The sequence below is a fragment of the Kordia sp. genome (assembly GCF_050633145.1).
Lineage (GTDB): Bacteria > Bacteroidota > Bacteroidia > Flavobacteriales > Flavobacteriaceae > Kordia.
This window is the reverse complement of record NZ_JBOEFY010000009.1, coordinates 22,816-80,486: the sequence shown is the minus strand read 5'-3', so window position 1 is coordinate 80,486 and position 57,671 is coordinate 22,816. Positions and strand designations below refer to the sequence as shown.

At 32.4% G+C, this 57,671-nt stretch carries 55 protein-coding genes (1 of these 55 running past the window's edge); 26 read left to right on the top strand and 29 right to left on the bottom strand.

All coding sequences use genetic code 11. The features are described 5' to 3' along the window. The 14 genes from carB to ACRBBL_RS05415 all read left to right on the top strand — a co-directional run. Positions 1-1,213, top strand: the final stretch of a protein-coding gene (gene carB / locus ACRBBL_RS05480) for a carbamoyl-phosphate synthase large subunit (protein ID WP_431368016.1). It extends 1,643 nt beyond the left edge of the window; 1,213 of the gene's 2,856 nt are visible here — the last part of the coding sequence; its start codon lies off the left edge, out of view; the stop codon is at positions 1,211-1,213. Positions 1,214-1,466: 253 nt separating this feature from the next. Continuing rightward, the gene (locus ACRBBL_RS05475; RefSeq protein WP_431368015.1) at positions 1,467-2,039 is read left to right on the top strand and encodes a hypothetical protein; all 573 of its coding nucleotides are present in this window, start codon (positions 1,467-1,469) and stop codon (positions 2,037-2,039) included. A 148-nt stretch (positions 2,040-2,187) separates the two neighbouring features. Then, entirely contained in the window at positions 2,188-2,910 is a 723-nt protein-coding gene (locus ACRBBL_RS05470; RefSeq protein ID WP_431368014.1) for a hypothetical protein, read from the top strand. A 6-nt stretch (positions 2,911-2,916) separates the two neighbouring features. Next, complete coding sequence (locus ACRBBL_RS05465) at positions 2,917-3,627, top strand: M23 family metallopeptidase (protein ID WP_431368013.1); 711 nt, start codon at positions 2,917-2,919, stop codon at positions 3,625-3,627. A 157-nt stretch (positions 3,628-3,784) separates the two neighbouring features. Further along, positions 3,785-4,450, top strand: a complete 666-nt coding sequence (locus ACRBBL_RS05460) for a DUF4386 family protein (RefSeq protein WP_431368012.1) — start codon at positions 3,785-3,787, stop codon at positions 4,448-4,450. A gap of 61 nt (positions 4,451-4,511) precedes the next feature. Continuing rightward, positions 4,512-5,060, top strand: a complete 549-nt coding sequence (locus ACRBBL_RS05455; protein WP_431368011.1) for an N-acetyltransferase family protein — start codon at positions 4,512-4,514, stop codon at positions 5,058-5,060. Between the two features lie 252 nt (positions 5,061-5,312). Then, positions 5,313-5,594, top strand: coding sequence for a hypothetical protein (locus ACRBBL_RS05450; protein WP_431368010.1), 282 nt, complete (start codon positions 5,313-5,315; stop codon positions 5,592-5,594). Continuing rightward, positions 5,591-6,085 carry a hypothetical protein gene (locus tag ACRBBL_RS05445; RefSeq protein WP_431368009.1) on the top strand — a complete coding sequence of 165 codons (495 nt, stop codon included), beginning with the start codon at positions 5,591-5,593 and terminating at the stop codon, positions 6,083-6,085. The genes ACRBBL_RS05450 and ACRBBL_RS05445 overlap by 4 nt, the downstream gene beginning before the upstream one ends. A 136-nt stretch (positions 6,086-6,221) precedes the next feature. Next, entirely contained in the window at positions 6,222-7,307 is a 1,086-nt protein-coding gene (locus ACRBBL_RS05440; protein ID WP_431368008.1) for a hypothetical protein, read from the top strand. Between the two features lie 28 nt (positions 7,308-7,335). Beyond that, positions 7,336-7,704 (top strand): hypothetical protein, encoded by a 369-nt coding sequence (locus tag ACRBBL_RS05435; RefSeq protein WP_431368007.1) that lies wholly within the window; start codon positions 7,336-7,338, stop codon positions 7,702-7,704. A 189-nt stretch (positions 7,705-7,893) separates the two neighbouring features. After that, complete coding sequence (locus ACRBBL_RS05430) at positions 7,894-8,808, top strand: glutaminase (protein WP_431368006.1); 915 nt, start codon at positions 7,894-7,896, stop codon at positions 8,806-8,808. Positions 8,809-9,137: 329 nt separating this feature from the next. Further along, positions 9,138-10,289 carry a vWA domain-containing protein gene (locus ACRBBL_RS05425; protein ID WP_431368005.1) on the top strand — a complete coding sequence of 384 codons (1,152 nt, stop codon included), beginning with the start codon at positions 9,138-9,140 and terminating at the stop codon, positions 10,287-10,289. A 214-nt stretch (positions 10,290-10,503) separates the two neighbouring features. Next, positions 10,504-11,952: a sigma 54-interacting transcriptional regulator gene (locus tag ACRBBL_RS05420; RefSeq protein ID WP_431368004.1), complete on the top strand. Its 1,449-nt coding sequence runs from the start codon at positions 10,504-10,506 to the stop codon at positions 11,950-11,952. Positions 11,953-12,142: 190 nt separating this feature from the next. Further along, entirely contained in the window at positions 12,143-12,784 is a 642-nt protein-coding gene (locus tag ACRBBL_RS05415) for a peroxiredoxin (RefSeq protein WP_431368003.1), read from the top strand. A gap of 169 nt (positions 12,785-12,953) precedes the next feature. Here ACRBBL_RS05415 and ACRBBL_RS05410 read toward each other — a convergent pair whose 3' ends face one another. Further along, complete coding sequence (locus tag ACRBBL_RS05410) at positions 12,954-13,811, bottom strand: helix-turn-helix domain-containing protein (RefSeq protein ID WP_431368002.1); 858 nt, start codon at positions 13,809-13,811, stop codon at positions 12,954-12,956. Between the two features lie 147 nt (positions 13,812-13,958). On the opposite strand from ACRBBL_RS05410, the gene ACRBBL_RS05405 reads away from it, so the two are divergent. Together ACRBBL_RS05405 and ACRBBL_RS05400 are read left to right on the top strand one after the other, a co-directional pair. Then, positions 13,959-14,483, top strand: a complete 525-nt coding sequence (locus ACRBBL_RS05405) for an ankyrin repeat domain-containing protein (protein WP_431368001.1) — start codon at positions 13,959-13,961, stop codon at positions 14,481-14,483. Then, complete coding sequence (locus tag ACRBBL_RS05400) at positions 14,480-15,241, top strand: T9SS type A sorting domain-containing protein (RefSeq protein ID WP_431368000.1); 762 nt, start codon at positions 14,480-14,482, stop codon at positions 15,239-15,241. Before ACRBBL_RS05405 ends, ACRBBL_RS05400 begins: the two co-directional genes overlap by 4 nt. Positions 15,242-15,351: 110 nt before the next feature. On the opposite strand, the gene ACRBBL_RS05395 is transcribed toward ACRBBL_RS05400, so the two are convergent. Next, the gene (locus tag ACRBBL_RS05395) at positions 15,352-16,635 is read right to left on the bottom strand and encodes a lipase family protein (protein WP_431367999.1); all 1,284 of its coding nucleotides are present in this window, start codon (positions 16,633-16,635) and stop codon (positions 15,352-15,354) included. 201 nt (positions 16,636-16,836) lie between these two features. Here ACRBBL_RS05395 and ACRBBL_RS05390 point away from each other — a divergent pair, with 201 nt between their 5' ends. After that, entirely contained in the window at positions 16,837-17,166 is a 330-nt protein-coding gene (locus tag ACRBBL_RS05390) for a T9SS type A sorting domain-containing protein (RefSeq protein ID WP_431367998.1), read from the top strand. A gap of 185 nt (positions 17,167-17,351) precedes the next feature. Here the strand turns inward: ACRBBL_RS05390 and ACRBBL_RS05385 are convergent, their stop codons facing one another. Both ACRBBL_RS05385 and ACRBBL_RS05380 read right to left on the bottom strand, forming a co-directional pair. Beyond that, positions 17,352-19,526: a DUF3857 domain-containing protein gene (locus tag ACRBBL_RS05385; protein ID WP_431367997.1), complete on the bottom strand. Its 2,175-nt coding sequence runs from the start codon at positions 19,524-19,526 to the stop codon at positions 17,352-17,354. A 9-nt stretch (positions 19,527-19,535) separates the two neighbouring features. Next, positions 19,536-21,461 carry a transglutaminase-like domain-containing protein gene (locus ACRBBL_RS05380; RefSeq protein WP_431367996.1) on the bottom strand — a complete coding sequence of 642 codons (1,926 nt, stop codon included), beginning with the start codon at positions 21,459-21,461 and terminating at the stop codon, positions 19,536-19,538. 471 nt (positions 21,462-21,932) lie between these two features. Between ACRBBL_RS05380 and ACRBBL_RS05375 the strand changes: the two genes are divergently transcribed. Further along, positions 21,933-23,423: a T9SS type A sorting domain-containing protein gene (locus ACRBBL_RS05375; protein WP_431367995.1), complete on the top strand. Its 1,491-nt coding sequence runs from the start codon at positions 21,933-21,935 to the stop codon at positions 23,421-23,423. 56 nt (positions 23,424-23,479) lie between these two features. Continuing rightward, positions 23,480-28,519, top strand: a complete 5,040-nt coding sequence (locus ACRBBL_RS05370) for a hypothetical protein (RefSeq protein ID WP_431367994.1) — start codon at positions 23,480-23,482, stop codon at positions 28,517-28,519. Positions 28,520-28,624: 105 nt separating this feature from the next. Here the strand turns inward: ACRBBL_RS05370 and ACRBBL_RS05365 are convergent, their stop codons facing one another. From ACRBBL_RS05365 to ACRBBL_RS05355, 3 genes are all read right to left on the bottom strand, one after another. Next, entirely contained in the window at positions 28,625-29,170 is a 546-nt protein-coding gene (locus ACRBBL_RS05365; RefSeq protein ID WP_431367993.1) for an acyl-CoA thioesterase, read from the bottom strand. A gap of 106 nt (positions 29,171-29,276) precedes the next feature. After that, on the bottom strand, positions 29,277-30,947 hold the full coding sequence (locus tag ACRBBL_RS05360) for a CotH kinase family protein (RefSeq protein ID WP_431367992.1): 1,671 nt from the start codon (positions 30,945-30,947) through the stop codon (positions 29,277-29,279). Positions 30,948-31,173: 226 nt separating this feature from the next. After that, positions 31,174-32,277 (bottom strand): hypothetical protein, encoded by a 1,104-nt coding sequence (locus ACRBBL_RS05355; protein WP_431367991.1) that lies wholly within the window; start codon positions 32,275-32,277, stop codon positions 31,174-31,176. A gap of 526 nt (positions 32,278-32,803) precedes the next feature. Here ACRBBL_RS05355 and ACRBBL_RS05350 point away from each other — a divergent pair. Next, a complete protein-coding gene (locus ACRBBL_RS05350; RefSeq protein WP_431367990.1) occupies positions 32,804-34,960 on the top strand; it encodes a VIT and vWA domain-containing protein in 2,157 nt (718 codons plus the stop codon). 4 nt (positions 34,961-34,964) lie between these two features. Further along, positions 34,965-35,975, top strand: a complete 1,011-nt coding sequence (locus tag ACRBBL_RS05345; RefSeq protein ID WP_431367989.1) for a hypothetical protein — start codon at positions 34,965-34,967, stop codon at positions 35,973-35,975. Between the two features lie 68 nt (positions 35,976-36,043). On the opposite strand, the gene ACRBBL_RS05340 is transcribed toward ACRBBL_RS05345, so the two are convergent. Continuing rightward, complete coding sequence (locus tag ACRBBL_RS05340) at positions 36,044-37,600, bottom strand: T9SS type A sorting domain-containing protein (RefSeq protein ID WP_431367988.1); 1,557 nt, start codon at positions 37,598-37,600, stop codon at positions 36,044-36,046. Between the two features lie 440 nt (positions 37,601-38,040). On the opposite strand from ACRBBL_RS05340, the gene ACRBBL_RS05335 reads away from it, so the two are divergent. Then, a complete protein-coding gene (locus tag ACRBBL_RS05335) occupies positions 38,041-38,616 on the top strand; it encodes a hypothetical protein (protein ID WP_431367987.1) in 576 nt (191 codons plus the stop codon). 169 nt (positions 38,617-38,785) lie between these two features. On the opposite strand, the gene ACRBBL_RS05330 is transcribed toward ACRBBL_RS05335, so the two are convergent. From ACRBBL_RS05330 to ACRBBL_RS05300, 7 genes are all read right to left on the bottom strand, one after another. Beyond that, complete coding sequence (locus ACRBBL_RS05330; protein WP_431367986.1) at positions 38,786-39,622, bottom strand: NmrA family NAD(P)-binding protein; 837 nt, start codon at positions 39,620-39,622, stop codon at positions 38,786-38,788. 11 nt (positions 39,623-39,633) lie between these two features. Next, on the bottom strand, positions 39,634-40,119 hold the full coding sequence (locus tag ACRBBL_RS05325) for a DUF1772 domain-containing protein (RefSeq protein WP_431367985.1): 486 nt from the start codon (positions 40,117-40,119) through the stop codon (positions 39,634-39,636). After that, complete coding sequence (locus ACRBBL_RS05320; RefSeq protein WP_431367984.1) at positions 40,116-40,508, bottom strand: hypothetical protein; 393 nt, start codon at positions 40,506-40,508, stop codon at positions 40,116-40,118. Before ACRBBL_RS05320 ends, ACRBBL_RS05325 begins: the two co-directional genes overlap by 4 nt. A 90-nt stretch (positions 40,509-40,598) precedes the next feature. After that, complete coding sequence (locus tag ACRBBL_RS05315; protein ID WP_431367983.1) at positions 40,599-41,450, bottom strand: helix-turn-helix domain-containing protein; 852 nt, start codon at positions 41,448-41,450, stop codon at positions 40,599-40,601. Between the two features lie 120 nt (positions 41,451-41,570). After that, positions 41,571-42,389 (bottom strand): SDR family oxidoreductase, encoded by an 819-nt coding sequence (locus tag ACRBBL_RS05310; protein WP_431367982.1) that lies wholly within the window; start codon positions 42,387-42,389, stop codon positions 41,571-41,573. A gap of 168 nt (positions 42,390-42,557) precedes the next feature. Further along, positions 42,558-43,988: a DNA recombination protein RmuC gene (rmuC, locus tag ACRBBL_RS05305; protein ID WP_431367981.1), complete on the bottom strand. Its 1,431-nt coding sequence runs from the start codon at positions 43,986-43,988 to the stop codon at positions 42,558-42,560. Between the two features lie 58 nt (positions 43,989-44,046). Then, positions 44,047-45,558 carry a reverse transcriptase domain-containing protein gene (locus ACRBBL_RS05300; RefSeq protein ID WP_431367980.1) on the bottom strand — a complete coding sequence of 504 codons (1,512 nt, stop codon included), beginning with the start codon at positions 45,556-45,558 and terminating at the stop codon, positions 44,047-44,049. Between the two features lie 457 nt (positions 45,559-46,015). Between ACRBBL_RS05300 and ACRBBL_RS05295 the strand changes: the two genes are divergently transcribed. Beyond that, entirely contained in the window at positions 46,016-46,681 is a 666-nt protein-coding gene (locus ACRBBL_RS05295; RefSeq protein WP_431367979.1) for a hypothetical protein, read from the top strand. 328 nt (positions 46,682-47,009) lie between these two features. On the opposite strand, the gene ACRBBL_RS05290 is transcribed toward ACRBBL_RS05295, so the two are convergent. Then, complete coding sequence (locus ACRBBL_RS05290) at positions 47,010-47,447, bottom strand: hypothetical protein (RefSeq protein ID WP_431367978.1); 438 nt, start codon at positions 47,445-47,447, stop codon at positions 47,010-47,012. A gap of 12 nt (positions 47,448-47,459) precedes the next feature. Beyond that, positions 47,460-47,960: a GNAT family N-acetyltransferase gene (locus tag ACRBBL_RS05285; RefSeq protein WP_431367977.1), complete on the bottom strand. Its 501-nt coding sequence runs from the start codon at positions 47,958-47,960 to the stop codon at positions 47,460-47,462. A gap of 380 nt (positions 47,961-48,340) precedes the next feature. Between ACRBBL_RS05285 and ACRBBL_RS05280 the strand changes: the two genes are divergently transcribed. Together ACRBBL_RS05280 and ACRBBL_RS05275 are read left to right on the top strand one after the other, a co-directional pair. Continuing rightward, positions 48,341-50,932: a ligand-binding sensor domain-containing protein gene (locus ACRBBL_RS05280; protein WP_431367976.1), complete on the top strand. Its 2,592-nt coding sequence runs from the start codon at positions 48,341-48,343 to the stop codon at positions 50,930-50,932. A 156-nt stretch (positions 50,933-51,088) separates the two neighbouring features. Then, on the top strand, positions 51,089-51,298 hold the full coding sequence (locus tag ACRBBL_RS05275) for a hypothetical protein (RefSeq protein ID WP_431367975.1): 210 nt from the start codon (positions 51,089-51,091) through the stop codon (positions 51,296-51,298). 578 nt (positions 51,299-51,876) lie between these two features. Here ACRBBL_RS05275 and ACRBBL_RS05270 read toward each other — a convergent pair. Next, on the bottom strand, positions 51,877-52,596 hold the full coding sequence (locus ACRBBL_RS05270) for an ABC transporter ATP-binding protein (RefSeq protein ID WP_431367974.1): 720 nt from the start codon (positions 52,594-52,596) through the stop codon (positions 51,877-51,879). Between the two features lie 244 nt (positions 52,597-52,840). Between ACRBBL_RS05270 and ACRBBL_RS05265 the strand changes: the two genes are divergently transcribed. Next, a complete protein-coding gene (locus ACRBBL_RS05265; protein WP_431367973.1) occupies positions 52,841-53,332 on the top strand; it encodes a hypothetical protein in 492 nt (163 codons plus the stop codon). 310 nt (positions 53,333-53,642) lie between these two features. On the opposite strand, the gene ACRBBL_RS05260 is transcribed toward ACRBBL_RS05265, so the two are convergent. From ACRBBL_RS05260 to ACRBBL_RS05210, 11 genes are read right to left on the bottom strand one after another with little or no spacing between them, the layout of a single operon-like run. Further along, positions 53,643-55,373, bottom strand: coding sequence for an asparagine synthase-related protein (locus tag ACRBBL_RS05260; RefSeq protein WP_431367972.1), 1,731 nt, complete (start codon positions 55,371-55,373; stop codon positions 53,643-53,645). Positions 55,374-55,405: 32 nt separating this feature from the next. After that, positions 55,406-55,579 carry a hypothetical protein gene (locus ACRBBL_RS05255; protein ID WP_431367971.1) on the bottom strand — a complete coding sequence of 58 codons (174 nt, stop codon included), beginning with the start codon at positions 55,577-55,579 and terminating at the stop codon, positions 55,406-55,408. Positions 55,580-55,595: 16 nt separating this feature from the next. Next, positions 55,596-55,769 (bottom strand): hypothetical protein, encoded by a 174-nt coding sequence (locus tag ACRBBL_RS05250; RefSeq protein WP_431367970.1) that lies wholly within the window; start codon positions 55,767-55,769, stop codon positions 55,596-55,598. A 20-nt stretch (positions 55,770-55,789) separates the two neighbouring features. Continuing rightward, positions 55,790-55,966, bottom strand: coding sequence for a hypothetical protein (locus ACRBBL_RS05245; protein ID WP_431367969.1), 177 nt, complete (start codon positions 55,964-55,966; stop codon positions 55,790-55,792). A gap of 22 nt (positions 55,967-55,988) precedes the next feature. Then, positions 55,989-56,159 carry a hypothetical protein gene (locus tag ACRBBL_RS05240; protein WP_431367968.1) on the bottom strand — a complete coding sequence of 57 codons (171 nt, stop codon included), beginning with the start codon at positions 56,157-56,159 and terminating at the stop codon, positions 55,989-55,991. A gap of 20 nt (positions 56,160-56,179) precedes the next feature. Further along, on the bottom strand, positions 56,180-56,356 hold the full coding sequence (locus ACRBBL_RS05235; protein WP_431367967.1) for a hypothetical protein: 177 nt from the start codon (positions 56,354-56,356) through the stop codon (positions 56,180-56,182). Between the two features lie 19 nt (positions 56,357-56,375). Further along, positions 56,376-56,549 carry a hypothetical protein gene (locus ACRBBL_RS05230; protein WP_431367966.1) on the bottom strand — a complete coding sequence of 58 codons (174 nt, stop codon included), beginning with the start codon at positions 56,547-56,549 and terminating at the stop codon, positions 56,376-56,378. A 19-nt stretch (positions 56,550-56,568) separates the two neighbouring features. Further along, entirely contained in the window at positions 56,569-56,745 is a 177-nt protein-coding gene (locus ACRBBL_RS05225) for a hypothetical protein (protein WP_431367965.1), read from the bottom strand. 22 nt (positions 56,746-56,767) lie between these two features. Then, complete coding sequence (locus tag ACRBBL_RS05220; RefSeq protein ID WP_431367964.1) at positions 56,768-56,914, bottom strand: hypothetical protein; 147 nt, start codon at positions 56,912-56,914, stop codon at positions 56,768-56,770. A gap of 43 nt (positions 56,915-56,957) precedes the next feature. Beyond that, positions 56,958-57,134, bottom strand: coding sequence for a hypothetical protein (locus ACRBBL_RS05215; RefSeq protein WP_431367963.1), 177 nt, complete (start codon positions 57,132-57,134; stop codon positions 56,958-56,960). A gap of 19 nt (positions 57,135-57,153) precedes the next feature. After that, positions 57,154-57,321, bottom strand: a complete 168-nt coding sequence (locus ACRBBL_RS05210) for a hypothetical protein (protein ID WP_431367962.1) — start codon at positions 57,319-57,321, stop codon at positions 57,154-57,156. Positions 57,322-57,671 lie beyond the last annotated feature (350 nt).

Genomic DNA, 57,671 nt, shown 5'->3' with positions numbered 1-57,671 from the left:
AGCTGAAATTGAAACAGCAGATGGGAATCGTTATGTACACAATGAAAGTGTTGTGTCGGACAAAAAGAAAATTGTAGTATTAGGTTCTGGACCAAACCGAATTGGACAAGGAATTGAGTTTGATTACTGTTGTGTGCACGGTGTTTTAGCTGCGGCTGAATGTGGATACGAGACAATTATGATTAATTGTAACCCTGAAACGGTTTCTACAGACTTTGATACGGCTGATAAATTATACTTTGAACCAGTTTTCTGGGAACACATATACGATATCATTCGACATGAAAAACCAGAAGGTGTCATAGTACAACTTGGTGGACAGACAGCGTTGAAACTAGCAGAAAAGCTATCTAAATACGGTATTAAGATATTAGGAACTAGCTTTGAAGCTTTAGATTTAGCAGAAGACAGAGGTTTATTCTCTAACTTGCTAAAAGAAAATAATATTCCTTATCCACAATTTGATATTGCTACAACTGCAGATGAAGCCTTAGCAATTGCTGATGTTTTAGACTTTCCAATCTTAGTAAGACCTTCGTATGTACTTGGAGGACAAGGAATGAAGATTGTGATTAACAAACAAGAATTGGAAGAAACGGTAGTAGACTTATTAAGAAGAATGCCAGGAAATCACTTGTTACTAGATCACTATTTAGATGGAGCAATAGAAGCGGAAGCAGATGCTATTTGCGATGGTGAAAATGTATACATCATCGGAATTATGGAGCATATTGAACCTTGTGGAATTCACTCAGGAGATTCAAACGCAACCTTACCACCGTTTAACTTAGGTGAGTTTGTCATGCAACAAATAAAAGATCACACAAAAAAGATCGCCTTAGCATTAAATACAGTTGGTTTAATCAACATTCAGTTTGCTATTAAAGACGATATGGTATATATCATTGAGGCCAATCCAAGAGCTTCTAGAACGGTTCCTTTCATCGCGAAAGCATACAAAGAGCCGTATGTAAACTATGCAACGAAAGTAATGCTAGGAGACAAGAAAGTGACTGACTTTGATTTCAATCCGCAATTAGAAGGATTTGCCATCAAGCAACCAGTATTCTCGTTCAACAAATTCCCGAATGTAAACAAGCGTTTAGGACCAGAAATGAAAAGTACAGGAGAAAGCATCTTATTCATAGATAGTTTAAAAGATGATGACTTCTACAACTTATATTCACGAAGAAAAATGTATTTAAGTAAATAAGCTTTTTCACATTTTAGCTATAAAAACTAAAGCCTCCCAATTAAATTTGGGAGGCTTTTTTCATGTCATTTATACAATTAAGAAAGCGTATATGAATTCTTTAGGTACGAATTTGAATTGGGCATTGTTTAGACTTTTATAAGATATTACTTTTAATTATTCAAATACGGAATTCCGACATAAATAGATTGCAAATGGTTTAACGCACCTTTTTTAAAATGTTACATCCAAATTATTAAATAACCATTACGATATGAAAAAGATAATATTTATTCTATTAATCACACTTATAACTTCTTGTAATACTGATGATGAATTTACTACTCAAAATGAAGCAAATAAAGTAGTTTTATTAAAAGTTGATTATCTAACAAATGAATTTGAAGGAGGTAAGGAATTAGAATTCCAAGCGGCAGAAAATTTTACGATAACATCCAATTATGTTTCACCCGCGGATATTGGAGGTATTCAATTGTTTTATAGTGAATTGGATCAGAAAATTTTTCAAGGAACAATTATTTGGTCAGGGACTGGAGCAAGATCATATCCAGAAAGCTTGAATCAGCCAAATGATTTCGCTACGATTGATCAAAACTTAGAATTACCCAACGCTGATGTTTTTGAACCTGTACTATATGATCAGTTTGCTTATTATCCTGATCCGATTGATTATGCTGGAATTTGGAACGCTATAAGCTCCTTAGAGGTTGTTAAGCGCTATAGAGATTCAAACCCACAAGGCAAAATTCATCTATTCCTTTACACACCAAGTGTTGCGCTTGGGAGTGGTCCTGTAATGGATTGGTATATTTACATCAAAAACTAAAACTGCTTGCAACAATTGTAATGGTTGTATAAGCTCACTTTAATAGTTAGTAGATATTTTTTATGCTTTACTTAAGATTTAATTATTGATACCTTAACAGCTGTTGGAATAAAATAAAGATAGTTTAGTCACCTAAAACAAACTATCTATGAATAAAAAACTACTTCTAACCATTTTAATTTCAGTATTTTTCTACACTGTTGGACTAGCACAAACGCAACCCAGTACTGAGACGAATGATAAACTCGAATTTTCAACAGGCTACACTTTAGGAACCTTAAAAAACTTAGAATTCGCACCTGTTTCTCGATACAATTATAATGGTTTACTGTATAATTTAGGCTACGAACGAACCAGTAAAAATCATAATTTATTTAACATACAATTAGACTATTTAACATCAACATTAGAATCAGATAGAATTCCAGTGTTGAATTCAGATTATACCAAAATTGGTCTAAGATTTTCGTATTTAAAACAGATCTACAATAAAAACAAACTCTCCATTCATTTGGGCTTACAATCCTATAGTAGTCTCTCTTTATATGCTGAAGGAATTAATCAATACTCCATATTCAATCAATCATTTGGTATAGCGAGTCAGTTCTCCTATCAACTAAATGAAAAGCATGCGTTGTATTCGAAACTGTCAATTCCGATGATATTATTCAGAATTACAGATTCTAGCTCGGATATATTCTCGCTGAATCGAAATCAAAGTGTATTCTGGGAAACAGGATACAAATACTCACTTTCCGATCATTTCGACATAAAAGCCAGTTATGAATTTAAGTATGATCGCATACAAATTCCAAGCGCTTTTCGCGAAATTCAATATCAATTCAATCTAGGTGTTCAATACAAATTCTAAAACATTATGAAGCATATATACACAATTTCTATCATTTTTATCATCATACTAAGCTCTTGTACAGACGCCTTAATTGGTGATAAAGGAAAAGAAGAGGAAGACATTTATTTAAACTATCAAACCAAAACAGATTTAGAATTGCCTTTTGAAGAAGAATGGTATGTATCTGTAGGAGGTAGAACACATTTAGAAGGCGGACATCATTTTATTACACATGGTAGTGGTCAACGATATGCGTATGACATAAGTAAGGTTGTCAATGGAAGTTTTTATTCTGGTGATGGAGGTGAAAACGAAGATGTGTACACTTTTGGAGCACGTTTAAATGCGCCTGGAGCTGGAAAAATAATTGCACTAGAAAACAATATTGAAGACAATAGTAGACCAGGTGTTATAAATGCCAATATTGATAATAGCAATCTTGGAGGTAATTATATTATGATAGACCATTTAAATGGAGAATACTCTTTTATGGCGCATTTTAAAAAAGGCAGTATCATTGTTTCTGTTGGAGATATGGTTGTCAAAGGACAAGAAGTAGGACAAGCTGGAAATAGTGGAAACTCCACAGGTCCACACTTGCATTATCATCTACAAAACACACCAAATTATTTGGATGGAATAGGGCTTCCTGCTCAATTTACAAACTACTTTGAAGACGATGTTAGTATAGAAAAAGGAGAACCTGTAAAAGGGCAACTTGTGCGGAAAAATTAAAAAGTTTTTTAGATTTAATAATCTTACTTGATTATTAAAGGTATGATTGATGAAGTGATTCGTTTCCTATAAGAACGAGTTATGGATTACTTCATTATCATTCACAACAACGTAACGAAATCAATATTGAATCGTCTTCCATAAAAAGGGAAAAACCATGGATTCAAAAAAACTACAAAAAATAGGCGGCATATCTGCAATTATTGAAGCATTGATATACATATCAGCTTTTATTGTATATGGAAGTGTATTAAGCTACCCTAATAAAAATGCGAGTGTTGCTGAGGAATTAAATTTTCTAACGGAGAACTATCTTTTACTATCAATATTAAATTTGGTGGTCTATGTATTATTCGGAATCGTCTTAGCAATTTTAGTACTAGCTATTCACCAACGACTTAAAAGTTACGCACCAAACTTTTCAAAACTGGCTTCTATTTTTGGAATCATTTGGGTCGGATTGGTCATTGCAAGCGGAATGATCGAAAACATAGGTTTAAGCACGGTAGTTGAGATGGGGAAAACAGCGCCAGAAAATGCCATCACAATTTGGTCTAGCGTAAGTATTGTTACTGAGGGACTTGGTGGCGGAAACGAAATTGTTGGAGGAGTTTGGGTATTGTTGCTAAGTATCACCGCATTGAAAGGGAAATTCTTTTCAAAACCACTAAACATTCTAGGTATCTTAGTTGGAGTTGCAGGAATTCTAACGGTGTATCCATTAGATCTTTTTACAGAAATTTTCGGAATCAGTCAAATTGTATGGTTCTTATGGATTGGTATTTCTATGATTCGTAAACCTGTTATAACAGAAGCGAATTAAAACACAAACAGTTGCAGTCTTTTTGCTATCTTAGTCTCAACGATAAACAAATAAACTTCGATTGGACTTTATACCAACAAATCATAGAATAAAATCAGGACAAGAAATTACCATTAGAGTACCTGAACAAAAAGATGCACAAGCCATTCTTGATCTAAAACGCGGTTATATAAAAAACACTAGTACGCTTCCATTGACGTTGGATGAATATCCTGATGATTTAGAAAAAGAAAAACAAGTCATCCGTGAATACGCTAAAAGTGAAAACAGCATTTTTTTAGTTGCGGAATATAACAACGAACTTATTGGAAATATTGACTTAACAGGAAATAAACGATCCAAAATGAGTCATACCGCAATGCTTGGTATGGGAATTCATGAAAAATGGAGGAATCAAGGGTTGGGTAGAATCTTAATTCAATCTGCTATTGATTGGGCAAAAAAGGATTCAAAGTTAGAAATCATTTGGTTGGATGTCTATGCTTCCAACGCAATTGGCTACAGTTTATACACAAAAATGGGTTTTGAAATCAGCGGAATTGTTAAAGATTTTTTCAAACAAGGAGATAGATATATTGATAAAGTACATATGTATTTGCGGATACAGTAATTTATACAATTTTGAAACGTCATTACGAGGAAGTATGACGAAGTAATCTGTTTGTCATAGTAACTATACTGTCATTCCTACGAAAGTAGGAATCCACTTTCGTCACGAATTCACTAATTATTTTTTTACGGGAAATCACATTGTGTATATATAATCTTTATTTTACATTTATAAAAATAATAGGAAGCTTTGATAAAAACGTTCCTATTATATATAAGTAGTAATGCATTAAAGATAATAAAGCGTTGAAATATGAAGTTTAATCCATTGACAAATGAACTTTTTACTAATAAAAACGAGTATCTTAAAAGGTTAGAATGTCCATTTAACTTAAATTGGAATGAATTGAAAGAAAATGGTACTTTGTCAAAAAAATGTGCTATTTGTGAAAATCAAGTTTTTGACACCGAACTACTTTCAGATAATGAAATTAAAAGAATGCTAGAAGAAAATCCAAAAACTTGTTTATCAATTAATCCGAATCAGATGAATGTCGAAATTATTTCTGATGGAAAAAATATAAATATCAAATGAGTTTCTTTGTTAAAAATAATTCAAGAAAAGATAATCAAAAAGGATATCGAGTAATTAAAACCGCTCGAAATTTAGAAGCTATAAATATAGCTATTAAGGAAGGGTTTATACCGTTGATAAAACGAGTAGAACCTTCGAAAGAAATTCAATCTAAATACTCACTCTTTCAAAATAAAAAGACTAATGAAATTGAATTGGTTGTAGATGGTAGAGCTGTTCACAGAAAAAATAATGATCCGAATTATATTAAAATAATAGATACTACATTTTATTACCCTTACAATTTTGAATCACCTTTTGCAGCTTATTTAATTCCTCCTGATTTAAAAAAAGGTGACTTTGTTTACATAGAAGATTTGATAGAGGATTTGATTGGATTTGAATGGAATCAAGGTGTAGCGAAAAGGCTTAAAGCTTGTGAAGCACGATGGAATGGTAAAGATTTGGAAATATTATACAATGCAGGTAAAATAACCAGAATTATGGGATAAATTAAAAACACATTACAACTATGGTTATAAGTAATAGTTTGTTCTTGCCTACTTACAAAAATCTTCTTGAGATTTTCTATTCGATTTGTATTTGCTAAATTAAGTTCTTAAACCACGTAATAAATATACACAACCGATGTGTATCATTAAATTCAAAACAGCAGTGTTAAATAAAATTGTTAAATCAATTATTAAATTCAAATCAAATAAGCCTGTAGCCATACAATGTTTATGGGACTCAGACTATGGTAGTATTTGGTTAGTAATTGAACTTATTTATAAAAGTCATCTAGGATATAAAAAAAAACAAATCAATATATTAGAATATGGTGAATTTGAATCGACTCAAAATCTAGTGGAAGAAGCTCGCAGGATTTGCAAACCCTATATCGAAAGGTACAATATAGAGTTATATTTTCCTTCTCCAGATGAGTGGTCAAGAGATTGTCCTGATTGGTCAGAAGCAAATGCTGCTCCAAAATGCGAAGACTGTGAAGTACCAATAATACCAACAGACAGTGAATATCTTCCAAAAGAAGTATGCTATCCTTGCCATTTAACTAGAGACCAAAACGAACGAATAAAAAAGGCTGTTCCATTTGATGACGGAGTAACAATGTATCTCTTTAAAGATGGTAAACATGAGAAGATAGGTTATTCTACACACTTCGAATCCTTCCCAATTTCGCCATACATAAGTGATATAGTAATGGAATCATTATTTATCAATTCTATTAATGTAATTACTCTTGAAAAACCAATGATTATCAATTTAATCAGAAAGCTAGATAATGCTATAGAGGAGCAATTAGAAGTTTACGAAGAACCTTCAATTAAACCTGAAATGGAAAAATTTATATCCAAAATAAAGGTTCAATTTAAAGATCGAGAAATTGAACTAATGGATAGGTTTAATAAAAATCATGAAAATATTTCTAGATTAATATCTAGTTATAAAACAGCTCAAAGAGCACTGAAAGAAAACTATAGCTATCAAATCTATTTTAAGAAAGGAATTACTTATAGAGATGATTCTATACTAAGGTTTATTCATTATGTAAGTAATGGTAATGCAGATATGAATAATTTAATTGTACGATATAAAAATATTATAACAGAGACTGAGTTATCTGAAACACTCACTAATTTAATATTAAAAGGGTGTTTAACTGAGAATAATTCTGAATATAGTGTTACTGAATTAGGTTTAAGAATATTATAAATAATAAATGTTGTATACAAGCTGACGAATGACACGCAAAAAGAAAATATCATTTGGAATTGGAATTTTAATAGTAGGAATTATATTCTGGCAATTTGGACTTTTTAATCGATTTAACTATTTGACTGCGAAAATTGATAGTTGGAGAGATTCAGCAAGAATTGTAACGACTGGACCGCCTATACATCCTTGTGGAGTTCCTTGCATTGGATTGAAAGAAAAATATGGATTTCACGAATCAAATGTTGGTTGTGTTCTTACTAGACCAACAATTCGTGGAATTGAAGCTTACAATGCCGAAATAGAAAAATATCTAAATAAAAGAAATGGCAAAAATTGGCGAGAAAAATATCAAGCAGAAATGTATTTGCTTATTAAAAACAACAAATTAGAATAAAAAATAATTTAAAAGGTAATACCTTCATCAGAATGGAAACCAATGACTTTATGAGGGATATATTGGAGGATTATTATAGATTTATTTTTCTTGACAGCTTTCCCACAAGTTCACTTTCTTTTGCTAACTTCGTTTTTGCTAATGCAACTAACCATACACAAACACATTAAGTGCAATTAAAATATGATAATGAATTTTGAAAACTTAATTCGAGATATCTACCAAAAACTTAAGAATATTGAAGATCCAGGAGAGACAGCCTCTTATATTCCTGAATTGTCTAAAGTTGATCCAACGAATTTCGGAATACACATATCAACAATAAATCAAAGCAACTTCGGAATTGGTAATTTTGACGATAAATTTTCTATTCAAAGTATAGCAAAGGTTCTTGCCTTAATACTCGCTTATCGAATTGTTGGTGATGAAATTTGGAAGAGAGTTGGTGTAGAACCTTCAGGTACATCATTCAATTCACTTGTTCAGCTTGAAGCCGATAAAGGCATTCCGAGAAACCCGTTTTTAAATGCAGGAGCAATTGTAGTTTCAGACATACTTATAAGTAATTTAAAAAATCCAAAAGAAGAATTCATAGACTTTGTTCGGAGTATTTCGGGAAACTCAGGACTTGAGTATTCTAGTAAAATAGCGCAATCAGAGAAAGAAACAGGCTATCGAAATGTTGCCTTGTGTAACTTCATTAAATCATTTGGAGAGATTGAAAATGAGCCATCTGATGTTCTAGATTTCTATTTTGACTTATGCTCTTTGGAAATGAGTTGTAAAGAACTTTCGGAGTTGTTCTTATTTCTAGCGAATAATGGTTGTCAAATGAAAACTAATAAGGAAATATTAAACGAAAGTCAATCCAAAAGAATCAATGCTTTAATGCAAACCTGTGGTTTTTATGATGAATCGGGAGAGTTTGCTTTCAAGGTTGGACTTCCAGGGAAAAGTGGAGTAGGTGGCGGAATTATCGCAATTCACCCTGATCAATATGCAATTGCCGTTTGGAGTCCAAAATTAAATATAAAAGGGAATTCATATAAAGGAATGAAGTTTTTGGAAGAATTTACAACTAGATCGGAATTATCTATATTCTAAAAACAATTCGTTTACATGAAAGCCATGAAAAACTAATTGTAAAATACTTAAAGTCATTTCTTGAAATAGGATTGAAACTACAATTGTCATCTCGTGCTAAAACATATTATCATGCAGTATTGGGTGATTCTACTATTGTTTTGAGCTACCATTCTTTACATAGCAGTTGGAAAGAGTATGAAAAATTAAAAACAAAATTGTTAAAATAGTATTAAGTACAGCTACCCAATCTTCCAACTCTCCAATCTTTTCCGTATTTTTATAGAAAAGAAAAATCTAGTGAAAAACTTCAACTTTACTAGAAAACCCGAATAAGAAAGGAACGATTAATGACCAACATGAATTTTAACTATGGAAAAGGCTTTACGTTTAGTAAGCATATTCCAAAGGAAGTATCGCATTTTGAGCGCGTGTTTGATATTTTTAAAGATGTCCTCACACATACATCAGGCGATATTGAAGAAGCCTTTGATTGGCTCGATACACTTGATACTGAATATAACATTTTTACAGACGAATATACATTACAAGACTTTGAAGACGATCTCAAAAAAAGAGGCTACATCAAAGAAGAAATTGATCCAGATAAAGACAATACAGGCAACGGATCTGGAAAAGGGAAAAATGTATTAACGGCAAAACTAGAATCTGCCTTGCGAGCATATGCCTTAGATCAAATATTTGGGAAACTCAAGCGAAGTGGTTTGGGAAATCACAATACGTCAAAACTTGGAAAAGGAGATGAACGCAATGGCGAAAATAGAGCGTTTCAATTTGGAGACGATTTAGCCATGATCAACATGACGGAAAGCATCAAAAATGCACAAGTCAATCACGGAATCGGAGATTTACGCATCACCGAAAATGATCTCATCGTTGAAGAAACACGACACAAAGCGCAAATGAGTACAGTCTTAATGATTGATATCAGTCATTCCATGATTCTGTACGGAGAAGATCGCATCACACCAGCAAAGAAAGTCGCAATGGCGTTGGTGGAGCTAATTCACCGAAAATACCCAAAAGATTCTATTGACGTCATCGTCTTTGGAAATGAAGCATGGCCAATTAAAATCAAAGACTTGCCATACTTACAAGTCGGTCCGTATCACACAAATACAGTTGCTGGACTGGAATTGGCGATGGACATTCTCCGCCGAAAGCGAAACACCAACAAACAAATCTTTATGATTACTGATGGAAAACCGAGTTGTTTGACCTTGCCTAATGGCGAATTTTACAAAAACAGTTTCGGATTGGACGAACGCATCGTTTCTAAATGTTTAAATAAAGCTGCACAGGCGCGAAAACTCAAAATTCCAATCACGACGTTTATGATTGCTAAAGATCCACACTTAAGAAGATTTGTAGAAATATTTACAGAACAAAATAGGGGAAAAGCCTTTTTAACTGGTTTATCAGGCTTGGGACAAATGATTTTTGAAGATTACGAAAAAAACAGAAAAAGAAGAATACAATAATATGAATTTAGCTTGTATTTGAATTTCCAAAGGAAGAATAGTAAGATAGTTGTCAAATCGAGCGCAGTCGAGATTGTTTAAAACGCTAGCTTCTCATGAGCTACGCTCGGTATCTACGATAATGCTCGAAGTGACAAACGTTAAGCATAAAAAAAATTAAAATATCATTTAATAATGACTCAAATTATTAATTGAAAAAGAACAAAATAAAAACATGCAAAAAGACATCACATTCAAAGAATTAAAAAATTCTGGACATACAAACAAAACCATTAGTGAAGAAATTCAAGCAAACCTAATAGTACGAATCAAAGCAAATGAGCCTGTTTTTGAAGGATTGTTAGGGTATGAAGACACTGTAATTCCGCAATTGAAAAAGGCAATTTTGGCAGGACATCATATCAATCTATTAGGATTGCGCGGACAAGCAAAAACTAGAATTGCACGTAGCATGGTAGATTTGCTAGACGAATACATGCCGATAGTAAAAGGTTCAGAAATCAATGACAATCCGTTTCAACCAATTTCAAAATATGCACGCGATTTACTAGCTGAACATGGAGATGAAACACCAATTTCTTGGATTCACAGATCGGAACGTTTCTTTGAAAAACTAGCAACGCCAGATGTAAATGTATCTGATTTAATTGGTGATATTGATCCGATAAAAGCGGCGACCTTAAAATTACCTTATTCGGATGAACGCGTATTGCATTACGGAATGATTCCGCGTGCAAACCGTTCCATATTTGTTATCAATGAATTGCCTGATTTACAAGCGCGGATTCAAGTATCCTTATTCAACATTCTACAAGAAGGTGATGTGCAAATACGTGGTTTTCAACTCAGAATGCCCTTAGACATTCAATTCGTATTTACGGCAAATCCAGAAGATTATACAAACAGAGGAAGCATTGTAACGCCGTTAAAAGACAGAATCGGTTCTCAGATTTTTACGCACTATCCGAAATCAATTGCGTTGGCGCGTCAAATTACGGAACAAGAAGCAAAAGTTTCTTCGAAAGACAAATCGGCTATAAAAGTTCCGAATCTTGCAAAAGATCTATTAGAAGAAGTCGCTTTTGCAGCACGTAATAGTGAATATGTAGATGCAAAAAGTGGTGTAAGTGCACGTTTAACGATTAGTGCGATGGAAAATCTAATGGCTGCCGCAAAGTTACGTCTCATTGAAACAGGCGAGGAGCAAACTACCATTCGTTTGGTAGATTTCATGTCCATCATTCCATCTATTACAGGAAAAATAGAATTGGTATACGAAGGCGAACAAGAAGGAGCTGATGAGGTAGCTAAAAACTTGATTGACAATGCTGTGATGATACAATTTGAAGATATCTTCCCTCGTGTACCCAAATTAGAAAAAGAAGGCGTAAAAACGACGTATACAGATGTAGTTGATTGGTTTGAAGAAAACTTTATAGAATTAAACTACACGGCAACAGATGAAGAATTCTACGCAAGTATCAATATGATCACTCCGTTAAAAGAGGTTATTGAAGAATATGCTTCCGATTACAGTGAAGAAGATCAAGCTTTTTGTATGGAATTAATTTTATGGGCATTGACCATCAATCATAAACTAGATAAATCTGAAAACAGTACCGCTTTTACTTTTGATGCTATTGGCTTTGGAAAACATTTTTGAATTTTTTATTCAGAATTGTTCGTTCAAATGATGAGAAATACTCAAAGCAAATTGTAGAAAAAAGGGAAATATTAAGAAAAATATCAATGTGTATTTGTAATCTTTGTTTTACTTTTAGGGAGAATAAGAGGAAGTTGTTGTGAAAAAAACTCCTGTTATACACAAATTATAAATTAAATAAAATCAAAAAATGAGTACAATTAGATTAGGAGATGAAGCTCCAAACTTTACAGCACAATCAACAGAAGGTGAAATTAATTTTCATAATTGGCTCGGAAATGGTTGGGGAATTCTATTTTCTCATCCAGCTGATTACACTCCTGTTTGTACAACAGAGTTAGGAACTGTAGCAAAGTATAAAGCTGAGTTTGATAAAAGGAATGTGAAAGTAGCCGCATTGAGTGTAGATGGTTTAGCATCTCATAACGGTTGGGTTAAGGATATTAATGAAACGCAAAATACAGTAGTCAACTTTCCAATTATTGCAGATGAGGATAAAAAAGTAGCTATGTTATATGATATGATTCATCCGAATGCCGATAGCAAATTGACCGTAAGATCAGTATTTGTTATAGGTGCTGATAAAAAGGTAAAATTAACGATTACTTACCCTGCATCAACAGGTAGAAATTTTGATGAATTGTTACGAGTAATCGATTCATTACAATTGACAGCTTATCATAAAGTAGCAACACCAGCCAATTGGAATAATGGAGATGACTGTGTTATTGTACCTTCAGTTTCTAATGAGGACATTCCAAATTTATTTCCAAAAGGACATACTGAAGTGAAGCCTTATTTAAGATTAACTCCGCAGCCAAATATTGAATAAAATACCGTATGCAAAAAATAACAGTAGTAGCGCAAGTCATTAGATTTGCGCTTTTTTAGTATCAAAAAATCACAAGTTTTGGTTGGACATATATACTCATTGAAGTTCTATTGTAGAATTAGAAGTATCTAAAAGGCAATTTAAAAGTATAATCAACTAATAAAAAAATCTACACTTCATAATTCAACAACAACTGTTTCTGTAATTCCGAAGGACTCATTCCTGTTTGCGATTTTACAAACAAACTAAAATTGGAAGGCGAGTCAAAATTGTAATTATAGGCAATTTCTTTATGGCTTAATTCTTTAAAGGTAAGATCGCGCTTGATTTCTATAAGTAACTGTTTATGAATATATTTTAAAGGCGTTAATCCCAATTGCTTCTTGGTGATTTGTGCTAATTTCTTTGTAGAAACATGTAGTAAATCTGCATATTCTTTCACGGACAACTTTGTCATATTTGTTTCTATAAGACTGGCAAAATTGGAAATCAAATCGCTAGTAATGCGTGTTTCTCTTTGTGTGTTCTTTTGTAACGACTCTTCAATATTATATAAAATAGAACAAAGTTCGTGTCCTATTTTTTGCTTATAAAACATAGATTTTTCATCGGATAATTGTTTTATCTCTTCTAAAGCAACTATAAAGAAATCGGTCAATTCTTTATGATGTTCAAAAATAATAGGTTCGTTGTGCAGTCTATCCAAAACAGATAATGACTTTTTTAATACATCCGAAAAAATCATCGTCTCTTTAAACTGAATTAACAAGCCATCTGCCTTTTCTTCTCGTTTTATTAAATGTACTTGTCTTGGCTTTACAACATAGCAACTGTTGTGATGAATAGGGTATTTTTTAAAATCTATAATTTGAAAACCACCACCATTTGTAAAGAATAAAATCTCGTAATAACTATGTCTGTGAATGGCTTTAAAATCATAACTATTTGTGTGCGATATAAATTCAATATTGATGCTATCTAAAGTAGATAAATCGTGTATTGGTATGTCATTTACTGTATTAAACATGGTATTGGAGGAATAAATTAATATGTAAAACTCTTTTTTTCATATCACGATACTACATCTGAACAAATAGCTTTGTGTTATTAGTACTTGTATATAAGTAGCTAAGAGATCATTTCTTAATAGAACAGTTAAAAATCAATATACCCTATGCATAAATTCATAACAATTCTTTTTCTAGTAAGTATAGCAGTTTGTCAAGCACAGCAAGATGTGTTTCATGTGGCTAGAAATGGAAGTAAAGCAGAAATGGCAGAAATCTATAAGAAATCACCAGCGATGATTAACTCAAAAAATGATGCTGGATATACGCCATTTTTACTAGCATGTTACAATGGAAATGCAGAAGTTGTTGAGTTTTTAGTAGAAAAAGTCGAAAATATAAATGGAGTTAGCACGTATGGAACTCCACTTATGGCAGCTGTGTATAAAAAGGATGAAACAATTATAGACATTTTATTAAAAAATAATGTAGATGTAAACAAAGCCAACGACAGTGGCACAACGGCATTACACTTTGCTACATTATTTAACAATACGAGTATTGCAGAAAAATTGATTCATGCTGGAGCAAAAGCCAATAAAAAAGATGGAAGCGGAAAGACAGCTTTAGACTACGCAATCAATTACAACAATCAAAAAATTATTACCCTTATTAAAAACAAAGCACTATGAAAAAAATTACACTTTTTATTTTTTTATTATCCATCAGTTTCGGTTTTGGTCAATCATGGACTACAGGAACAGTAACCTTAGATTCTGGTTTTACGGTAAAGTTTGATGTAGATTCTTCCACATCATTGGTTACTATGACTTTAATTGGTCCTTCAAATGTATGGCTAGGAGTTGCACCTGGAGTTTCAGCAGGAAATATGATGGGAAATGCAGGTGATGATGTGGTAGTATACAATTCAATAGGATTGCAAGACAGAAATATGCCTGCGGGTAACGGTCAGCCTAATTTAGATGCTAGTCAAGATTGGACGGTAACGACCAATACAACTTCACTAGGTGTACGAACTATTGTAGCTACAAGAGCTATAAATACAGGAGATGCAAATGATTATATTTTCCCAACTGCAAACGGACCTATTCCTTTATTATGGGCAAAAGGTGGCGGATTGACATTTGGATACCACACAGGCGGTAGAGGCGGTACAGTTGCCAATTTAACACTTGGAGTAGATCGTTTTGTATTAACAGATTTCTCTGTAAGTCCTAATCCATCAGCTGCAAACTTTACAATTACATTGCCTACTAAAAGCAATACTGCAAAAGTAGAAGTGTATAACATGTTAGGAAAACAAATTTTAACAAAACAACTTGAAGAAAAACAAACAAATATTGAAGCTTCTCAATGGAATAGCGGAATGTACCTTATTAAAGTTACTGTAGATGATTTTACACAAACGAAACGTTTTGTGAAAAGTTAAATAGTTGAATATCGCAGTATCAGTTAATGAAAAAACACTCCATATAGGAGTGTTTTTTTTAATAAATAAATAAATAAATGGTTGGTTGGTTAGCCACTATCCTAAAAAGTCTAGTGATTATCTTCTGCAAGCTTCATAGCAGCTGCATCTATTTTTTTCAAATCAATCTTAGCAATTGATTTTACGGCTTGTTCATAAGGTTCATGAATTACTAAGCCACTTGGCTTGTTATTATTTAAAATCTCTTTGTAAGCGTCCATGAATGTTTCTACATCCAATAGTGAATAATAGGCTGTAACATGTTGTGTTCCGGCTTGTGCTGCAAAACGAACTAAGTTTCGCAAATATGCAGCATATTTTCCTAAAGCTAACGGTAATACCAATCGGATGTATTTTAATTTTTTTGAAATTTTATCATCAATTGTAGTATTAAAACTTCCTTGTAAAGTAGTTGAAGGAGAAATTTGCTTGTAGCGATTTACAGGAATACCTGCAATGTTTTTAGCAGATAATGCATTCAACGCAGCAACAGTCGCTAAAGTCCCTGTCAACGTTTCAGCTGGATTGGCATCACTTGGTTGTTTAATATACTCTTCATAAATCGTTGGAATTTTTTCCAAATCGCCTTTTTCCCACGCATGTGGCACAACATCTAAAGCATTATGTTGACTCAAATAATAAATTTTATTTGCTGCGATTTGTTTTTCATAATACGAAGCAAACCCTTCGTCGCCCGGTGTTGGACCTGCGGTTGGAAATGCTCCAACAGACGTTTTGTTTTCTGGATCCCAATCATTCTTTTTATCTACTAAATATAAGGCTAGAGTAGGAGATAATGCACCACCTAAACTATGACCAGCTACTGCAACTTGTACATCTTGTAAATGTGAATTGTCATGTAAAAAATTCTTTAGCGCTGTCAACATAGAAGAATCTTCTTTATTTGTCATATTCAGTAAAATATTCAGTCCAATATGCGTTCCATTTGAAATATTACCTGAATTAGGCGCGCCAGTTACGAGTTCCCATGAAACAGTTTTTTGCACAGAGAAATCTTCCACAAACCAACCATAAGGTGAATTTATATTTGTCCCTGCGATACCAATTACGATTGTATTTTCCTCTTCATTATAATACATTCCCATAGTATTATCGGCATGTACAGACGTTGAAGTAGGATCGTTTGCATATACAATTGGTCCCCAAATTGCTTTCCAATCGCCAATAATTCCTTTTGTTTCTTTGAGTACATCTTTGGCAACTTTAGTTACATAGCTTTGCATTTCAATCATTCCGCTTTTACAATCGTTTTGTGACCAGGATAAGCCTGAGGCAGAATTTACAGAAAATGATAAACTATATATTTGTTTAAGTAGTTGGTTAGATGGATTCATTGCTTTTTTTCATTGTAAGTGTTAATACTAAGTACTTACAAATAAACAGCTAATAAAAAAATGATAACAGAACATTTTCCCTTGAATATAGAACCACGTAGTTTTACTGATAAAAGTTTAAAAAATGGATATAGAATGTTAAAAATATGTCATTTCTCTAAATTATTATTACATTTGTGAAAAGCACCAAATTTACATCGAGTGAAGCAAAAAATACTTTTATTTATTTTACTACTTTCTTTTAGCACTGCAACTTTTGCGCAAAGTGCTGGAAATACGCAATTTGCTTCAAATTCAGAGACAGTTTTTAATATTTCTCCTAACCCAGGAGTGAATGAATTAAACATTAGACTTTCCCAAAAAACAGATGCAGCCGTTGAGGTTTATAATTTGTTGGGTAGAAAAATTTACACAGGAAAGCTAACAACAATGCATAACGCTATTGATATTTCTTCTTGGAAATCTGGAATTTATCTTGTAAAAGTAATTACTGATAAAAAATCAATCACAAAACGCTTCGTGAAGAAGTAACATTTTCCCTTTATTATAACGCTACATTTTAAAATTGAATCATATTTCTTTAAATAATAGTATTTATTGAAAGTAATTCTTGTATGCTTAATTTAAAACAAATCAATTCTAGTTACAATCCATAAAATATAAAAAGGGTATATATTTTAAAATATATACCCTTTAATTCTATGTTTTAGGAACTCTTATAATTTTCTAAACATAATCTTTTCTTGTGTAAACTGATATGCTTCGTCTAAAAATGCACGTATTTTATTCCAGTTACTATTAGGCTCATCGTAATTACTATAGTATTTTAAGGTTTTAATTTTTAAAATATTTCCTTCTATAGTAGCCGAGCTTTTAAAACCACCAGTTTCGTTGGTAACATTTTTGTTTAGTTTGTCTAAGCCAACAACTTTATAACCTTCAGGAATGATGATATTTATATTGTTTTCGTACGATTTTGGAAACGAACGGTTAATAGCTTGCGCTCTATCTATTTTATCCTGTGTTACAGATACTTGTCCGCCAATTAATTTTCCAACTTCAAAAAGGTAGTTTTTTCCAGCTTTTTTTACAAGTTGATTTTTCATAACAAACTCTTGTTCGTAAGTAAAAGGCGTTTTAGCGTCGTAACGACCTGTGTTAACGATTTTGAATGTGTTCTCTTCTTCAACTTCCAATGGGTCGTATTCACTTGAAAGTCCACTATGTAAAATCTTTTGTTGACGTTCCTTTAGTTTATCAATAAGCGCATTGTATTCTTTGCGATACCTAGTTCTGTTCTTTTTTTTGCGTACTTTATTAATATATCCTTCGGTACCATATTTTGTATAATCTTCATCCAAGTAATCAAAAAAGAACATTACTTCATCCTGTAAAGAACTTTTTAAATGTCCGTAAGAGTCGCTTTTTCTAGAGAAGTTAATTTGATTGAACGAATCACTAAAAGTAACTGTTAGGTCTTCAACTTGTTTATTATCGCTTGCTTTTGAACCTGGAATTGTAGTGGTGCTTACGCTTGATAATTCTCTATCATCTTCCGAATATTTTAGTACATAAGCTTCTGTATTCTCAATCATCGGATTGATGGTTTCCAAATTGCTATAGGCATTGTATACAGAAACATATATAGGTTTGTGTAAATTGACACGAATGATCGTTTCTGCTTCGCTAATAAACAATAAATCTTTAATATTTCCTTCGCTTCGGTCTTTTGCAACTATGATATCAAACGGAATGTAATTTTTTTGTAACATAGAACAATACACAGATACAAAACGATTTGGATTACTTAAGAAGAAATAATCAGGATTAGATTCATCACCGTAATACCCAATAATTTTAGATTCGCTCAATATAGAACCTTCAAAATAGTTGGTAAAGTAGTAATGTCTCAAATAGTAATAGGCTTCACGTGCCAACTCATCTTGCGTTAAACTTTTCTTTCTAAAGTATTTATGAAACTTTTTTGGTTCGTCTTTAAAATTACCAAAAGCATTTTTGTACACAGAAAGTACTTCATCTGCCGTTACTTCTGTTTTGATTTCTTTTTCAGATTCAGAAATAAAATTAAATACATTTTTTTCAAAACGTCCCGATCGTGAAAACGTTACTTGAAATTTAAAAAATGGTAATTCTAAAAGTGGTGAATACCAATATGGAATCTCTGTTTTTTCAATATTTTCAGCCTCTAATATATACCTACGATCATTTCGTTTTTTAGTATCTATTTGTTTCAATTTTGGAGCACCATTATAGCTGTTAAAATTGATAAAGAAATCATTCTCTGTATTGAATTTTAAAACGAATTTTTTTGTAGGATATTCATTGCTCAAAAAGTTGGTAGTAGGTTCAAAAGCATATCCTTTTTTTTCTATAAATGGTTCAATGGTGTACACATAATAGTCTAAAATATCACCAACTTCCAAGCCTGAAATTGCCAACTTATATTCATCGTCCGTTTTTACGGCTTCTTCATCTACTTTAATAACACGTTCGTCTCCATTGGGTTTGACGATTTTTACACCAATGAATTTTTTCTCTTTTTTACCCCAATAACCTCTTTTTACACGTAGGTTTTTTGTAAATGAAAATTCTGAATAATCATCAATGGCAGCCTTGTCCAAGATCTTTACACGCATACGCAACGAATTGGTATAACGTACTTTTTTTGCATATTTATGATAGTCATAAAAATATTCTTGATATAAAATGACTGCAGACTCATTTTGCCATTTTTCAGGAATATCAACGATTCCTTTTTGAGTATCATTTTCTCCCCAAAAAATGTTCTTAATTTTAATTTGTTGACGATTCTGACTTGTTACTGATACTGTAAAAAGTATCAATACACAAGCAACTAGTTTTTGTAGCATAGTATTGATTTATGATTTTACCAAGATTAACTGCTCTTGATAGCTATTTTTAATGTTTTTTAATGCTTCATTCCATTCTGTAAAGTATTTTTTAGAAATGATGGCATTTTTGAATTCGAAGTTTTTGTGATAAATTATTTTGTTCCCTTTTACTGTAAAATCTATAGAAATTTCAAAATCTTCAGTGACAGCTTTGACATTTTTGGGAAGTTCTTTTACAGCATATCCAGTCGGAATATCCAATTCTACAATGGTTTCTATATTTTTCTTATACGAGAAGGAATAGTCGCTTTTACGCTCTGTTAAATCTAATTGTTTTAAATCCTGATTATGATCAATGTCAATGTAGATTTCATTGTCAAACGAAGTCACCTTATTTTTCAAGATCAAATCATACGAGAGCTTTACATCTTTTTCACGGTTACTCAAATCTGAATTTTGAATATTATCAATGATGTAGTTTTTATCGCCTTTGGTTAAAAAACTTAGTAAAACGTCTTCTTTTTTATCATTACCAATAGAATAATATCCATACAAAAAGGTAGCTCTACTTTCGCCAGTAAATGTTTTAGTAACTGAACCTTTTAGTTCTTCCTTATCAATTTTTAATTTAGAATGATACATTTCCTTATTATCAGAAACAGTAGCTGTAGGAACTTTATCCAAAATAAAAGCGTCATTATCTTCAATTAAAACGGGTCTCCCTTGAATACGGTCTGCATATTCACCAAACGGATTGTATTTTTCAGTTCCATCTAAAAAATAGCGTTTTCCATCTTTTACTAAAGTACAAATCATGTGATTGTCAACCGATAAATTTGGCATAGAGTAATCATACGCAATACGTTTTGTACCAATCCAAGTAAGACGAGCATCAAAACCAGCAATGACCAACATTTGTTTGATAAGATTTGCCATTCCTTTACAATCGCCGTATTTCTTTTTAAATACATTTTGAGACTCATCTGGTTTAAAACCAGCGATTCCATCTTCAAAAGCGATGTAACGAATGTTATCTTGTACCCAATAATAAATATTTTTAATCTTTTCTTCGTCAGTAGCGGCATTTTCTGTTAGCTCTTTCACTTTAGCTTTTAGACTTTCAGGATTTTCATCCATGCTGTCTATTAATGACTTGTACCATTTGTACAAATCTTTGGTCTCGTTAAAAAGCGCTTGTGTTTTTTTGCGAAACTCAAACGACTTTGGCAAAATTAAAATATGCGGTCTGTGATGTGAAGGTCCTAAAATATTATTCTCTTTAGGATTTGAAGGCATATTTTTGATGGTAAAAACATATTCTGTTGCTTGTAACTTATCATTACGATTGGTTTCTTTTACGATATCATATCCTTCAAAATTAAACTCTTTAATTTCAATTGTTAACCAATCGGGAACAATTAATTTCACCTTCTTTTCAGCAATAGGATGTTGACCACTAAAGTAGATAGAAGTAAAATATTTGATGTCTTTATAATTTTTGGTTAAATCATAAAAATAACGATAGCCTTGCGTAGGAAAATCAACGTTTACATACTTTACACGTGCATCATGATAAAACATTTCATCACTTTGATAAAAATCATCTTGCACAGGAAATTTCACTTTCTTTTTATTACGATATGATAATTGAAACTTTTCTACATCCGAGAAACTGTTGTAAAAAATATATTTCTGAATGTCTGAACGCGAACTTATATTTATCAATTCTTCAGAGAGATTTTGCTTTACCGTAACGGTTTGAGTTCTTCGGTTTATACCAAATTGTATTTCTTCTGTGGCATCTAGCAAAACGACATCGTCATCCTCATAAGTTTCTTTGAGTGTTTTTGCTTTTTCTATATCTTCAGGTGTAGGATCAATTCTCTTTTGAGAATACAGTTGTGTGCTTGCAAGCAATACGAGGAGCAAGCAGCAATATGAATTCAGTTTCATGTAGGAGTAATCGGTTTTAATTAGCTGTAAAAATAGACTTTTTTTTTAAAATGTTAAAAAATACTTAAACAACGATAAGGTACTAGGTTTTGAGAATTTTGGTCTTAGCGATTTCTTGAGAAACACCGAAAAAAACAAATTGACAAAAAACAAATAAATGAATAAGCAAGTTCAGTAGTTTATACTTTGAAATCAACAGAAAGTAAACCTCCAACCTTGAATCATTAAATCTTTGAAGAGCGCAAAGCGATCAACACCTGTCACATCAAGCGCAGTCGAGATGTAAAACTCAAGACTAATTCATAAAATTCTATTTTATCGACTTTTATTTCGTCACTTTTTAAGGGGAATTCGTCACAACAACCTATATTCATTGAGCTTATTGAAAGAGTTAAAGTTATTTTTGCCAGTGAATTTTAACCTTAATAACAATTCTAATCACTTTTACATAATCCTCAATTTTTATACCTAATGAACAAAAAAATACAGTTTCTGTTTTTATTACTTCCTACATTTATTTTTGCACAATGGACACAAGTTGGTCAAGATATAGATGGAGAAAATAATGTAGACTTTTCAGGTTTTTCAATAAGTCTATCTGCCGATGGAAGTATTGTCGCTATTGGAGCACCTTTAAACGACGATGTAGATGAAAATGCTGGACATGTACGAGTGTACCAAAACAATGGAGGAAACTGGCAACAAATAGGACAAGATATTAATGGGGAAGATTGGATTGATCAATCTGGATATTCTGTAAGCTTATCATCGGATGGTAGTGTAGTAGCTATTGGAGCACGTTTTCACGATGACACTTTTGGAGATAATGGCTATGTGCGAATTTTTCAAAATAATGGAGGAAACTGGCAACAAGTTGGTCAAGACATCATAGGTGAAGCCAATGATGACGAATCTGGAAGATCAGTAAGTCTTTCTGCCAATGGAAATATTGTAGCCATTGGAGCACCATTTAATAACGGAAATGGTTCTAATAGCGGACACATGCGCGTATATGAAAATAATGGTGGAACATGGCAGCAAATTGGACAAGATATTGATGGAGACAACGCAGGTGATGAAGGAGGATTTTCGGTAAGTATTTCCGCCGACGGAAGTATTGTGGCTATGGGATCACGATATAGTAATACGAATAATAGAGGTGATGTAAAGATATTTCAAAATGTAAGCGGAAATTGGCAACAAATCGGGCAAGATATTGTTGGAACCAATGATGATGCAGAATTTGGTGTTTCAGTAAGTCTCTCAAACGATGGAAATACCATTGCTATTGGAAGTTCTTTTGATGTCTACACAAGCCCAAATTCTGGAAGTGTAAAAATCTATGAAAATAATGCTGGAACATGGCAACAAGTTGGTTCAAACATAACGAGTACCATCACACAAGTGCAGTACACTCAACTTCCTGTGAGTTTGTCGGGAGATGGAAATGCTGTAGTTATTGGGTTTCCACTCGAAGATTCCTTCTATAATTATGAACAAGGAAACAGTTACGCTCAAGTATATAGAAATGTTGGAGGAACTTGGCAACAGGTAGATCAAAATATAGCAGAGGAAAACGCACAAGATGCATTTGGCTTTTCTGTAAGTATCTCAGACGATGGAACTACGGTTGCTATGGGAGCACCTTATAACTCAACAAGTAAAGGACACGCACGAATATTTTTTAATAGCAATACACTTAGTACGGAAGATATCATCCTCAATAATTCATATACAATTTCACCAAATCCAAGTACTGGAAAAGCGCTTATTCGTTTGAACGAGCAGTTTCAAGAAGTACAAATACAAGTGTTTGATATGCTTGGAAAGCAGATTTCAAGTATGGAGTATAAGCATACTTCTCAAATTCAATTAGATCTATCTACACAACCGCAAGGAATGTATTTGATACACGTAATCTCTGAAAACACCATTGCGAGTAGCAAATTTGTGAAACAGTAATTCGATTAGAACAATTTATAAAAAGTAGTAGCAAAAAGATACTAGAAAACAAACCGATGAAAAAACAATTCTTACAATTTCTCATTGCATTATTACCTGTATGTGCTATGGCGCAAATATTTGTCCCTGATGACAATTTTGAGCAAGCAATTATCGATTTAGGCTACGATTCTGGTCCGCTAGATAACTTTGTGCCTTTTGCTAATATCGCAAATATTACAAGCTTGGATGTGAGTTCTAAAGGAATTTCAGACCTGACAGGAATTAATGGTTTTCCTAGTTTGCAAACCTTATATTGTAATGACAATCAGTTGTCTACCATAAATTTAAGTAACAACGCACAATTAAGAGATTTACGCCTCAATGATAACAACTTACTCTTTATAAACTTAAGTAATTTAACACAGTTAGAGGTTTTTAGTGCCAACAACAATCAGTTGAGTAGTCTTAATGTGGCATCAAATCCTGCATTGCAAGGACTTTCGGTTTCTCAAAATAATCTTACAACTTTAGATACGAGCAGCAATCCGTTTTTGATACAAATTGTTTGTGATCGAAATCAATTAACTTCTCTGACAGTTGACACGTTCTCAGATTTAAGAGAATTATATTGTTATGACAATCAACTGACTTCTTTGGATGTAACTACGAATTTTAATTTAGAAATTTTATGGTGCAGAAGCAATCAGTTAACAACTTTAAACACGACAGGCATTACCAGTCTAAAAACCTTTGTGGCCTATAACAATCAACTAACAGCTGTTGATGTAAGTACAAATACAGCACTTGAAGTATTATCATTGGGCGATAACAATCTGTCAGCAATTAATGTAAGTAATAATCCGCTTTTAACTGAATTATATCTTAGCGAAAATCAACTTACTGCAGTAGATGTAAGTTCCAATGCTTTGCTAGAAATATTTTGGTGTAATGAGAACCAAATCAGTACGATAAATACTTTTAATTTAACCAATTTAAGAACGTATGTAGCTTTTAACAATCAACTAAACGCTGTAGATGTAAGCAATAATGGCGCACTCGATCTGTTATCTATCGGTTTTAATAATATCACTACTGTAGATGTGAGCAATAACACACTTTTGACAGAGCTATATACACAAGCCAATCAAATAAGCTCACTAGATGTTAGTGTTAATACTGCTTTGGAAGCACTTTGGTGTTTCGACAATCAACTCACAACACTTGATGTTTCTAGCAATCCGAATTTAATGAGTTTAGACATCGGAATAAACAATTATACCGCACTTGATTTGAGTGCAAATCCACAATTAACACAAGTAGCAGTAACGCTTTGTCCCAATTTGACAGAATTTAACATGAAGAACGGTAATAACACTATTATTACAGACTTTATTGTGAGAGACAATCCAAATCTGACTTGTATAGAAGTAGACAATCCAGCGTATAGCAATGCCAATTGGAGTGCGACTGTGGATGCCCAATCGGACTTCAGTCAAAACTGTTTTTACGGATTTACATATGTGCCCGATGATGCTTTTGAGCAAGCTTTGATCAATTTGGGCTACGACACAGCACCGTTAGATGATTTTGTACCAACAAACAATATAAATACCGTTACAAACCTTGATATAAGCAATCTAGGAATTGTAGATATGACAGGAATTGAAGCATTTGTTGCTTTAGAAGATTTGAATTGTTCTGAAAATGCAATCGAAAACCTAGATATTTCTGCAAATACAGTACTGACAAATTTAAATGTAAGTAACAATATGATTTCTGAGTTGGATTTTTCCATGAATCTAGCACTAGAAGTTATCAACGTAAATTCCAATGCTTTAAATTCTGTAGACTTAAACGATCACGCACAATTGACCAGTTTTGATGGTGCTAACAATGATTTTGTGGTATTGTTCATCAAAAACGGAAACAATACAAACATGACAAGTTTTTCAGCAGTAAACAATCCAAGTTTAACCTGTATTGAGGTGGACGATGTGGCGTATAGCACCACAAATTGGACAAATATTGATACACAAACAAGTTTCAACACAGATTGCGATCAATTTTACACCTATGTTCCTGACGATAATTTTGAACAAGCTTTAATTGATTTAGGCTATGATTCTGGAGCACTAAACAATTATGTCTTAACTGCAAATATCAATGCGGTAACATCTTTAACGATAAATAATAAAGGTATTGCAGATTTAACAGGAATACACGATTTTACAGCACTAGAAACTCTCAACTGTAGAAGCAATGCATTAACAAGCTTAGACATCAGACCTAATGCAAACTTAGAAGTACTAAACTGTGCGTTTAATGCGATTTCTTCTATTGATGTAACGAATAATTATGCCTTACAAAGAATTACTTTATGGGATAACGATCTCACAGAATTAAACGTAAGTAATAACAGTGCACTAGAATATTTGGATGTAGATGAAAACAATATTACCACGCTCGATGTATCGCAAAACCTACAATTATATAGAATTTGGTGTTCCCAAAATAACTTGGAAAGCTTGAATGTTAAAAACGGAAACAATACAAATTTCACCACTTTTGTAGCCAATAATAATCCGAATTTAACCTGTGTCGAAGTAGACAATGCAGAATATAGTACTACCAATTGGATAAGTATTGATACACAAACAAGCTTTAATGAAAATTGTAATTACGGACTAACGTATGTTCCCGATACTAATTTTGAACAAGCACTCATTAATTTAGGATATGATACTTCCATAGATAATTACGTATCAACCGTAATAATAGAAGTCATAACAACATTGGATGTGAGCGGTTTGGGAATCATGGATTTAACAGGAATAGAAGACTTTACAGCGTTGCAAGAGCTCAATTGCTCGTCTAACACACTATCAACATTAGATATTACAAACAATGTAAACTTAACAAACCTAAACTGTGCTACAAATACACTGACAAGCTTAAATGTACTCAATAATTCATTATTAGAATCTCTGAACATTGACAGCAATAATATCACCGTATTGAATGTAAACTTTCATCCCGAACTAAATCAACTATTTGCGCAAAACAATGCGCTAGAAATACTAAATGTTCAAAACGGAAACAACACGAATTTTACAGCATTTACAGCTACAGGAAATCCGCTTTTGACTTGTGTGCAAGTAGACAATCCGGTTTGGAGTTCTATCAATTGGACAAGTATTGATGTGCAAACAAGTTTCAATCAAGATTGTGGATATGCAACCTATGTTCCCGATGATAACTTTGAACAAGCCTTGATAGATATAGGTTACGATTCTGGACCGCTAGACGATTTTGTGCCAACAGCAAACATCAATCCAGGAACACCTATAAATCTTAGTATAAGTAATAAAGGGATTTCTGATTTAACAGGAATAGAAGCTTTTTCTACCTTGGTAACCTTAGACTGTTCTTCTAATACGATATCAAATTTAAATGTCCGAGCTAATACAATGCTAACTTTATTGCGATGTGAATCTAATGAAATGACAAGTTTGGATGTTGATGGAGCTAACAACTTACAACAGTTGTTTTGTAGCGATAATAAGCTGCAAAACTTAGATGTAAGTAACAATACAGAACTAATTGAATTAGAAGCTGATCTTAATGATCTTGAAACGATTGATTTAAGCGCCAATACAAAATTAGTAGAAGTTGATATTTCGCAAAATCGATTGACAACTATAAATGTATCTGCAAATACACTCTTGGAAGAATTACAAGGTTTTAGCAATCAATTAACAGCAGTCAATATAAATAGCTTACAAGCACTAAGGATATTGAGTTTTTCAAATAACAGATTGCGATCTATTGATGTAAGTAATAATCTAAATTTGGTAGATGTAACTTTAGTAGAAAATTTTCTGTCGGATCTAGATGTGAGCCCAAATGTCAATCTTGAAGCATTAAGAGTTTCCGACAATCTACTAACATCTTTAGATCTAAATAACAATCCATTATTAACGAATTTACAGTTTGATAATAATTTTGTGACAGAAATGTCTTTTGAAGAAAACTTAAATTTGGTAATACTCTCTTGTTCTGGAAACAGATTAGAGACGATAGATGTAAGTATGCATACGAATCTAGTAACTTTTAGAGCACTTAGTAACGAATTGCTACATACGCTTAATGTTCAAAATGGTAACAATAGCAATGTAAATAATTTTCACATAAGTTCTAATCCAAATTTATACTGTGTTCTGGTAGATGATGCTGCATATAGTACTGCCACTTGGGATAGTAGTTCAGTATTCTGGGCTTCTGTTGATTCGCAAACTAACTTTAATGAAACCAGTTGTGATTATATTGAGCTAAGCGCGAAAGTTCTTTTACAAGGTGCAAGTTTAAATCCAAATACAGGTGAAGAATCGCTTATGCGAGACGATTTACGTAGCAATGGACTCATCAGTGCAACATCACCGTATGGAGATAATGCTACAGCAAGTACTATCGTTCGCACAAATGATAATGCTGGAAACTCAATGGTCGATTGGGTTTGGGTAGAATTAAGAGAGATTAATAATCCGACAAATGTTGTGGCGGCACAATCTGCAATCTTACAACGAGATGGTGATATTGTAGCTACCGATGATGATTTAACAACGCCATTAATTTTTAATGGTCTTCCAGTTGCAAAATATCATGTTGCGGTGAAGCATAGAAATCACTTAGGCGTCATGACTGCAAGTTCTGAAACATTAAAACAAGTAACCACCATTGTCGATTTTACAAATGCAACCAACCAAATCACGTTTGGAAACAATGCGCAAACTACTTTTGGAATACAAGCAAATACAGTTGCAATGTGGGCAGGGAATGTTAACGGAGATACCATAGTGCAGTATTCAGGAACAAACCCAGATACGCCAACGATTTTATCAACGGTTTTGAATGATCCTGGAAACTTTCTCAATTTCCCAACCTACGCGGTAAGCGCTTATATTACAGATGATTTAAACATGGATGGAAGTACGCAATACTCAGGAACCAATCCAGATACACCAGTAATTTTACAAAATGTATTGGCACATCCTGGAAACTTTCTAAACTTCAGTACGTTCCAAATCATAGAACAATTGCCGGAAAATGGGATGTAATGGTGTTGAGTTATAAGTTATGAGTTGTGAGTGTTGAATTGTGAGTTCAGTAAAACCAATNNCTAACACCTAACACCTAACACCCAATACCCAATACCCAGCACCCTAAAGCGAAACTTTCACCTTATAGTTTTCCAAATCAGACAAATAATCGGCAGGAACAAAATCTTCATGATCAAATTCTTCCCTACGTTTGCGTTTCATTTCAATGCGTTTTATGGCTTTTAAAAAGCGTTTAATTTCTACTGTACTTTCTATCAGTAAACCATCTACTTCAACACTTTCTCCAGCATCATCACGGGCTACCATTGTAAAATAAGAAGAGTTGCAGTGTTTCACATCGCCAGTCTGAATATTTTCTGCTTCCACACGAATTCCAACAACCATCGAAGTACGTCCAACATAATTAATAGAAGCACGCATGGTAACCAATTCGCCCACTTCAATCGGATTCAAAAAATCTACGGTATCAACAGAAGCAGTCACACAATAGGCGCGTGAATGTTTTGAAGCGCAGGCAAACGCAATTTGATCCAATAATGAGAGCACATAACCACCATGAATTTTTCCACTAAAATTTGAATGTGATGGCAACATCAATTCAGAAATTGTAACTTTCGATTCTTTAGCAGATTTATAATGTATGCTCATAGTAAACTTTCTTTATTTTCCTTAGAACTATAAAAATACAGCTTCTTTCAATAAAATAGTAGCTTACTGTGAAATTTCATAAAGTAAAAAATAACTCAAAATATGACTACTGAACTTTCAAATTCTTTACAGTAGCATCCATAAACTCCAAACGTTCTTTTATTTTAGCGCGAACATCTTCAGGAGAAAATCGCTTCTTGTTCCTAAAATCAGGATACACAGACCAACGAATACTATCTTTCTTATAAATTTCTCCAGATCGTAAAATCTCAATCAATTTATCGGTTCTCGTTAAAATGTTGGCGTTAGACAATACAGGTTTTTTTCCATTCGTACCATTTCTCCAATCGTAATAACGATCCTTAAACATATTCACATTTTGTGGCGTTTTCATATACTGTTCCATCAATAAAAAGCGATTATACCCAAGTCTGTTTTTATATTTTGGATTTCCGTACATAAGCTCCATATTAGCCGTATATCCGTTTCCAACCCAAGAAGAACAATATTTTTCAGTACAGTATTTAGCTCCAGTAGGCGAATAAATATAACACCAAGGATTGTTTCCATAACACACATAATACGGTGTTCCAAAAGCCCAAATAAAGTCCCAAATAACAGGCTCTAATTGATTATCTCTATTATAAAAATAGAATACATTTTTTCCGTTAAAATAACTGTCAGGATTTGCAAAAACATCGGTCATAATAAAATAGTCAATCTCAGCTTCTTCATCTACACTTTCTTCCCAATTTTGACCGTTTAAAACTTCACTTTCATAGGAATTTATAATTTGCTGAATATTTGTTTTTTGTTCAGGAGTAGCGTCTTCATTATCAGGGTATTCATATTGAAAAGTTCTTCTTGTAATTGTTGTGAAATCAGGAAAATTATCTACTTCTTTTACGATAAAACCACCATCACTTTTCTTAGCAGTATTCACATGATTTTTTCCTTGTTGTATCTTTTCTCCGTAGGTATACAATCCCCAATATTCCCCATTTAGAAAAACTTGTACATGTCTACTTTGCGGACCATAATTCCCCATTTCGGCATAGGTATCATACGAAACCTTATTACATAACTGAGAAGTATCAACCCAATTGGCAATCATCACCCATTTATGACTTGCGGGCATTCCCATGATAGATTGAGGATTCTCTTTTCCGAAATTCAACGAGAAACTTTTCTTAGGAAATTCCATACTTCCTTGACCTCTTGCATGAATGGTTCCTGAACTTGCTTGATATGCACCAGACAAGCTATACCAACCATCTTTCATAGGAACGTCGTAAAACTTAAAATCGGCTTCCAAGCGATCTCTATTCTCTGGAAACTTGCCGCTTTTAGTAGTAATAACAACATACGGGATAGGTGAAGTTGCATCAAACTGATAATCAATATCTCGTGTAATAGTTTTGCTAGTTTTATCTCCAATAAGTGTCACATTCAAATCAACATCTTGAGCTGTAAATTTTTTGCGTTTAACAATCTTTTTTAAATCAATAGCAAACGTTTTGGAAAGTTTCAGCGTATCGTTGGTAAGTACACTTCCATCTTCCTGTACAAGTGAATATGTATATTTTGAATACTCACCAAGATCATCTAACGAGACATTCAGCATTGCATTTTCATCATCGATCACAGAAATTGTATCAGTCTCCGTACTATACACCGTTTGAAAAACGACAATAGGTTCTGTTTTTGTTTTACAAGATGTATGTAGACTCAGACTGACTAAACAAACGATAAAAAAATATAAAAAGGAACGTTTCATGGCTAGATAATTAAAGGTTAGTTATGGTTTTCTATGAATTAAATATAGAACAAAAACTAATTGTGAAATAATAAATAGGCTACAATTTATTGTAAATCAGGTGAAAACACGTATGGAAGCATGGGTTTTAACTTGCTATTTTTCAATGCATATTAATTTTCCTCTTTTCTCTTTTTTCACTTCCGTGAGATGGAACTCGTTTCAAAACGAATTCTGATCATTGTTTTTAAGCTATCGAATTTAAATGATCTAATATGCTTTGTAGTAATTCTGTGAGATGATTTGCAGCGTTTTTATGCTTCTCAATTTGAAATTCAATATGCGGAATAAAACTTTTATCGTTAAGTGCTTCAATAGCGTCTATGATTAAAATGTGTTTTTCATCAATTTGCTCAAGTTCTTTTAGTATACTATCTTTTATGTGTTCATCTTTAAGTTCTGCCAATCCTAAAATTGCTTCAAGTCGAGCGACTCTAGCGCTGTCTTCAACGTGTTTCCAAAATACCTTTTTAATTTTGCTTGCATTTGTATCATCAATAATAAATCTTAATTTAAAAAGAGCAGTTTTCCGTATCTCAGGATTTGTATCGTTAGAAAACTCAATAAAGGTATCAACCACTTGCGCATGTTTTAGCGCATCAAAAGCATACATAATACTAAGCTTTACATCATCTTCATGGTTTTTAAACGTACAAATCAAATCAATAAAATCATCTGATAAATTCTTATTAATTGTACCAAAGACACTTATAATTGGACTAATAATTGCAGTATTCTCTTCCGTTTGTAATATGTCAAACAAAATTGTTTTTATCTTTTCCGTTTCAAACTTAGAATAAAAAAGTATGACGAATATGAAACTAGCAAAACGCCGTTTATCGATCACAGTTGCTTGTATAAGTTTTTGAGCTTGCTTAAAAAACAAATGCGGTTCTCTTAATACCCTATTGCGCAGTGTTGTTAATGCTTGATACGAGTTTTTAGTAGTAAAAATTTTTGAAAAAATCGTATCAAAATCACCTTGACTAACTTTTAGCCAGCTATTTCGTTCAGAAATATACTGCTGTTTACCAGTCAGTTTTTTAATTCGTCCACTCGCTATTTTTTCAGTGATCGAAGTAAACGCATAATTCGAGCCTTCTTTCCATTGCCCATCAATAAAAATTAAATCAAAATATTTGAATTCTTTTGTTGAATACAATACTCTTATCTTCAAACAATCTCTGTGAGATGGTGTATATGTAAAGTCAAAAGAAGCAAAATCTGTATTTAGTTGATCACGGATAGCATCTATAGTGACACCACTTCCTAAATCTTTTGTAGGCATCATAATTCTACCTCTAATCCGAGTTTTTTTTGAACCAAGATAACGTGTCAAATACCATGAATAATAAATAGTGCGTTTATTTGTGTTTGAACCTTTATACTTATGAGAATAACTACAAAAGATAAAACGATTATTGGCTTGGCACATATTTTTTATAAATTTTAAATCGAAGTAAAAATAACAGAAACCTCAATAAAATAACGTGAGTTCGACGTAAAAAAATTAGTTCGATACTTTTCTTTGGGAAAGCAAAGAAAATGAAAATAAAACATTAAAAATGTGGTTTATAGCTGATGGCTTCTAAAACTTAATTATAAATATTAATTGAATCAGTTATATAGAACTGACGTTAAAATAAAATCATTAGCGAATACTTCTTGCTATATTTTTTTCACTTCCGTGAGATGGAACTCGTTTCAAAACGAATTCTAGATAATCCACAACGAATACTAAAGCGACTCAAATTTTAGGCGGTTTTGATATGATATTTGAATCATCAAACAAACAAAACTATCAAAATCACAATCCTATGAAACATATTTGTATCTTCTTCATCGCGTTCATTTCCAGCTTCGGATTCGCACAAAAAACAGAAAGTCCATACCTAGAAGTGCTCACGCCAAATGCAGTCATTCCATTAAAATCGACAAAAGCCGACGTGAAAATCTCAGGAAATATTGCACATGTGCGTATTTCGCAAACCTATCAAAACACAGGAAGCATTCCGATAGAAGCCAAATATGTATTTCCGCTATCTACACAAGCTGCGGTACACAAAATGCAAATGACTATTGGCGATCGTACCATCAACGCAAAAATCTTTGAAAAGCAAGAAGCACAACGCGTATACGATAAAGCCTTAAAAGAAGGGAAAAGAGCTGCAAAACTCGATCAGCATCGTCCAAATGTATTTCAAATGAATGTTGGTAATATTGTGCAAAACGATATTGTAACGATTGATATTTACTATACAGAAATGCTAGTTCCGTTAGCAGGAACCTATGAATTTGTATTTCCAGGTGTTGTTGGACCGCGATTTACAGGCGAAAATACGTCTGGCGAAACAGTGTTCAATCAACCATATACAGAAAAAGGAGTAGGAGACACGTTCGATTTTGACTTAAACGTACAAATCAATTCGGGAATTCCAATTGCAGATGTTTCTTCAAACACACACAAAATCAAAGTACACTATCCAAATACTAGAATTGCAGAAGTTGCATTGACAAACGAAAATACAAATGCATCAAATCGTGACTTTATCCTAAAATACGGAATGCGCGGAAATGAAATTCAATCAGGATTATTATTATACGAAGAAGAAGGAGAAAAATTCTTTGCCTATATGATGGAGCCACCAAAAGCTTCTGCAAAAATGAAACCAGCTGCCAAAGAATATCTTTTTGTAGTAGATGTTTCAGGTTCTATGCACGGTACTCCAATGCAAGTTTCTAAAAAATTATTGCGCAACTTATTGGTAAATCTTCCAGAAACCGATCATTACAACATCTTATTTTTCTCAGGCGGATCAACGGTATTATCACCAGAGCCGTTGGCATGTACACCAGAAAACATTCAAAAAGGACTCAACTTTTTAACGAACATCAACAGTGGTGGCGGAACACGTTTGCTAAATGCACTTAACACTGCGTATGCATTGCCAAGAATGGACAAAACCAGCGCACGATCAATGGTAGTAATTACAGATGGATATGTAAGTGTGGAACGCCAAGCATTTGAAATGATAGAAAACAACTTAGGACAAGCCAATGTATTTACTTTCGGAATTGGTTCAGGTGTCAACAGATATTTACTTGAAGGAATGGCGAAAGTGAGCAATAGTGAATCATTCATTGCAGCGCAAATGAGTGAAGCCAATGCGGTTGCCGAAAAGTTTAGAAACTATATAAAAACGCCTTTATTAACGCAAATTCGTATCAAAGCAGAAGGTTTTGAAGCGTATGACGTAACCCCAAGCAGTATTCCCGATGTATTTGCTTCGCGTCCAATCTTAGTTTTTGGAAAATACAGAGGAGATGCCAAAGGTACATTAACCGTTACTGGACAAACAGGAAACGGAGTTTTTCAAAAAGAATTTCGCGTGGCAGACGGAATGTTAAGCAAAGACAATGAAGCACTTAAATACTTATGGGCACGTAAAAAAATAGAACGTTTGGATGATTATAAAAGACGCTTTGGAGACAATACACGACAGGAAGTTATTGCACTCGGATTAAAGTACAATCTAGTTACACAATACACATCGTTTGTGGCAGTTGACAATGAAGTTGTAAACAAAAATGGGAAACGTAAAGAAGTAAAGCAACCATTGCCAATGCCAAAGAATGTAAGCAATAGTGCAGTAGGAGCAGAAGCGTCTGTAAAAGGGAAAACATTCATCAAAAGAAAAAAACGTACAAAAACGGTTAAAGTTGATACTAAAAACTTGAATGAAAAAGCTACGACTTGGTTCCGTGAAAACTATACAAAAATCATTGAAAAGTATTTGAAAAAATATGATGGAATTCGTGTAGAAGTTGACAAAAACGGAACGATCTTAAAAGTTGAAATTCTTATAAATGGCAGCTGGATTTTAAATGAAGTATTGCTAGAACGAATCAACTTGTTAGATGTAAATGAAGTATTCAGTTTGGGTCAAAAAGTAACAATTACAATCAAAAACTAATCAAATGAAGAAGATATGTTTCTTATTGTTATGGTGTTGTTCGGTTTCCGCTTTCGCGGGAACTGAAACAGCGCTAAATGAAGTTAAAAAAGGGCAACCGTTGGTTTTTATTGCAGGTTTTGACGAAGGCGATAATACCTATTATACAAATGCTAAAAACTACTTTGGCAATCAATATTATCAGGTTGTAGAAAAGACAGAAAGTTTAGCTGAGATTCTAGATTGGTTGCGTTTGCATTATGACGCAAATGTATATGGAGATATTCACATTGTAAGTCATAGCAATCCTTGGCGCGGTTTATCAATGAAAACCAATAGTGAAAGCGATCGCATTACAGCTGCTACTTTAGAAGATGCATTGCAAATGAAAGAAGTAGTGCCATTAGCGAATAATTTCTTGCGAAAAGACACTAAGATTATATTTCATTCTTGCGGATTGGGCGCAAATAAGGCACTATTGCAACATCTAAAAAAAGCGTTTACCGCAGATCCAGACATTCCGTTGTATGCTTCTGAGTTTTTCAATGTTTTTGGCGGAAAATATGCAGAACACTATTTAGCAAAAACGTATTACGGATATTATCCAACCGCACATTCGCCAGGACCAAGAGCGTTGGCAATGGAATTCAAAAAGAAATATCCGAACGTAAAAGCCGATTGGGAAACGGTTTTAAAAACACGAGCTGAACAATTGCCAGGTGAGTTGTATACCTATCGTTTCAACATTCCTGTAGAGTGGGAATTTGAATTTGAAGCCAAAGAAGACATTCCAAATTTTAAAAACACACAAGAAATCATCGATTGGATTTCGGAAGATGAAGCGTTACTCAATACCATCACAGCATTCAACATTCCAATAGAAAAATTCAGATGGTTGACAAAAGTACGCGGCAATACCTTATTCATCAAAGGGAAAACAACGATTTTATGTGTGATGCAACCGATTATGAAAGAAGATGCTAAAACGGAATATTCACCTGTGATTGTTAACGGAATCAGTTACACGAAAGTGTGATTATAAAATAAAAAAAATGGAGTCTAACTATTTAGACTCCAAATTTCTCAAAGAATATACTACTAAACTTATTTTTTTATAAATTTCAAAGTCTCGTTAAAACCTTTAATTTTCATAAAATAAACACCATTGCTTAATTGGGAAATAGTAATACTAGAAACGTCTCTTTCTTCATTGAAAACACCTTTTTTAACAACTTCCCCTTTTATATTGATGATTGAATATTGTTTCTGATTCAAATTGATATTCTCCATTACTTTAAGATTGATAATATCTTCTGCAGGATTAGGATATAGTTGAATTGGAGTTGTTGTAGTTTGAAAATCTTCGATTGATAATAAAGAAGGATTGCTATATTTTAGAATGATAGAATTTTCTGAGTTTCGTCCGCTTATATAAATTGAACTATAATCGTCTGAGGCAAATAAATTTGTCAGCGCATGATTTGTATTGTCTGTTGAAGCTCCAGAATAACTGATATCATGTAATATATATCCGTTATTGCCAAAAGTTGTATCTATAGTTCCGTCTGGTAAAAATCTGGCAACTATAAGATTCGGCTTTTTAAAGCTTGTTAGGTTTTCATTAAAAGTAGTTCCTGCTAAAATAATTTTTCCATCAGGTTGCACTAAGATTCTTTGAAAGTTTGCAAATTCATTAGGATTAACTTCTAAAGATAGGGTAAGTCTATCTTCTGTTCCAAAATCAATTGATGTACCTGTTGAGCTCCACTTATGAATTATATTTATAGGATTTACTGTAAACGTATTGTTAATTCCAGTAAGCATGTAAATATCATTATTAGTGTCTATTGTAGTATTCGTTTTCACTACATGTGAAGGGTTGGAATATGGCGCACTTCTTTTTATTGGATTTGTAACTCCGTTTTCGATAATAACTATTGACGATCTATAATGAGATACAGAATTTACATGATAATACGTACCTCTACCAGTTAAAACTATTTTAGTATCCGATAAAATATCTACATCAACAGCTCTATCATCTGAAGAATGTCCAACAGAACTACTTCCTAAATTGATTCCAATATTACTTGCTGTGTAGTGAAAAGAAGTATCTGGAGTGCCATCAAAATCATATTTTCTTAAAAATAAATCATCAACACCAGTTCCAGAACGATCATCATTTCCGCCTATAAAAATACTTCCATTGGGCGATGTCGTTACAATTAAAGAACTTTCAATATCATCAACATCAAGATTAATATATCCTTGACCATTACCAAAAGTTGCATCATGAGTTCCGTCTAAATTATATTTAGACATGTAATATGTAGTGTATAAGTTTTTTGAGAATGTAGCTATTTTATTGTCTGTATTTGAGTATAAAATTCCGTATCTGTAATTCCCAGGTTCTATCATATTTATATTCCCAGAATTTCCAAATGAGGTATCTAAACTACCATTTGAATTTAGACGATGAATAGTATTATTTTCTTTATAGATTATTTTGTTATCAGGTTGAAGGCAATCATTATATACTCCTATATCAGTAGTATTAAATTCCACATAACCATTTGTTCCAAAGTTAGTGTCCAAATTACCGTCTTGCGCAAAGCATAAAGAAGTAAGCATTATACATGCTAGAAAAGTATTTTTTTTCATTAAATAGAGATTTTTTTAAAGTTTTAAAATTTGATTCATTTTTAATTCCAAATTGTTCATGGTTCTGTTCAAAAGCACAATTCAATACGTAGAATTATTAAAATATTTAGTTATACAAAAAGAGGTGTACATTATATAGAAACAATCATTTTTATGTGGTGTACGTATAATATGTCATAGAAGGCTTGAGTGTAACCTTATTTTTTTTACTTTTTTACAGCAAGTGCTACTTCTTAGTTTTAAGACGCTATTATTGAATAATGTAAAGCTTATAAAAAACACTATGAATTATGGAGAATCATGTATTTAGATATAAAAAAGGTCTTTTTAAAAACGAATTCTAGATAAGTGGTAACGAATACTAAAGCTACCCAAATTGTTCGTCGGTTTCATCGCATATTTGAACTATAAATCAAGTATAACAATTAAAATAAACAATTATGAAACGTACAACATTCACAACATTAGGATTAGCAGCAATGACATTAATAGCTTGTAACACTTCTACGAAAGAAGTTAAAACTGAAAAAGTACAAGATTTAAATAAAGTAGAAAATGTAGCTGAAGAAACCACTACTCAATTTGAAGAAAAAGCACTAGAAGATTGCATCGCATATTCAAAAGTAGTAAACGATATTAAATTGATGGAAGCTGCCGAAGCTCAAAAAGTAGCAGATAGCATTGCAAAAGCAGAATTGGATTTAAAAGAAGCATTGGCAAAAGCAGTAGAAGCAAGAAAGAAAAGAGAATCAACTCCAGAAGCTTTAGCAAAAAGAGCAAAAGAAGCAGAATTATGGTTCAAAGCTAACTATGAAAGTGTTGTAAAAGCATACGACTCAAGCTATGAAGGTTTACGTGTAAAATTGACTACAGAAGGAGATATTTATGAAGTAGCGTTATTTGTAAACGGTGAATGGAAAAAAGATCAGAAGTTAATGAAGCAATTAGAAAAAGTAGAAGTAACCAAAGATTTAGCGCCAGGAAAAGCAATAGCGATCACCGTAAAAAATGCATAATATGAATTGGTTGCCAAGCGAACGGAAACGTGACAAAAACACCTTATCTATAAAAAAGATAAGGTGTTTTTTTTGAACTCAGATTTATAAGGTTTATTAGAATTTTATGCGGTTAGCTGAATTCATTTAACTAGTCGTTTTTTGATTGATTTTATGGTATTGGCAATTGTTATTTGACTTCAACTTGATTCCAAATTCCAGTTTTTGCAGTTTCTTGCGCGTATGCTAAGAAGGTTTTTGCTTTTCTACCTAAAACACGCTCGACATCATTAACGACCAACTGATTTTTTGGATTCGTTAAAACATGACTGAATAAATACTCAATCAGCCAAACAACGTCATTTGGTAGTTGCATTTGTTTCATACCTTCTACATATTGTTGTAAAGTGATGTCGTGAAAGTTTAAACTTTTGTTGCTCGCTTTTGAAATAATTTTGACAATATCTTTAAACGTGATCAATTCTGGACCTGTTACTTCAATGATTTCACCGTTATACGAATCATCAAGTAAGACTGTAGCCGCAACTTCAGCAATGTCATTAGCATCTACAAATGGAATTAAAACATCAGACATTGGTAAGGCTACTTCTCCAGATAAAATAGGTTCCAAAAAGAAACTCTCACTCCAATTTTGGTTAAACCAAGAAGCTCGTACAATAGTATACGCTATACCAGAGTTCATTACAATTTTTTCACAAGCTTCTGCTTCGGTTTCACCTTTTCCAGAAAGTAACACCATTTTTTTAACGCCTAATTCTTTGGCTAAATAAGTTAAGCTTTCTATGGCTTCTTTGGCTCCGGGAACGGCCAAATCAGGATAATAGGTAACATACATTTTCTCGATACCTTGTAAGGCATGTACCCAAGTTTCTTTATTATCCCAATCAAAAGTTGGCGATGTTGTTCTGGAACCAATTCTAGGTTCAATTCCTTTATTTTTTAATTGTTCTACTACACGGCGACCGGTTTTTCCAGTTGCTCCGATGACTAAAATGTTCGTTTTCATGATGAATTATTTTAAAATGATTTTTGAATAAATGTTGCTATTAATAATAGCGTAAATGAAATGATGCTTGCAATAGTTCTAATGGTGTGATATTGATTCCAAGTACCTTCAAAATAGGTTCTAAAGTTTTTTAACTCTGATAAATCAAAACTGTGAATGTTCAATGCGTCTAGTTCATTGTTTAAGGGAACGTTTCCAAAGGCAGTAACTCCAAAAGTACCTATGAGATAAATGATGGTTGAAGCTAATACTATCCAAAACACAGTTTTATGGTTGAATTGTAGATAGGTAGTTATTAACAATGTAAGTAAGCTTCCGAAGAATACGATAAAGAATGCTGGATTTAAGATTTCTCTATTGATGTTTTGCATGGTTTCCAAATACGTTACATCGCCTACTTTTTTTGTGCCTAATATGACAGAAACTGACCAAGCAAAGAAAAAACCTGTAGAAAGCGCATTCAATAACACCGTACTAAAAAGGACATACGTTTTCATGCCTTTATTTTTTTGTTTAAGTGACTCCCGAAATACAATACAATGAAATACAACTCAACCGCAATAGTGTAAAACATAGGATCTCCGAAAAACTCCGAATAGTTTCCGCCATTAGGAATTACAAATACAGGAACTGTTATAAATACATCTAATAGTGTAACTACAATTACGAATGTAAGCGCGAGTACAGCTGGTTTTATGTAGCTATTTTTATAAAATAGATAGGTTCCTAAACATGCGCTAGGTACAATACCTAATGCTAGTGTGATATTCGATTGCAAATCAGTATCTTCTATAATGGAAACATAAAAAGAAAACAGGTAAAAGCTCACAGCTAATATCCAAACTAATATGGCGCATATAATGCTAAATAGGTTTTTTTGAATCATAATTTTTGTTTTTGAATTATGCTACAAATCTATAGCAGCTGTAGTCCAGCGACTTATTCAAAAAGAATTATGATTTATTCGAAAAGAATTTTACACTTGACTTGGTCTATAACCAAACTTTTTTTCAAATGCGTTGGAGAAAGAACCTAAACTGTCATAACCTACCGCCCAAGCTGCTTCTTGAATCGTTTTTTGCTTATTCTTAATTAAATTGTAGGCTTTCTTTAAGCGTTCATTTTGTAAATACTTAAAAACAGGAACACCAAACTGCGCTTTGAATTCTATTTTAAGTGTATTGGTATTGGTTCCAATTTTATGAGCTAATTCTGTTAAAGAAGGCGGATTTTCTAAATTGGATACTAAAATTTCTTGAGCTAGATTAATTTTTTCAATTTGAGCAGTATTAAGTTTTGTGTTTTCTTGCCTTGCGAGTTGTCCAAAATAGTGTGAAAGTAAAGCAGTCATGTGACTTTTATAAAACAACATTTTAATTTCTCCTTCATAAGTATTGCTGAAGAATTGTTCAACTAGTAGAAACATTTCTGGACTCATTTTAAATACTGGACCTTCAACATACGGGGCTTTTGGATGTACTAATTGATGTAAAAACTTTTCCAAAAATTGACCTTCACCATTCGGTAATTTATCTATGTTTCTAACAGTTGTTGCTATGACTAAACATTGTAGTGATTTTTGTTTCGAAACATGATGTTCAAATTCCACTTTATTATCAGCATAAAATGATAGTACCATTCCTTTAGTATGCTGAAATTCTTTAGTTTTTCCATCAAACTTAACGTTAAGTCCAACATTTCCTGCACCATAAAAGGCGATAGCGATTATAGGTTCGTCAAAAAAACATGAATCAATTACATTGTCATTGGAAGAAGCTTCTTCTAATAAAATTGTATAATCATTTATGTCTATTATTTCACGATTCATTTTTTAGATCTTAGTTAACTTATTGTTCACCTGCGCATAACAAGAATTTAGTCATTTTTAAAACTACAATTTTCTTATGCAACGTCAAAATCATTCAATACGTAACCTAAAAAATATGACCTATATAACAAACACCATCAGATCAGGATGTTTATACGAATATTGAAGTAATTCTTTACTCTTAGTATTTGAAATTATTTTGAATGAAATAGTTTTTGAAGCTACAAATTCAGGAGGTGCTAATCCGATTTTCTTAGCTGCTAACGTATAAAATTCTTCTCGTAACGGATGTTTATCCGAACAACCATTGATAATTTCTCCCCAAATATCTTTTTCTATAATTGCGTTAATCAATTCGATGCAATCATCTTGATGAATCATATTTACAGGAGCTTTTCCGTTAGGAAGTTGTTTTTTCTTTGCTAAAAATCGTCCCGGAACTCTATCATATCCAAAAAGTCCTGCGAAGCGTAGAATTGTCAAACGATCTTTTAAATGTGTTTTTAGAAGATTTTCAACGGCTACAACTGCTTTCCCAGATTCTTTTTCGGGTTGACAGTCTAACGTTTCTGTAACCCAGTCGTTTGTATTTTGATAAACAGAGGTTGAGCTTACAAAAATAACTTTTTGCGTATCGTTGATAAAAGGTAAAATTGCTGTTATCTGCTCTTGATATATTGAAATGATATTTGGAATTCTTCTCGGAGGAAAATTAATCACAATCACATCACTATTTGCTAGAAAATCTGTGTATAATTCGTTGTTAGTTGTAGTTCCTAAAGTAAAAACATACGGTTGAATACTGGCTTCTTGCAATACAGATTCTTTCTCGGGAGAAGTTGTAGAGCCTTTTACGGTATATTTTTGCGCAATGAAGTCTTTAGCCAAAGGCAATCCTAACCATCCACAACCTAAAATGCTAATTTGTTTATTTTTCAATGACTCTATGATTTTGAAGGTTATTTAGATTTGTTTGTAAATACATCAAATGAATAATAAAATTAAAACGCCAAATGTTAAATTATAAATTGAAAAAATATTTTCCCCAAATACCAAATACCAAATACCAAATACCAAATACCAAATACCTAATACCAAAAACCCAACCTACAACAACCTTCTCGGTTCTTCGTTTCCTTCAAGATTCTCCGTTTCCGATTCACTTTCAGCACGTTTCAAAATAGATTCAGGAAGTGATTTTTTGGCTTTTGCGCCCATTTTCTTAATCTTTTCGATGCTTTTAATAATATTTCCGCGTCCTTCAAACAGTTTGTTCATGGCGGCAGAATAGTCAGATTTTGTAGCGTCAATCTTTTTACCAATTCCGATGAGGTCATTCATAAAACCTTCAAACTTATCATACAATGAACCCGCTTGTCGTGCAATTTCGATTGCATTTCGTTGCTGTTTTTCATTATTCCACATGGTATCAATAGTACGCAATGTTGCCAATAAAGTTGTTGGTGTTACAATCACTATATTCTTCTCAAATGCTTTGCTGTATAAAGTTGAATCTTCATTTACAGCAATGGCAAATGCAGGTTCTATGGGAATAAACATCAAGACAAAATCGGGACTTTCTATTTCGTATAAATCTTCGTATTTCTTTGCTGAAAGCTGATCTACATGTCGTTTTATAGATGTTAAATGTTCTTTAAGATTGTTGTCTCTTTCTTCATATTCACTATTTACATACCGTTCATACGCGGTTAACGAAACCTTTGAATCAATCACCATTTTTTTGTTGTTTGGCAGATTGATTACAACATCAGGTAACACGCGTGAACCATCGTCACGAGTAAAATTCTGTTGCACCACATATTCACGATCTTTCTCTAAGCCACTTTTTTCTAGTACGCGTTCTAAAACCAATTCGCCCCAATTTCCTTGCATTTTACTATCACCTTTTAAGGCTTTCGTTAAATTCACGGCTTCTTGACTGATTTGAATATTGGCTTTACTCAGTTCAGATAATTTCTCGCGTAAAGCGGAATGAATACTAATATTTTCCTTTTGACTGTCTTCCACTTTCTTTTCAAAATGTTGAATCTTTTCTTGAAGCGGCGTCAAAATATTTTTAATATTCTCTTTATTCTGTTCAGTAAACTTGGATGATTTTTCATCTAAAATTTTAGTAGCAAGCAATTCAAAATCTTTGCGAAGTTGTTCTTGCTGTTGCTTTAATGATTGATCGCGTTCAATATTTTGCTTCTGTAGATTTTCAAACTCAGAATTCTTTCGTGCCAATTCAACATTTAAAAAATCTTTTTCACGTCTAATTTCTTCGCGTTCTTTTTCCGTTTTAGACAAACTTTCTTTAATACCTTGTAATTGCTGCTGAAACGACTCGTTTTGCTTTGCGTTTTCGGCATTCATCTGTGTTTTCAAATCGTCAAATTGTGATTGCAACTGGCGATTGCGTTCGTGCAAACCTTCTTGCTGTGCTTTTGTTTTTAGATTTCCGATGTACATTCCTAAGAAAATACCAACAGCTAAAAAGACAACAATAAGAACAATATAAATAACGATTTCTGACATGAATTAGATTTTGCGTAAAGATACTATTTTGGTTTAATTATAAATTCAGAATGTTAAATTATGAATCTTTTACATTTGAAAAATCATACTTTCTAAGCGTTTTTTGTAAAATCTTCCAATGATTTCGTAGTTGTCTTTTAATTTCTGGGGCTTCTAGATCTTCGGAAGCTCTATAGGCATAACGTAAATAATTCCCTCTAAATTTTCTAAAACCGTCTTCATCAATGTATTGTTTTCCATTTCTTAAAGTAACTCTTTTAATTTTTAATTTTCTAGTTTTAACACCTTTAAAACTATACAAACGGTATATTTTTCTTTTAAATAAAGGGGCTTTATCAAGTAAATGTTTTTCTTTAATGACTTCAACTCGTTTTGATTTTCGTCTAACCGTATCTTTCATTTCACGATAAAATTGTGCTAAGTTTTTCGACTTAATTAAAGTTTGGTAACCATAAAATTCAAACCCTAAATAGTTTAACGGAAAGTTTTTAGTTAGCGAATTATCTTTTTCAATTTTAAATGATTGCAAACGACCAGCATCAATCCTAAAAAGTATTTTTTCTGTTTTTTCAAATGATATGGAAAGTTTAATTTTTTTGATTGCCTTTTTTACAAATTCTTCTACAAAATCAATTTGATTCTCTTTACACAGAAACACAATATCATCCGAATATCTTCGGTAAAAAATATCATATTTTAAAGTTAATTCATCGATTACATCTTCGTCAAAAGCAAGCATGTAAATATTGGCTAATAATGCACTTATTGGTAAACCTTGAGGAATTCCCATAAGCTTCCCATTTTCGTTTTTCTTCTGATTCTTGTGAATAATAATATCCGAATCTACAAGTTCTTTTATGTTCTCAAAAAATGTATGCTTCCCTTTATTTCTTAAGTGTGCAATTTTCTTTTCGTCAAAATGATTATTCTTGGTTCTTAGATCATTGAGTTTTACGTATGAAAATCTAGTGCATGCTTTAAAAAGATTGTAATGATCTTTAGGAAGTGTTTTGTAGCCTAATAATTTCGCCCAAGCTAATTTTAAAATTTTGTGATCCAAACTTGGGAAGAAGTTTTCAATATCTAAAACAAGCGCAACACAATTTTCTCGTTTTTTGATTTCATCAAATACATCTTTTGCGAAATGAACATTATTCTTATACTTTAGATCATCTTCAGTTCTTATTTGTCTATATGCAGTTATTGAGTCAGATAAGAGAGGATTTCTTTTTAAATATTCTTCATATTTTGGGGTAATAATTTTTTGTGTATAATAAGAATATACATGCGCATCAATATGTGAAGCATATAAAATATCTCTGATTTTGGTATTGGAAATAATCTTTCCATTTTTCTCTTTTTTGTGTGAACGTCTTGTTACTTCACCAAAAGTAGATTGTTTAAATCGTCTTTGTTTTATTTCTTTAAAGATTAAAGGATAAAATGAATGTCCTGCTACTTTATTTGGATTCGAAACATATCTTAGAACATTTTTCTTAACACGCAAAGGTGTTTTATTAGAAAAGTGTAAATATCCTCTATTCTTAAACCAATCTTTTTGTTTCTGCATAATTAAAAAAGTAAGAGAAGTTCCCGCGTATTTTGAATGAAATATAACATAACACTCCTTTAAGTTGAACTACAAATCGAGTTCTCGATTCACGCTGCATTTTTACATCAATAACTTTAAACATATTAGAAACCATGATTACAGATTATCCAATAGATTTGCTTAAATTTGTATATATACAATTACTGTTAGTCATAACGGGAAACCCAGTTAGAATACTCTTAAATTGTATAACCTCATTTGAAATAAGATGTTCTCCTCGCGAGGATAATATATTATTTCAAATAATTACACTTATCTTAATCTCCATATTTATTTTCCCTGTTTACAGGTCGGACTAAGTGATGAATATTAATTCATACGCTAGTTCTGTAAATGTTATACTTAGTATAATTTAAAGAACTTCCTTACTTGTTTGTAAATATAATTTTTTCCGTACATTTAAAAAAAATATTACATGAGTTTTAAAAATAAATTTGGTATTGGAGATATAGTTACTTTAAAATCACATCCTTTAAAAAGAGATCATTCAAAAATTAAAGAACTAAGTTTATTAGTACCTCCTTTAATGTTGGTAAAAGAAGTACAATTTGAAGATCAAAAAAACAAAAAAATATTCAGTGAAGAAATTGAAAACGCAAAAGTGTCAGACATTATCAAATATGTATGTATTTACTTTTGTGCTAATACAAGTAAGTTTGAAGAAAAAACTTTATATGAATCCTTTTTAATTTCGTATAGTGAATTGAATTTTTATAAGGAATTAGATAAAGAGAAAAAGCCTGAAAAAGATATTGAATTAATTCCAGAAGTTTCAACTTATTATAGCGATTTTGATTATAAATATGGGAAGACTATACAGTTTAAAACTAAAAAATTGGAACATAGAAAATCTTATATTAAAAATAATGAATACTTGAAAAATTCGTCATTCCAAACACCAGATTTTGTGTTGTCAGGAATAAAAAAAGAACCTCAAGAAAAACTATTCTACCCTAATGGAGATAAAAAAAGAATAGTTTCAGATATATTTTATAAAGTAATGTGGTTTAATTATGTCCATCAAAAATTTAGCGAAGAATACTTTCCAAAAGAATTTTTTGTAGAAGGCTTGGAAATTTAAAATTATTTTTAAAGACTTCATAATCATCCTGTACACTTTCTTACATGTAATTAGCGGAGAGTACAAAAATCAAACAGGAAATAATGTATACAATATTTGTAATAAGCATACCGAGTCCAAATTTTTGAGTTTTTTCATAAAATACTAGAATCATATTAAAAAAAGACCAAAATAGAGAGATGTAAAACAGTCCGATAAGGATTAAAAAATGTATGCCAGGCATATGGCCTTTCTGAGGAATATAAATATAACAAATAAGAGAAAGCAATAAAAATACTCCATGGATTCCAATACCAGTCAACAGTCCTTTTTTTAATTGTAAAAACATCTATTTTTTCCGCATTTTAAACAATACAAGGATTTCCATAACCACAGCAAATAACAACAAGGCTGTAGTCACATAAAAATAGGTGTAAAACGTTTTGTGGCTGGCAAGTCCTTTTTCTGGAAAATCTTTTAAAATCAGGTTCAAAAATTGAATAACATACACAAGAGAAATGATAAACAAACCATTTGTAATGAGGTAAATAAGTTTTGCATACCAATTTTTAAACCTTGTCAACAATACTCTAATTAAATACGCAATTGAAAATGTAAATGATAGTGTAATAAACCAATAATAAGCACTTGGTAAAACAAAATAAGTATCATAAAAATTAACATCTATGGTAGAAATTCCTGTAAAAGTCTCCATATCCATAGGAAAACCGTGAATACCATAAAATAGCAAAAGGATAAAAAATATGTAAATAAGTTCTTTTTTCATGTGTGAAAGTTGTTAGGAAAATAATAGTACAGTATCATTTTCAGAAAGTTTCATTTCTTTTTCAAACTGCAGTCCAATTTTGTTTAGTAATCCGATTGAAGCAACATTGTTAGTATCGGTAATGGCAACTACTTTGGCAATTTGCAATTCTTTTGCTGCATGCGTTAATGTTGCTTTAGCTGCTTCAAATGTATAGCCTTTTCTGCTATAATCAGGTAATAATGCAAATCCGATATCAACATCGTCCAAAGAATCTCTATTAACCAAACCGCACATTCCAATAGAAGTAGAGCTTTCTTTGAGTTCCATTAACCACAATCCGAAACCATTTTCAGCATAGCTTTTTTGCAAACTAATTTCAATATATTCTTGAGCTGCTTCAAGCGTGTGAATATTGCGATCGCCAATAAATTGAATCCATGATGGTGTATTTACCAACTGTAGCACAAAATCAGCATCTTTCAATGAAAATTCACGCAAACGTACACGATCCGTTTCTAATATTATTTTCAAAATGTAACCCTTTAGTTGTAAAATTATTGAATTAAAACACAAATAAAAAACTACAATAAAATGGTTTTGGCACAGTACTTGTAATATATAAATTGTAATACGATGAAGACGTTACACAGAGCTGGTTACTTGAAGTAAAAGAGTCGTACTTACATTTTGGTTGGTTAGTTTAGTTAAAAAAACACTTCACGCTTGTGAGGTGTTTTTTTCTTTTAGTGATGTCTCGTCCTGAAAAAGGCGCATTAAAAAATATTAGTTGAACTAATCCCGCTATAGAGTTTTTTTTTAATTAAAATCTCGTTGAAAAGCAATCTAATACATAGAGATTTTTAATATATTAGCTACAATTCTCCTTAAAAATTTACAACTGTACCTATCATATGAATTACAAACGTATAGCCTACCTATTTTTATACTGTTGCAGTCAATTTTTATGCGCTCAAAATTACATATACAAAGAATTCGGAATTACTGATGGACTGCCAAGTTTGGAAGCACATCAATTGCATCAAGATAAAAATGGAATTATTTGGATTGCTACTGATAGAGGAGTTGCGAGCAATAACGGATACGAAATTAAAACCTATGGTGTTAATGATGGTTTATTAGATGTGGTCATATTAGACTTTTACCCACAAAAAGACGGAACTATTTATTGTGCAACGTTTAATAATCAATTATACTCTTTCAATGAAAACTACAAAGGCTTTAAAGCGTATCCATATAATAGACTTCTAAGAGAACTTAAATCTGACCAACATATTAATGATTTGTATGTTGATGATCAAGGAAATATGCATATTTCTTGCGAAGCTATGTATGGACAGTTTAAGATTTCAAAAGAAGGTGAATTGTTAGAAAAACCTGAGGATAGAGAAGCATCAGTTGATGATAAGTATTGTTTACAACTAGATAAAAAAAATGATGACACCTTTTTTTTATCATATGTATCAGACAGTTCTAAAGTCAAAAAGAATGCATTGTATTTTAAAGCAAAATCACTCTTTTATACAGATGCAATTTCACTTCCAGGTACTAAATACATAGTATACAAAGATGGTACAAACCTACATATAGCAAGTGCCAAAGGAAAACTCTTAAAAACCATTACAGACACAAAGCTTATCATTTCATTAAAAGCCATTGATGAGACTACATTTTTCGCAGGATATAGCTTTGGAGGTGGTATTATTTTTAATGTTGATGGCACTATCAAAGAACACTTTTTAGAAAATGAATCCATTACAGATTTTTTAATCGATCATGATGGAGGATATTGGTTCACTACCTTACATTCGGGAGTTTTCTACATAAAAGAACCAACGATAAAATTTATGCATACAGGCATTTCTTCTCCTGTAAAATCATTGGTGAAAAATTCAAAAGGGGAATTGTATGTTGGTTACAGATCTGGCGATGTACTAAAACTAGATGAAAAACATCAGGTTTCTTCAGTGCAAATTTCAAATGAAAATGTAAAGTCACTTGTAGAATTTGATACCATACACAAACAGTTGTATGCACATTCGTTGCCTTATTTTTTTAAGGAAGATGAAAATGAACAGAAAGAAATTTTTACGGATTCAATTTTTACGGGGTACACAGTTAAATTATCTGAACCGACAACAGAAGGAATTTTTATTGCTCAAAAAAGACGAATTATACATGTCAATCAAACGGGCTATAAAGAGTATAAAATGTCTTATAGAATACACGATGTAGTACAATGGGATGACGAAATATACTTTGGAGCGCCAGACGGTGCCTATTTATTTAAAGAAGGGAAAGTATCTTCTTTAATGAAAAAAGATCCATTATTTCAAAATAGAGTAGATGATATCGATATAAATTTTGGTAGAGAAGAAGTGTATTTTGCAACTTTAGGTGCTGGAATTATTATTTACGATAAAAAAACAGAGGAAATACGAAATATTACACAACAAGATGGATTGTGTAGTGATATTATTAATGAAATCCATATTAAAAATAAAGATGAACTTTGGGTTTGTACTAATTTTGGTTTGAATAAAATAAAATTCACAGAAAACAATACATTTCAAATTACGGGACTTAAAAGTTCAAACGGTTTATTAAATGATGGAATTAGCGATGTGGAAATCATTAAGGATACGGTGTGGATTGCTTCTAAGAAAGGTTTAATATATGCGCCCAAGCGATTGTTTGATGCAAAAACAACGACCAATTCGTATTATTTGAAAGTAAAATCGTTTCATGTAAACGACTCGTCAGTTGCACAAGAAAAACTAAAAAATCTTTCTCATGAAGAAAATAGAATCGAGTTTTTGGTAGAAGGCATTCATTTTAAAGCTGCCAATGAGCTAACCTATACATATAAAATGGAAGGTTTAGATACAAAATGGTATCAAACCAAAAATAGACGCATATCGTATCCGGCATTGCCTTATGGAAATTATACATTCAAAGTAAAAGCATCAACAGTAGCAAAAGAAGAAAGCGCTACGTTCATAGAAATTCCTATTCAAATACACGCTCCTTTTTGGAAGCGAACTTGGTTTGTGATATCTGTCATTCTATCAATAATTGTACTCATTTATTTATTCTTTAAATATAGAATTCTTTCTTATAATAGAGACATTATCCGTGAGTTGTTACGCTTGCTAGTCAAAAAAATAAGGCAAAAAGATTTATACTTCACATTCAAAGAAGCAGGAAAAGAAATAAGAATAAAAACAGATACAATACTATATGTAAAATCTGCAGGTAACTATGTAGAAGTCATCACCGAACAAAAAAACTACACTATACGTACTAAAATTGGCGAGTTCATTAATCTCATGCCAGATCCACTTGAATATTTACGAATTCACCGTTCATACATTGTTCGAATTGATAAAGTGGCTGAAAAAAACAACAAAGAAGTTACGGTAAACGGTGAAAAAATCCCTGTTAGTAATTCGTACGTAACTGAATTGAATAATTTGATTTTTTAGTCAGAAAAAAATCATCCCAAATTTATCCTATTTCGTCACACTTCATTTTTTACTCATCACTATTTTAACGGTAAACGATCACAAAGCTTTTAAAATTAGAGACTTATATTTTTCATGTCTATACATTTGAATTATTAACTAAAATTCAAATAGATTATGAAAAAACAACACATGAAATCACTAAAGCTAAACAAGAAATCAATTTCTAACTTCAACACTATTGAAGTCAAAGGAGGAAGACCGCCTAAAACTGTATTTAGATGTAATGAAGAGACTATGGAACAAGGATGTACAGTTGCGATATCTAATCAACCTATTGACTGTGTGTATACGTTGGTATTATGCTATTATACTGAACTTTGTTAGTAGTAGTGTAATTATACGTTAGCCATTACGTGTTTCGCCTAAATTGCCTTGTAGTATTGCTGTTTTAGGCGAAACACTTTTATAATCAACCAAAAAAGCTTTCAAATGCTAAAATTTTGTTAGAATTTAAAGGACCGTACAATATTTTGGCATAGAAGTTGGTTTATAGTATATGTATTATGATGATGACAGTACATAGAGCTGGTTACTTGCGTAAAGAGAGTCATATTACATTTGGTTGGTTAGTTTAGTTAAAAAAACACTTCACGCTTGTGGAGTGTTTTTTTCGTTTTAGTGAAACTCAAAATTAAAACTCCTGATTTGTAAAGTCTGTAAAACACACACAGCATTAAAATGAAACCATTGAATTAACACAATTTTGATACTATTTAACAGAAAACAAATTCTTTTTAAGAAATAGTGTAACGTTTTGGCACAGATATTGTCTTATACAATGTGTATTACGATGATGACAGTACAAAGAGCTGGTTACTTGAGTAAAGAGAGTCGTATTACATTTTTGGTTGGTTAGTTTATAAAAACGTCTTATCGCTTGATAAGGCGTTTTTTCATGATAACTACTTATTTTTCACTTTAAAACTTCCCGAAGCCGCATCAAATACAATTAAATCATTTGGGAATAAAGCTTCAAACACACCTTGTTCAATCAACTCGCATGGCGTTCCCGAAAACACATTGCCATTATTCATCACAATCATTTCATCACATAACTGAATTGCCAAATCGATTTCATGTGTAGAAAACAACATCGTTTTTTGTGTATCGTGTGCTAATTTTTTCAGAAGATTCAACACATATGCTTTATGATACATGTCTAAATGCGTTGTAGGTTCATCTAAAATAATCATCGAAGTATCTTGCGCCAACGCACGTGCAATCATTACTTTTTGCAATTGTCCATCACTCAACGTATAACATTTACGATGTTTCAATTCGAGCAAATTTGTTTTCTCCAAAGCACTTTCCACAATTGCGTGATCGTTCTTAGAAAGATTTCCAATCCAATTGGTATACGGTTGACGACCGAGTGCAATCAATTCTATAACGGTTAAATTTTTAGAAGGAATTTGTTCAGTTAATACCAAACTAATTTCTTTTGCCAATGCTGCATTTGAATAGGAGTGAAGCGATTTGTTCTGTAGATTAATCTCTCCTGAAAGCGGTTCTTGAATCTTAGCCAACGTTCGCAACAACGTAGATTTTCCAATTCCGTTTGCACCGACCAACGCGACTAATTTTCCTTTCGAAATCTTAAAATCAATCGCTTCTGCAATCACTTTTGTATTCGCTTTATCTTGATAGCCAATACGTAAGGAAGTAGCTTGTAAAACTGGATATGTATTTGTTGTTGAAATATGTTTTTATTTGAGATAGTAAAAGTACGAATTATTATTAGTACTGAGTATTTAGAAATTAGTATTGAACCATTGTAAAGAAAATTTAATCTGTCAAATTATAAAGTTTGTTAAATAAGATTGGAATTATTTTTTTCTATCTATTTTTAAATATACTTACTTCTGAATGAAATACCTTTTTTTACTCTTATTTCCTTTTCTATTGAACGCACAGACAAATGATCTTAGCAAGTTAGCTTCCTTAGAAGAAAATGAACAAGTAACGATTGATATTTCAATTGGCGGTTGTTTTGGAGCAACGACCAATGCAAAAATTTTAATAAAGAAATTGGATAAAGTTTATGAGTTTGTTTACATAGAAAATATTGTAGAAACACTTTCTAAAATTGATGTAAAACTGCTGCTTTATAAAGAAAAAAAGGAAAAATGGCTTAAAGAAAATTTACATGTATTGGCAAAATATGGTAAAAAGTCAATACTATCTGAAGAAAACTATCAAGCTAAAATAAAACTATTGCGACTCATCATAAAAAGTTTTGATGATTGTAAACGTAAAATGTCAGGAGAATTTTCAATTATTAAAATTAATTCAACAAGCATACAGTATCATAAGTTTTTTACCTGCCATATTATGTTATTGGATTTTTTAGACTTTTAGGTTAGGACGTTTCAATACAGAAAAAATCTAATAATCTAAGAGCGATAGCGATCTAAAAGTAAAACGGTCTAAGAGCGAGGCAAATCTAAAAGCAAAGCGATCTAAAAGTGAAACGGTCTAAGAGCAAAGCGATCCAAAAGCAAAGCGCGTCTAACTATTTATAAAGCTTACTTGTTTATGAGTTTATAAGTTTAGTAGTTTAAGTATTCAAACCAAAATACTAACAGGCGAAGCCGCGTCTAAGAGCAATAGCGACCTAAAAGTGAAACGATCTAAGAGTGAAGCAAATCTAAAAGCAAAGCGAGTCCAACTAAAAAATATGTGATTCTAAAGCTTCTCTATCAAACTTTTTGTCATGAGCATCGTATACAATTGTTTTTTGGTTGGGTTTTTTAAATTCAAAACTTTTGCCCTCAAAAAAATAGCCTTCCAAAAGTCCGATGTTTATCAGTTCAAGAATATATGTGTAAGAAGGGAAATACGAACTTGATTTTGTTTGATCTAAAAACGCAATTATTTTGTCTAGCGTAAACCTTTCTTGCAGACCTGGAGACGAATCAAACGCTATTTTTAGTAAAGCATACTTATCGTGATAGATAACGTTTTTTAAATAATTAAATACTTTTTCTTCAACGTTTGAAGTTCTATAAAACTTTGGTTTTCCTTGAAAAGAAGCTGGTAATAGATCTTTAAAAGCAGCTCTTAAAATTTGCTTATCATATAATAATTCTCCTTTAAGCGTATCAGGTATTTTTTTTATAAGTTCAATCGAAGTAGTATCGAGAAATGGAAATCCTATAAGAAATCCATTAGCTTGACTCAATTTTGTTTCTAAAAACACACCTCTTCGTTGTAGTGATTTTTGGTTTTTATTCAAGTAATTTGTCCATTCATCATCTCCGAATGGCCAAAGTTTTTCACGAAAATTCATCGTTGAAAAATGATACGAAAATTGGAAGAAGTCATTGAATGTGGATGCTCTATAATCTTTCCACTTTTTTCGCAACATATTGTTCATAAACGCTTCCCATGAACCATTTTCATCTTCATCGGAATAGTCTAATGTTGTAGTTCCTCCATTAAATTGATCACTTCCCATACCGCTCAATACATATTGAGACGAGCCATAAGTAGCATGCATTTGCTGCATGAGTTGTGACTTTACTAAATCTTCAAATCCGCAATTAATGGTTTCTTTGGAGAGTACTAATTTTATCCATTCTTCAATGCTGGGTTTATCAGTAAATCCGACAGGAAAAATTAAATGATCCGATCCTTCACGTAGTGTTAATTCACGCGCTCTGTCTATTTCTTCATTTTGCAGACTAGTGGTGGTGCAAATAGAAGCTGCCCGTACGTTTGTTTTTTTTGCAGCCAATGCATATACAATACTTGAATCGAATCCTCCACTGAGTGTAACCGTAACTTCTGAGTGTCCTTCTATTCTTTTAAAAACAGCTTGTTCAATAATTTCACGGTACGAAGTAATAAAATCTGAAGCAGTATAAGTAGCACCAACTTCATCATCAATGCAGTTTTCACGTTGATAAGATGTGATTGTCCACGTTTTTTTAGAAAAATCTAACGTTCCTATTCGACTTCCTTGAATTCGAGAGATGCCATCAACTATTGTTGGAAAAGTATTTGAAGATGCGCTTGATTTTCGTTTATAAAGTAATTGATCCCAATCAAGGTGAAGCGCGTTGCGATGCTGTTGCGTAATGGCTCTGATTGTATTAGCGCAACTAAAATCCATGTTGGTTTCATCCCAAAAGAAGTAAATAGGTTGTGTAGAAAATGCATCTGTAATAAGATGCATTTTTTTAGTATATCCATCTATAATACATAATGCAAAATCCCCTTCGCTACGCTCCAAAAGATATGATAGTCCTTTAGTTTTATAAATGTTTTCAACATTTTCTTGCGTCGTAAAATTAGAATTGAAACGTATTTTTCCTGTAATCCAAATTTTAATAGTGTTTTGGTATTGTTCTATTTTTTTTGGAGATATATTTAAAAAGAAAGGAATATTTGTATTCATTAATTAGGGAATTTTTCTTTTAGTATTTTTTATCATTCATCTATGTCATCATCACTATAAGGTTCAGATGTACTTGCTGGAGTAATTAAATCGTGCGGATAAGTTGGTATTGGATTAGTATCTGCTCCACCAATGAGATTCATTAATGTCTTACTATCTAACTCCTCAGAAAGAAACGAGAATGCTGTTGTTTTTTGTTTTTTCATACTTTGAGTGTATTTATTATTTATCTGGATCATCATCAGTATAAGGTTCAGTTGCATTTGCTGGAGTAATTAAATCGTGCGGAAAAGTCCTTATTGGATTAATATCTGCTCCACCAACGAGATTCATTAATGTGTTGCTGTCTAATTCTTCAGAAAGCAAAGTAAATGCTGTTGTCTTTTGTTTTTTCATACTTTGAGTGTATTTATTATTTAAGATTCTTCTGGTTCATCATCATCATAAGGTACAGATGCATTTGCCGGAGTTATTAAGTCGTGTGGATTAGTCCTTATTGGAGTTTCATTTGCTCCACCAACGAGATTCATTAATGTGTTGCTGTCTAATTCTTCAGAAAGTAAGGCAAATGCTGTTATTTTTTGTTTTTTCATACTTTGAGTTTATTTATTTTAATTAGTCTTCTACATCATTATCTTCATAAGGTTTAGCGCTTCTTGTCGGCGTTATTAAATCGTGCGGAGGACTTATTGGAGTTGCGTTTGTTCCACCAACGAGATTCATTAATGTGTTGCTGTCTAATTCTTCAGAAAGCAATGTAAATGTTGTTGTTTTTTGCTTTTTCATACTTTGAGTTTATTTATTATTTAAGATTCTTCTGGCTCATCAAGATCATAAGGTTCAGATGTACTTGCTGGAGTTATTAAATCGTGTGGAAAAGTCCTTATTGGAGTTGCGTTTGTTCCACCAATGAGATTCATTAATGTGTTGCTATCTAATTCTTCGGAAAGCAACATAAATGCTGTTGTTTTTTGCTTTTTCATACTTTGAGTTATTTATTTTTTATGACTCTTCTGGCTCATCATCATCATAAGGTTCAGATCTGCTTGCCGGAGTTATTAAATCCCATGGAGGACTTATTGGAGTTGCGTTTGTTCCACCAACGAGATTCATTAATGTGTTGCTGTCTAATTCTTCAGAAAGCAATGTAAATGTTGTTGTTTTTTGCTTTTTCATACTTTGAGTTTATTTATTTTTAAGACTCTTCTGGATCATCGTTATCATAAGGTTCAGAGTTTCTTGCTGGCGTTATTAAATCGTGTGGAAAAGTCCTTATTGGAGTTGCGTTTGTTCCACCAATGAGATTCATTAATGTGTTGCTATCTAATTCTTCGGAAAGCAATGTAAATGTTGTTGTTTTTTGCTTTTTCATACTTTGAGTTTATTTGTTTTAATCAGTCTTCTACGTCATCATCGGTATAAGGTTTAGATGTACTTGTCGGAGTAATTAAATCGTGTGGATTATTATTAATTGGACCAGCGTTTGTTCCGCCAAAGAGATTCATTAATGTGTTGCTATCTAATTCTTCAGAAAGCAACATAAATGATGCTGTTTTTTGTTTTTTCATACTTTGTATTTATTATTTAAGATTCATCTGGTTCATCATCATCATAAGGTTGAGATCTGCTTGTCGGCGTTATTAAATCGTGTGGATTCGTATTTATTGGAGTTGCATTTGCACCACCAACGAGATTCATTAATGTGTTGCTGTCTAATTCTTCATAAAGCAACGTAAATGATGCTGTTTTTTGTTTTTTCATTCGTTCAGTTTATTTATTTTTAAGATTCTTCTACCTGATCATTATCATAAGGTTCAGTGCTACTCGTTGGAGTTAGTAAATCGTGCGGATAAATTCTTATTGGAGTTGCATTTGTACCACCAACGAGATTCATTAATGTATTGCTATCCAATTCTTCAGAAAGCAACGTAAATGATGTAGTTTTCATATTGTTGTTTTATATGTTAGTAATACATCAAAATAAAAACAAGAAAAGGAAGAAAAAAAAGAATGTATACTACAATTCCGTGAATTACTAGAAAACTTTGTTCGTTAGAATCCTCTATTAGTAGTGTTGTTTGGTTTGCGCTTCGAAAAAATGAAATCGATACAAAGCTTATTAAAAATGATTGCCAATATAGTAGTTGAGTTTGGTTATGAATGCTTACGAACATCAGTATTTATTAGGGTAAAAAACTCTATTTTTTTCAATTCTTAAACTCATAATTACAAAAAGTACGGAGTACCATCTAACAAGTCTAAAAGCGAAGCGGTCTAAGCGAAAAGCGCGTCTAACTA

Excerpts from the sequence above, each read along its gene's own strand:
- ACRBBL_RS05420 (WP_431368004.1), top strand. The coding sequence starts at position 10,504 with ATGCAAAAAGACATCACATTCAAAGAATTAAAAAATTCTGGACATACA.
- ACRBBL_RS05280 (WP_431367976.1), top strand. The coding sequence starts at position 48,341 with ATGAATTACAAACGTATAGCCTACCTATTTTTATACTGTTGCAGTCAA.
- ACRBBL_RS05265 (WP_431367973.1), top strand. The coding sequence starts at position 52,841 with ATGAAATACCTTTTTTTACTCTTATTTCCTTTTCTATTGAACGCACAG.
- ACRBBL_RS05255 (WP_431367971.1), bottom strand. The coding sequence starts at position 55,579 with ATGAAAAAACAAAAAACAACAGCATTCTCGTTTCTTTCTGAGGAGTTA.
- ACRBBL_RS05400 (WP_431368000.1), top strand. The coding sequence starts at position 14,480 with ATGAAAAAAATTACACTTTTTATTTTTTTATTATCCATCAGTTTCGGT.
- ACRBBL_RS05460 (WP_431368012.1), top strand. The coding sequence starts at position 3,785 with ATGGATTCAAAAAAACTACAAAAAATAGGCGGCATATCTGCAATTATT.
- ACRBBL_RS05345 (WP_431367989.1), top strand. The coding sequence starts at position 34,965 with ATGAAGAAGATATGTTTCTTATTGTTATGGTGTTGTTCGGTTTCCGCT.
- ACRBBL_RS05210 (WP_431367962.1), bottom strand. The coding sequence starts at position 57,321 with ATGAAAACTACATCATTTACGTTGCTTTCTGAAGAATTGGATAGCAAT.
- ACRBBL_RS05425 (WP_431368005.1), top strand. The coding sequence starts at position 9,138 with ATGACCAACATGAATTTTAACTATGGAAAAGGCTTTACGTTTAGTAAG.
- ACRBBL_RS05445 (WP_431368009.1), top strand. The coding sequence starts at position 5,591 with ATGAGTTTCTTTGTTAAAAATAATTCAAGAAAAGATAATCAAAAAGGA.
- ACRBBL_RS05340 (WP_431367988.1), bottom strand. The coding sequence starts at position 37,600 with ATGAAAAAAAATACTTTTCTAGCATGTATAATGCTTACTTCTTTATGC.
- ACRBBL_RS05225 (WP_431367965.1), bottom strand. The coding sequence starts at position 56,745 with ATGAAAAAGCAAAAAACAACAACATTTACATTGCTTTCCGAAGAATTA.
- ACRBBL_RS05475 (WP_431368015.1), top strand. The coding sequence starts at position 1,467 with ATGAAAAAGATAATATTTATTCTATTAATCACACTTATAACTTCTTGT.
- ACRBBL_RS05440 (WP_431368008.1), top strand. The coding sequence starts at position 6,222 with ATGTGTATCATTAAATTCAAAACAGCAGTGTTAAATAAAATTGTTAAA.
- ACRBBL_RS05235 (WP_431367967.1), bottom strand. The coding sequence starts at position 56,356 with ATGAAAAAGCAAAAAACAACAGCATTTATGTTGCTTTCCGAAGAATTA.
- ACRBBL_RS05430 (WP_431368006.1), top strand. The coding sequence starts at position 7,894 with ATGAATTTTGAAAACTTAATTCGAGATATCTACCAAAAACTTAAGAAT.
- ACRBBL_RS05385 (WP_431367997.1), bottom strand. The coding sequence starts at position 19,526 with ATGCTACAAAAACTAGTTGCTTGTGTATTGATACTTTTTACAGTATCA.
- ACRBBL_RS05300 (WP_431367980.1), bottom strand. The coding sequence starts at position 45,558 with ATGCAGAAACAAAAAGATTGGTTTAAGAATAGAGGATATTTACACTTT.
- ACRBBL_RS05470 (WP_431368014.1), top strand. The coding sequence starts at position 2,188 with ATGAATAAAAAACTACTTCTAACCATTTTAATTTCAGTATTTTTCTAC.
- ACRBBL_RS05245 (WP_431367969.1), bottom strand. The coding sequence starts at position 55,966 with ATGAAAAAACAAAAAATAACAGCATTTGCCTTACTTTCTGAAGAATTA.
- ACRBBL_RS05275 (WP_431367975.1), top strand. The coding sequence starts at position 51,089 with ATGAAAAAACAACACATGAAATCACTAAAGCTAAACAAGAAATCAATT.
- ACRBBL_RS05405 (WP_431368001.1), top strand. The coding sequence starts at position 13,959 with ATGCATAAATTCATAACAATTCTTTTTCTAGTAAGTATAGCAGTTTGT.
- ACRBBL_RS05380 (WP_431367996.1), bottom strand. The coding sequence starts at position 21,461 with ATGAAACTGAATTCATATTGCTGCTTGCTCCTCGTATTGCTTGCAAGC.
- ACRBBL_RS05215 (WP_431367963.1), bottom strand. The coding sequence starts at position 57,134 with ATGAAAAAACAAAAAACAGCATCATTTACGTTGCTTTATGAAGAATTA.
- ACRBBL_RS05250 (WP_431367970.1), bottom strand. The coding sequence starts at position 55,769 with ATGAAAAAACAAAAGACAACAGCATTTACTTTGCTTTCTGAAGAATTA.
- ACRBBL_RS05320 (WP_431367984.1), bottom strand. The coding sequence starts at position 40,508 with ATGATTCAAAAAAACCTATTTAGCATTATATGCGCCATATTAGTTTGG.
- ACRBBL_RS05360 (WP_431367992.1), bottom strand. The coding sequence starts at position 30,947 with ATGAAACGTTCCTTTTTATATTTTTTTATCGTTTGTTTAGTCAGTCTG.
- ACRBBL_RS05240 (WP_431367968.1), bottom strand. The coding sequence starts at position 56,159 with ATGAAAAAGCAAAAAACAACAACATTTACATTGCTTTCTGAAGAATTA.
- rmuC (WP_431367981.1), bottom strand. The coding sequence starts at position 43,988 with ATGTCAGAAATCGTTATTTATATTGTTCTTATTGTTGTCTTTTTAGCT.
- ACRBBL_RS05395 (WP_431367999.1), bottom strand. The coding sequence starts at position 16,635 with ATGAATCCATCTAACCAACTACTTAAACAAATATATAGTTTATCATTT.
- ACRBBL_RS05220 (WP_431367964.1), bottom strand. The coding sequence starts at position 56,914 with ATGTTGCTTTCTGAAGAATTAGATAGCAACACATTAATGAATCTCTTT.
- ACRBBL_RS05435 (WP_431368007.1), top strand. The coding sequence starts at position 7,336 with ATGACACGCAAAAAGAAAATATCATTTGGAATTGGAATTTTAATAGTA.
- ACRBBL_RS05350 (WP_431367990.1), top strand. The coding sequence starts at position 32,804 with ATGAAACATATTTGTATCTTCTTCATCGCGTTCATTTCCAGCTTCGGA.
- ACRBBL_RS05315 (WP_431367983.1), bottom strand. The coding sequence starts at position 41,450 with ATGAATCGTGAAATAATAGACATAAATGATTATACAATTTTATTAGAA.
- ACRBBL_RS05290 (WP_431367978.1), bottom strand. The coding sequence starts at position 47,447 with ATGAAAAAAGAACTTATTTACATATTTTTTATCCTTTTGCTATTTTAT.
- ACRBBL_RS05415 (WP_431368003.1), top strand. The coding sequence starts at position 12,143 with ATGAGTACAATTAGATTAGGAGATGAAGCTCCAAACTTTACAGCACAA.
- ACRBBL_RS05370 (WP_431367994.1), top strand. The coding sequence starts at position 23,480 with ATGAAAAAACAATTCTTACAATTTCTCATTGCATTATTACCTGTATGT.
- ACRBBL_RS05260 (WP_431367972.1), bottom strand. The coding sequence starts at position 55,373 with ATGAATACAAATATTCCTTTCTTTTTAAATATATCTCCAAAAAAAATA.
- ACRBBL_RS05230 (WP_431367966.1), bottom strand. The coding sequence starts at position 56,549 with ATGAAAAAGCAAAAAACAACAACATTTACATTGCTTTCTGAAGAATTA.
- ACRBBL_RS05410 (WP_431368002.1), bottom strand. The coding sequence starts at position 13,811 with ATGTTTAATACAGTAAATGACATACCAATACACGATTTATCTACTTTA.
- ACRBBL_RS05330 (WP_431367986.1), bottom strand. The coding sequence starts at position 39,622 with ATGAAAACGAACATTTTAGTCATCGGAGCAACTGGAAAAACCGGTCGC.
- ACRBBL_RS05375 (WP_431367995.1), top strand. The coding sequence starts at position 21,933 with ATGAACAAAAAAATACAGTTTCTGTTTTTATTACTTCCTACATTTATT.
- ACRBBL_RS05365 (WP_431367993.1), bottom strand. The coding sequence starts at position 29,170 with ATGAGCATACATTATAAATCTGCTAAAGAATCGAAAGTTACAATTTCT.
- ACRBBL_RS05355 (WP_431367991.1), bottom strand. The coding sequence starts at position 32,277 with ATGATGCCTACAAAAGATTTAGGAAGTGGTGTCACTATAGATGCTATC.
- ACRBBL_RS05335 (WP_431367987.1), top strand. The coding sequence starts at position 38,041 with ATGAAACGTACAACATTCACAACATTAGGATTAGCAGCAATGACATTA.
- ACRBBL_RS05465 (WP_431368013.1), top strand. The coding sequence starts at position 2,917 with ATGAAGCATATATACACAATTTCTATCATTTTTATCATCATACTAAGC.
- ACRBBL_RS05325 (WP_431367985.1), bottom strand. The coding sequence starts at position 40,119 with ATGAAAACGTATGTCCTTTTTAGTACGGTGTTATTGAATGCGCTTTCT.
- ACRBBL_RS05295 (WP_431367979.1), top strand. The coding sequence starts at position 46,016 with ATGAGTTTTAAAAATAAATTTGGTATTGGAGATATAGTTACTTTAAAA.
- ACRBBL_RS05450 (WP_431368010.1), top strand. The coding sequence starts at position 5,313 with ATGAAGTTTAATCCATTGACAAATGAACTTTTTACTAATAAAAACGAG.